Here is a 56,772-nt window from a genome sequence, read left to right on the forward strand (position 1 = left end):
CGCTCCGCGTCGATTCCCTCCTCCGCCTTGCGATCGCACGCACCAGGCCCCGCCGGCCCCGCCCTTTCGGGCGGCCGACGCCACTTTGACGACACTCCCTAGTGGAACTGCTCTTCCTCGGTGGAGCCGGCGAGCGCGGTCGTGGACGAGGCCGGGTTGACGGCGGTGGAGACCAGGTCGAAGTAGCCGGTGCCGACCTCGCGCTGGTGCCTGACCGCGGTGAAGCCCTGGGCCTGGGCGGCGAACTCGCGCTCCTGGAGGTCCACATAGGCGGTCATGCCGTGCTCGGCGTAGCCGCGGGCGAGGTCGAACATCCCGTGGTTGAGGGAGTGGAAGCCGGCGAGGGTGATGAACTGGAAGCGGTAGCCCATGGCGCCCAGCTCGCGCTGGAACTTGGCGATCTGGTCGTCGTCCAGGGCGGCCTTCCAGTTGAAGGACGGCGAGCAGTTGTAGGCCAGCATCTGGTCCGGGTACTGCGCGTGGACGGCCTCGGCGAACTCGCGGGCCTGCTCCAGGTCCGGGGTGCCGGTCTCCACCCAGATGAGGTCGGCGTACGGGGCGTAGGCGAGCCCGCGGGCGATGACCGGGGCCATTCCGTTCTGCACCCGGTAGAAGCCCTCGGCGGTGCGCTCTCCGGTGGCGAACCGTGCGTCGCGCTCGTCGACGTCGCTGGTCAGCAGGTTCGCGGCGAGCGCGTCGGTACGGGCGATGATCAGCGTCGGGGTGTCCGCGATGTCGGCGGCCAGGCGGGCCGCGTTCAGGGTGCGGATGTGCTGGGAGGTGGGGACGAGGACCTTGCCGCCGAGGTGCCCGCACTTCTTCTCGGAGGCCAGCTGGTCCTCGTAGTGGATGCCGGCCGCGCCCGCCGCGATCATCGCCTTCGTGAGTTCGAAGGCGTTCAGCGGTCCGCCGAAGCCGGCCTCGGCGTCGGCGACGATGGGCGCGAGCCAGTCCGTCGTGTCGGTGCCGCCCTCGGCGGTGGCGATCTGGTCGGCGCGCAGCAGAGCGTTGTTGATCCGGCGGACCACCTGGGGAACGGAGTTGACCGGGTAGAGGCTCTGGTCCGGGTAGGTGTGACCGGCCTGGTTGGCGTCGGCGGCGACCTGCCAGCCGGAGAGGTAGATGGCCTGCAGCCCCGCCCGGACCTGCTGGACGGCCTGGCCGCCGGTGAGGGCGCCGAGCGCGTGGATGTAGTCCTGCTCGTGGAGCTGTCGCCACAGGCGCTCGGCGCCGCGCCGGGCCAGGGTGTGCTCCTCGCGGACGCTGCCCGACAGGCGGACCACGTCCTCGGCGGAGTACGTCCGCTCGATGCCGGCCCAGCGCGGGTCGCTCGCCCAGCGCTCGGCGAGGTCCGCTGCCGCCGCCGTCGTGTTCGTCGTGTCTGCCATGACCGTCACCGTCTCCATGAGTCGCTCGGGAATGCCCCCGCACGTCAAAGGTGCGAAGTATTGGCACCAGGTGCCATGCGTGAGATCGCGGCCCACCGTCCCCGTGTGTGGAACGAGCTGAGCAATGTTGCCGTACCACTCGTGGAAACCTGCCGGGATTGCCGATATCAGGGCGTGAATCGGGCCCCGTTGGTTCCGTCCGTGCCGCCTGGTCCGGCGGGCCGCAGGACGACTCTCTCAGTGACACCCAGTGCCATCAATCGGGGACGCATGCCAAGTTCTGCGCATCTTTTCGCGAGGTTTTGCCAAGGATGCGAAGGTCGTACGACGCGGTTCCGCGCATAGGCTGGCCGTTCGGCACCAGGGGAGGTTCGGTGAGCAAGACGTACGCGGGCGCGCGGCTGCGCAGGCTGCGCGAGGAGCGGCGGATGAGCCAGGTCGATCTGGCCAGGGTCCTCGCCATCTCGCCCAGCTACCTGAACCAGATGGAGCACGACTCCCGCCCGCTCACCGTTCCCGTGCTGCTGCGGCTGACGGAAGCCTTCGGGGTCGATCCGGGCTTCTTCTCGGAGCGGGACACCGGCCGCCTCGTCGCGGACCTGCGCGAGGCGCTGGCCGGAGAGGTCGCCGAGGCCAGGGTCTCCGCCTCCGATCTCGCCGAGCTCGCCTCGCGGATGCCGGCGGTCGCCCGGGTACTGCTGGACCTCGGACGGCGTTCGCAGGTCCTGGCCGAGAGCCTGGCCGGTGCGCAGGACGGGCGGGACGCGGCGCCGGGTGCGGCCGGTGGCGCCGTAGGGGCCGTCCCGCGCTCTGCGCACGAGGAGATCCGGGAGTTCTTCTACCGCCGCCAGAACTACCTCCACGACACCGACCTCGCCGCCGAGGAACTGGCGCGCACGATCCGGATCCGCCCCGGAGAGGTGGTCCGGGCCCTGTCCGCGCGGCTCGCCGACGCGCACGGGGTACGGGTGAGCGCCGACTGCGACCGGCTGCACCGCTACGACGAACAGAGCCGGACGCTGCACCTGTCCGCCCGGCTGCGGCCGGGGCAGCAGGCGTTCCGGATGGCGACGCAGCTCGCCCTGCTGGAGCACGCCGCCGAGCTGGACCGGTGTGCCTCGCAGGACTTCCCGGCCGGGTCCACCGCGCACGGCCTGGCCCGGATCGGCATCGCCAACTACTTCGCCGCGGCCCTGATCCTCCCGTACCGGGCCTTCCACGCGGCCGCCGAGGAATTCCGCTACGACATCGAGCGGCTCACCGACCGGTTCGGACTGGGGTACGAGACGGTCTGCCACCGCCTCAGCACCCTCCAGCGGCCCAGGCTGCGCGGGGTCCCGTTCTCCTTCGTGCGCGTGGACCGGGCCGGGAACATGTCCAAGCGGCAGTCCGCGACCGGGTTCCACTTCTCCCGAGCGGGCGGCACCTGCCCGCTGTGGAACATCTACGAGGCCTTCGCGGCACCCGGCCGCATCCACGTCCAGGTCGCCGCCATGCCCGACGGGCAGCGCTACCTGTGGACCGCCCGCGCCGTCACCCGCCACCGCGCCGGCTGGGGGGAACCGGGCAAGACCTTCGCGATCGGGCTGGGCTGCGAGATCCGGCACGCCTCGCGGCTCGTCTACTCCGACGGCCTCGACCTGGACAACACCTCGGCCGACACGCCCATCGGCATGGGCTGCCGGCTGTGCGAGCGCCTGGACTGTCCGCAGCGCGCGGTGCCGCCGCTGGGGCGTCCGCTCGCCGTCGACGAGAACAGCAGCACCTTCGTCCCGTACCAGGTCGCCGACCGCGCGCAGTGACGCCCGCACCCTCCTCACCCGCCGGTCTTCCAGGCCCGGGTCGGACGCAGGCCGTGCGTCCGACCCGGAACCCCCGCGTCAGGAGTCGTCGCCCGTGAGCTCCGCGCGCACCTCGCGCGCGGCCGCGACGAGGTTCTCCAGGGAGGCGCGGGTCTCGGGCCAGCCGCGGGTCTTCAGCCCGCAGTCGGGGTTGACCCACAGCCGTTCGGCGGGGATCGCCGCGAGCCCCTCGCGGAGCAGGGCCGCCGCTTCCCGGTGCTCGGGACGCGCGGGGAGTGGATGTCCCAGACGCCGGGCCCGGCCTCACGGGGGTAGCCGTGGCGCGCCAGTTCGCCGGCGACCTGCATGTGGGAGCGGGCCGCCTCCAGGCTGATGACGTCGGCGTCGAGCTCGTCGATGGCCTCGACGATGTCGCCGAACTCCGCGTAGCACATGTGCGTGTGGATCTGGGTGTCCGGCCGTACACCGCTGGTGGTGAGCCGGAAGGACTCGGTGGCCCAGGCGAGGTACTCCGCGTGGTCCGCCGCGCGCAGCGGCAGGGTCTCGCGCAGGGCGGGTTCGTCGACCTGGATGACCGGGGTACCGCCGGCCTCGAGGTCGTCGACCTCGTCGCGCAGGGCGAGGGCCACCTGGCGGGCGGTGTCCCCGAGGGGCTGGTCGTCCCGTACGAAGGACCAGGCGAGCATGGTGACCGGGCCGGTCAGCATCCCCTTGACCGGCTTGGCCGTCTGCGACCGGGCGTACGTGGTCCAGCGCACGGTCATCGGCTCCGGGCGGGAGACGTCCCCGGCCAGGACCGGGGGCCGGACGTAGCGGGTGCCGTAGGACTGCACCCAGCCGTGCCGGGTGGCGAGGTAGCCGGTGAGCCGCTCGGCGAAGTACTGCACCATGTCGTTGCGTTCGGGCTCGCCGTGCACCAGGACGTCGATCCCGGTCTTCTCCTGGAAGGAGAGCACCTCACGGATCTCGTCCTTGATCCGCTCCTCGTAGCCGGCGGTGTCGATGCGGCCGGCCCGCAGGTCGGCGCGGGCGGTGCGCAGCTCGTTCGTCTGGGGGAAGGAGCCGATGGTCGTCGTCGGCAGCAGGGGCAGCCCGAGGAGGGCGCGCTGGGCCGCGGTCCGCTGCGCGTAGGGCTGCGAGCGCCGTCCGTCGGCGTCGGTGATCGCGGCGGTACGGGCGCGCACGGCGGGGTCGTGGGTGATGGCGGAGCCGGCGCGGGAGGCCAGGTCGGCGCGGTTGGCGGCGAGTTCGGCCGCGATGGCGCCGGTACCCCGGGCGAGCCCGCGGGCCAGGGTGGCGATCTCGGTGGTCTTCTGGCGGGCGAAGGCGAGCCAGCGCCGGACCTGCGGATCGATGTCGCGCTCGGCGGTCGCGTCGAGCGGGACGTGCAGGAGCGAGCAGGACGCGGCGACGTCCACCCGGTCGGCGAGGCCCAGGAGGGTGCCGAGGGTGGTCAGGGACTTCTGGTGGTCGTTGATCCAGATGTTGCGGCCGTCGACCACGCCGGCGACGAGCCGCTTGCCGGGCAGCCCGCCGACCGCGGCGAGGTCGGCGAGGTTCGCGGCGCCGCCGCCCGTGAAGTCGAGGGCGAGGCCTTCGACAGGGGCCGCGGCCAGCACCTGGAGGGCGTCGCCGAGCCGGTCGAAGTACGAGGCGACGAGCACCTTGGGCCGCTCGGTCAGCGCGCCGAGCTCGCGGTAGGCGCGGGCGGCGGCGTTCAGGTCGGCCGGGGTGCGGTCCTGGACCAGGGCGGGCTCGTCCAGCTGTACCCACTCGGCGCCGGCGGCCCGCAGGTCGGCGAGGACCTGGGCGTAGACGGGCAGCAGCCGGTCGAGCAGGGTCAGCGGCTGGAAGTCGGCGGCCACGCCCGGGGCGGGCTTGGCCAGCAGCAGGTAGGTGACGGGGCCGACCAGGACCGGGCGGGCCGTGTGCCCGAGCCCGAGGGCCTGCTCCAGCTCGGCGACCTGCCGGGTGGAATCGGCGGTGAAGACGGTGTCCGGGCCGAGCTCGGGGACCAGGTAGTGGTAGTTCGTGTCGAACCACTTGGTCATCTCGAGCGGGGCGACGTCCTGGGTGCCGCGGGCCATCGCGAAGTAGCCGTCGAGGGTGTCGGCGGCGAGCGCCGCGCGGTGGCGCTCGGGGACGGCGCCGACCATGATGCTGGTGTCCAGGACGTGGTCGTAGTACGAGAAGTCACCGGTCGGAACCTCGGTGATGCCGGCGTCGGCCAGCTGCTGCCAGTTCGAACGACGCAGGTCGGCCGCGGTCTCCCGGAGGGCGTCGGCGGTGACGCGGCCCTTCCAGTAGCCCTCGACGGCCTTCTTCAGTTCGCGGCCCTGTCCCTGGCGGGGGTAGCCGTACACGGTGGCTCGTGCTGCCGCGGCTGCGGGCTTCGCTGTCACGGAACTCTCCTTCGCGAGATGTGTCCTGAACACCCCGGTGAGGGATGCGGACGCGAAGGGACGACAGAACGTGCGGACCACGTCGCGGGGGAACACCGCACGTGCCGCTCGCTGTGTACGCCGACCCGCCCACGAGGTCACCGGGATGTCCGCACGGGAATCGTCCGCATGCGGGCAACGGGCAGGTCTTCGGACTCGCGGGCACGCCTGCCGGTCTCCCGGCGGGCACCTACTGGCCGTCGCTTCCCAGGACCGTTGTCCGGTCCCAGTGCGTATGACGGCGGTCGTTCCCGCTCACCGCTGCGGGGCAGTCCCGGATTCCCACCGGGTTCCCTCTTACGACGCATCCCGTCTGGCGGACGGGGCGAACCAGCTGCACCGGCCACCCTAGGACGCACGGTCGCCCACCGGCGAGCCGCGTCCGTCATTCGGACCGAAGAGTGAGACGCCGTGCCGGTGGGGCACGGGTCGTCAGCCGTCGCCCGGTACGGGTCAGGGCGCGGTCCGGGCCTGTTCCCACACGGCCAGGAAGGCCAGCCTCAAGCAGCCGGCCAGCGCCGGGTGTTCGATGTACAGGGCGGTGGTGGCGCGGGTGCCGGCCACCGGGTCGGGCATGTCGCACAGCACCAGCGAGGCATCGGCGACGACGAGTTTGAGCGGGAGGCTCGGGGCGAAGCGGGACTCCTCGCCCGCCGCGGCGAACCGCTTCACGTTCTCCAGTACTTCCGCGTCACCGAGCGCGTCGTGGGTGTAGACGGCGCGGGCCGCGCCGCCGGCCCGGCGCAGCCGGCGGACTGCCTTGATGCCCTCGTTGTTGGCCGGGGGAGCGACGAACGGCGGTTTGCAGAAGCTGAGGAGCTCACGGGAAGCCTGCTCCTGGATGCTGTCGAACCGCTCGGCTATCGCCCGGGGATCGCGCAGCACCTCGATGTAGTCGAGAGGATCGGTGTGCGTCCGCCCGTCGCTCCAGAGCGGGAGCAGCGCCGTGGCGAGGGCGGCCGACGTCGCGCTCAGCCGCTCCAGGGATTCCCGCTGGAGGGCCATCAGCCGGGCGAGCGCCAGTTCGGGAGCCACCGCGGAGAAGGCCGCGACCCGTCCGGGGCGCAGAACGGCGAGGCGCCGCCGCACGAGGGCGTCGAGTACGTCGTAGACGCGCTGGCGGGGGACGTTCGCGGCGCGGGCCGCCTCGGCGGCGGTGTACGACTCCCGCCGGACCAGGGCCAGATAGACCCGGGCCTCGTACCGGGAGAGTCCCAGGGACACCAGGTCGTCGACCGCGCCGTCGTCCAACTCCATGGCAGGAAACGGTATACGCGAACATCACCGACCGAAAGCAAGCCTTTGCATTCGCCGGGTAGTCCCTTGGCGCGCCACTTCAATACCTTCAGCGTTGGCCACCACTGCACGTGGTGACAGTCCGCACCGTTGAACGCGTGCCACTCGCAACCCCACGTCGCCCCTCCGCTCCGGCCTGCCCTGACATGGGCTTATGTCATGGACCTGCCATGTCTGGAGGAATCCCCCGACGTGGTGAACCAACCCCCCATGGAGGGCAGTTCATTGCGCAACGCCCTGTTCCGGAGCGCCGCCCGCACCGGCCGCCGCGGCACGACCGCCTTACTCTCGGCGGTGGCTCTGATGTCCGGCGGCATGCTCGCCTTCGCCGCACCGTCCGTCGCCTCGGCCGGACCCGGCGCGGCGGCCGCCTCCGCCTCCGCCTCCGCCGCCGTGCACGCCGAGCGGCTGTGCTCGCAGCCCGCCCGGGCCGGCTGGATGGCCTGCCACGCGCTGGCCCGTACCGACGTACAGCAGCACCTCGGCCTGGCTCCCGGCCTTCTGCCGTCGGGCTACGGCCCCACCGACCTGCAGGGCGCGTACGCCCTGTCGGCTTCCGCCGGCGCCGGCGCGACGGTCGCCATCATCGACGCCTACGACGACCCGAAGGCCGAGTCCGACCTGGCGGCCTACCGCTCCCAGTACGGCCTGCCGGCCTGCACCACCGCCAACGGCTGCTTCCGCAAGGCCGACCAGAACGGCGGCACCGCCTACCCGACGGCCGACGCCGGCTGGGCCGGCGAGATCTCCCTCGACGTGGACATGGTCAGCGCCGTCTGCCCGCAGTGCCACATCCTGCTCGTCGAGGCGAACCAGCCCTCCATGGAGGACCTCGGCGCCGCCGTGAACCGTGCCGTGGCCATGGGCGCCAAGTACGTGTCCAACAGCTACGGCGGCGGCGAGGACTCCACCGGCCCCGCCTCCGACGCCTCGTACTTCGACCACCCCGGCGTGGCCATCACCGTCAGCTCCGGTGACAGCGGCTACGGAGTCGAGTACCCGGCGGCCTCCCAGTACGTCACCGCGGTCGGCGGCACCTCCCTCAGCCGCGCGAGCGGTACCCCCCGCGGCTGGTCCGAGAGCGTCTGGGGCACCGGTTCCGGTGGTGACGGCGCCGGTTCGGGCTGCTCCGGGTTCACCGCCAAGCCGTCCTGGCAGACCGACGGCGGCTGCGCCGAACGCACCGTCGCCGACGTCTCCGCCGTCGCCGACCCGGCCACCGGCCTCGCGGTCTACGACAGCTACCAGGCCAACGGCTGGAACGTGTACGGCGGCACCAGCGCCTCCGCCCCGATCATCGCCTCCGTCTACGCCCTCGCAGGCACCCCGGCGGCCGGCTCCTACCCGTCCTCCTACCCGTACGCCCACACCGCGTCGCTCAACGACGTGACCAGCGGCGCCAACGGCTCCTGCTCCGGCGGCTACCTCTGCACCGCCAAGGCCGGCTACGACGGCCCGACCGGACTCGGCACGCCCAAGGGCAGCGCCGCCTTCGGCGCAGGCGCCACCGGCGGCAACACCGTCACCGTCACGAGCCCCGGCAGCCGTACCAGTGTGGTCAACACGGCGGCCTCGCTGCAGATCCAGGCCACCGACTCGGCCGGCGGGCAGACCCTCACCTACAGCGCGACCGGGCTCCCGCCCGGCCTGACCGTCAACGCCGCCACCGGCCTGATCAGCGGTACGCCGACCACCGCGGGCGGCTACGGCGTCACCGTCACCGCCAAGGACACCACCGACGCGACCGGCAGCGCCTCCTTCACCTGGACCGTCACCGCGGTCGACGGCGGCTGCACCGTGACCCAGCTCCTCGGCAACCCGGGCTTCGAGACCGGGACCGCCCCCTGGACCGCCAGCACCGGCGTGGTCGACAACGGCAGTGGCGAGGCGGCGCACTCCGGCTCGTGGAAGGCATGGCTGGACGGCTACGGCTCCACCCACACCGACTCCCTCGCGCAGACGGTGGTGACCGTCCCGGTCCGCTGCCACGCCACCCTCAGCTACCACCTGCACATCGACACCGCGGAGACGACCGCCACCACGGCCTACGACAAGCTGACGGTGACGGCCAACTCCACCACCGTGGCCGGGTACTCCAACCTCGACAAGAACACCGGCTACGTACAGAAGACCATCGACCTGTCCGCCTTCGCGGGACAGACGGTCACCGTCAAGTTCACCGGCACCGAGGACTCCAGCCTGCAGACCTCGTTCGTGATCGACGACACGGCGCTCGGCATCAGCTGACCCCGCCCCACGGCACGGCAGCGCCCGGCGGGTCACCGTACGTCCACGGTGACCCGCCGCGGCGGTCCAGGCGGTGCGGACCGAGTACTCGACGGTGAACACCACGTCGTCGGGGACTTCGGCGTACTGGCCGATGAAGGCCAGGTTGGTACGGCGGCGGCGTCGGTGGTTCCGAGGGCCGAGTGGGCGGTCATCGAGCCGTTGGTGACGAACACCAGATCCTCGAGGGCGACGGGGATCCGCTCGCTGGGGCCGCCGGTGGTTCGGCCCTCGCGGAGGGCGACCGCATCGATCCGGTCACTCTGAGGAGACGTTCGGTAAACCGTGAGTGGCCGTCACCTGGGCAGGAGGTGCAGGAGGCGGCGTCACGCCGCTCGATGCGGCGTGCTCCCGCGTGGCGTGGGCCTGCGGGTACCCGGCGCGAGCTGGGCGAACATGCCCCGCCTCACCGATATTCGAACCGACTGTCCGTAAATCGACCGCTGATGTGCGGCGGCCCTTCATGCCTGGCAGGCTCAGCCTCAGTTGAGCGCTACATGAAAGCCGTAGCGCCCCCAATTGCCTTCGAATCGAAAGCGAGTCTTCTCATGCGTCACCGCTTGGCCACCGTCTCCGCCGCCGCTCTCCTCTGCCTCGCCGGCGCCACGGGTGTGGCGGAGGCGAGCCCCGAGAGCCTGTACGCCCCCTCCGCCATGGTCTTCACCATCACCCAGGGGGACAATGCCGCCACCGGTACGGTCCTGCGGGCCACCGTCCTCAGCTGCGCCTACACCGCCGAGGGCACGCACCCCGCCCCCCGGGCCGCGTGCGACGCCCTCAACGCCACCGGCGGCGAGTTCAACCGCCTGCTGGCCGCCCCGAACCCGGACCGAGCCTGTCCGATGCACTACGACCCCGTCACCGTCACGGCGGACGGCGTGTGGCGCGGGGCCCACGTCGCGTGGAAGCACACCTTCTCCAACGCGTGCGCGATGTCCGCGACCCTGAACGGCAACCCGGTCTACGCGTTCTGACGCCGCGGGGGGCGCGGTCGTTCAAGAACGTGGGGCGGCGGGGGTTCCAGGACGGGTGCCGCCCGGCAGATGCCGGGCGGCACCTCGTGAAGGGACGCATTCCGCGTTCGGTACGCGCAAGGCGGCGTTCGGCGTCGTCGCCGTGGGAACGCTCACGGCTTCCGCGCTCCCCGGTGCACCCGCCGGAGCGGCCACCGGCCCCGCGGCGGACGCCACGGCCCGGTACGCCTCGTTCTTCGACAACTCCACGTCCTCCTGCTGGACCGGGACCTGCACGGCGCTGAACCGGTCGGGCAGCACGATGCCGGTGACCTGCCCGGTCACCCGGTCGACCCTCCGTCCGTTCGTCCGTTCGTCCGTCCGGGCGGTGGTGCGCGACGTGCCGTTCGGCATGCGTTCACGGGACGACCCGGCGGAAGCCGGCCGGCGTTCGGCGTCTCGGGCTGGATCCTCAAGGACGACGGCAACAGCTCGAAGTTCAAGATCCCGTCCGGGACGAGTCTGGCCCCGGGAGCGGCCCGTGCCTTCGACGTGGACGCCGAGTTCGGTCTCGGATCCGGCGACAAGGCCCGCCTGTACCTCCCCGACGGCAGCACCCTGGTCGACAGCTTTGGCTGGAGCAGCCACTCCAGCCCGTCCTGGTCGCGGTGCCCCGACGGCACCGGTGCCTTCGGCAAGGCGGCCCTGACGCTCGGCGCACCGAACGACTGCGGCTCCGGGGGCGGCGGCGGTTCGAACCCGGTGGCCTGGCCGGGCGGCAGCTCCGTGGCGACGGCGGAGGCGTTCTCGGCCAGGACCTCAGCGGCCTCTACCAGGAGGGCCCCGTGCTGTGGGGCGCCCAGAACTCCGGCAGGCTGTGGCGGCTGGTCCGCGACGGCTCCGGCGGCTGGCGCCCGGACACCGCGAACGGCTGGTCCTCCGGCAAGACGCTGCGCTACCCCGGCGGCGCCGGCAGCCCGGACAGCGAGGCCGTCACCCTGACCGCGGCGGGCGCGGCGGGCGGCGCGTACGTCGCGGCCGAACGCAACGGCGACGCGTCCGGCACCGGCCGGCTGTCCGTCCTGCGCTACGACGTCACCACCGGCTCGGGCGGCAGCCTGACCGCCACGAAGGAGTGGAACCTGACGGCCGGACTCCCGGCCGTCGGCTCCAACCAGGGCTTCGAGGCGATCACCTGGATCCCCGACGCCACCTTGACCGCGGCCGGCTTCAAGGACGAGTCGACCGGCGCGGCGTACGACCCGAACCGGTGCGGCGCGCACACCGGCGGGGTCTTCCTCCTCGGGGTCGAGGGCACCGGCACCGTCTACGGCTACGTCCCGCAGGACGGCGGCTCCGCGGCCCGCGTCTCCACGATCGCCGGCGGGGTGTCCGCGGTGATGGAGCTCCAGTGGGAGCCGCAGGCCGCGCGGTTGTGGGTGGTCTGCGACGACACCTGCGACGGCCGCCACCGGACCATGAAGATCGGCGCCTCCGGCACCTTCGCCCCCACCGCCACGTACAACCGCCCGGGCGGCATGCCCAACCTCAACAACGAGGGCTTCGCGCTGGCCGGATCCGATGAATGCGTGGGCGGCGCCAAGCCCGTGTACTGGTCCGACGACGGCAACACCGGTGGCCACGCGCTCCGCAGGGGCACCGTCGCCTGTTGACCCCGTCGCCCCCCGGGGCCCGGCCCACCTTCCCCTCACCCCGCGGGACCTGACGGCAAAAGGGGCGGATCAGGCCTGCGGGGGCGGGAAGTCCGCGGCGGCGTGCGACCCTTCCGGCATGGATGTGATCTTTGCCGAGGACGAGAGTTCCGTACGCCGCTGCTGGCCGGTCTTCTCGCAGCTGCGCCCGCACTTGGACGAGGACGGGTTCGCCGAGCGCTGGCGGACGCAGTCCGCGGAGGGCTACCGCATCGTCTACCTGGAGGAGGACGGCGAGGTGTGCGTCGCCGCGGGCTTCCGCATCATGCACACGATGATCTCGGGCCGCATCCTGTACCTGGACGACCTCGTCGCCGACGAGGCCGTCCGAGGCCGGGGACTCGGCAGCCGCATGCTCACCGCCCTGAAGGCCATCGCAGCCGACGAGGGGTGCGAGGAGTTCCACCTCGACACGGGTCACCAGCGCCACGCCGCGCACCGGACCTACCTGCGCAACGGCTTCCGGATCGATGCCCACCACGTCTCCATGACCCTGCGCTGACGGGGCCCGCTTCCCGACACCGACCTGCCACACCCTGCCCGGGCCCTCTGGCCCGGGCCCAGGTGCGCCCGTACCCTCTGCGCCATGATCAATTCACGTACCCACGTCCGTGTCGCCCGCCCCTCCCTCGACCTGAAGGCCGCCGAGCGGTTCTACGTCGACGGACTCGGCCTCGAAGTGCAGTGGCGCAGTACCGAGCGCGTGCCCGGCGCACACGACCTGCTCATGGTCGGTCCGGCCGGGGGCGGTTGGCACTTCGAGCTCACCCACGATCCCGAGAACCCGGTCGTGCCCGCCCCCACCGTGGACGACCTCTTCGTCGTCTACCTGGGCGAGGCACCCGACGAGGACCTCGTCCGGCGGCTCGTCGAGCACGGCGGCACGCGGGTCGCCTCGCACAACCCGTACTGGGACGAGTACGGAGTCACCGTCGCCGACCCGGACGGCTACCGGCTGGTGCTCTGCTCCCGTACCTGGGGCTGATCCGTACCCGGGGCCGACCCGACCGCGGGGGTTTCCCGGGGACGTGACGTTCTCTTCCCCGGGCTCTCCGGCCATGACCGGTTTTCTATGCACCATGTCTGCCATGACGACGAACGACGATGCCACAGCCTGGCAGGGCGGCAGCCTCGACCTGGATGCCTACCTCCGGCGTACCGGCTATGACGGAGAGCTCGCGCCCACCCTCGACGTTCTCCGGGCGCTGACGCGTAAGCACATCACCTCGATCCCCTTCGAGACCGTCGAGATCGTGCTCGGGAGGCCGATCTCCCTCGAACTGCAGGACATCCAGAACAAGTTGGTCCACGGACGCCGCGGCGGCTACTGCTACGAGCACACCGTGCTGCTCGCCGCGGTGCTGGAGCGCGTCGGCTTCCGCGTGACGGGGCTCGCCTCGCGGGTCCGCATCGGCTCCGAGGGGGTGGTCCGTGCGGCCACGCACGCGATGCTGCGCGTGGAGACGGCCGAGACCCCCGAGACCGGCAAGGTGTGGGTGTGCGACCCCGGTTTCGGCCGCAACCCCATCGAGCCCATCGAGCTGGTGGAGGGCTCCGAGACCTCGTTCGGCGGCTGGGGCTTCCGGCTGGAGGGTTCCACCACCGAGACGGGCGACCGGCTGTACGCGATGCGGACGCGGGGCGCCGACGGCTGGTACGACCTGCACGCCTTCACCCTCGACCAGCGCTATCCGCAGGACTGGATGGTGGCCAACCACTTCCTGTCCACGCATCCGCGTTCGCCGTTCGCGGGCCGGCTGCTCGTCCAGCAGATGCGCGAGCAGGAGCACGTCTTCCTCGACGGCAGCGTCCTCACCCGGACCCTGCCCGACGGCACGGCCACCGCGCAGACGTACACCCCGGAGGAGATCCCCGGTCTCCTGCGCGACCTGTTCGGCATGGAGGTGCCGGAGACCGATCGCGACGAGCTCATCGCCCGCGTGTACGTGGCCCGTCAGGCCGCCGCGATGTACCCGACGACCGTGCAGCCGTCGACGGTGCCCATCCAACAGCTGCGGGCGCACCGCGCCGGACGCAGGAGGGCGGCGCCGGTCAGGTGAGATCGGAGGCAGTGTTTTCGGTTCCTTCGGCCGTTCAAACTCCACAAGTAACTTCCCAAAGTTGCTTGTGGGGTTTCACGGAGAAGTCATGATCACGAAATCCGGCCGGCAGGCGCCGGCGTCCGCCGTGACCGCGCAGCGGCTCGACGACGCGATCAAGCGGCTGCGCGCGCGGCTGCGCGCGGAGTCGGGACAGGACGCGACGGGCCTGACCGTCACGCAGCTCGCCGTCCTGGCGAGCGTCGTACGGGAGGGCCCGGTCACCGCGGCCCGGCTCGCTTCCCTGGAGCACGTCAGCCCGCAGTCCATCGCGCAGAGCCTGGCGGTCCTCAAGGCCGCCGGGCTGGTGCACGGCGAGCCCGATCCGTACGACGGCCGCCGAAAGCTGATGAGCGCGGATCCCGCCGCCGCCGAGCTGATCGACAAGCTGCTGGCAGGCCGCGCGGCCTACCTGGCCCGCGCGATCGACCGGCGCGTCCCCCCGGACCGGCTGGCGGACGTGGAGAGGGCCGTCGAGCTGCTGGAGCGACTGGCCGCGGCCGACGTGCCCGGCCTGGCGGGCAGGGCGGCCCCGAGGAGCGGCAGCGGATGAGGACCGGCGCCCGGCCGGGTCAAGGGACCAGGACCACCTTGCCGGCGACCGTTCCCGACTCCGCCAGGCGCATCGCCTCGGCGGCGCGGGCCAGCGGGATCTCCGCGGCGACCTTCGCCGTGATCTCGCCGCGCTGCAGGGCGGTGAACACCTGGGTCAGGTCGGAGCGCAGCCGGGCCCGGAAGCGGTTCTTGGCGTAGGCGCGACCGGCCCACACGTTGAAGAAGTACGCGCGGCGCCCGTTGGGCAGCGCGTTCCACAGCCACACCCGGCCCAGCAGCTTCAGCACGGGCAACGAGCCGGAGCCCTGGTCGTCCCGGGTGGCGGCGGTCCCGTACGAGACGAGGGTGCCGCCGGGTGCCAGCAGCCGCCAGGAGTCGACGATGCCCTCGCCGCCGACGTGGTCGAAGACCGCGTCCACCCCGCGGGGCGCGAGTGCCCGTACCCGTGCGGAGACGTTGCCGGAGCGGTAGTCGACGGGGGTCACCCCGAGCGCGCGCAGCCCGTCGTGGTGACGGGTGGAGGCGGTGCCGATCACGTCGGCTCCGGCGGCGAGCGCCAGCTGGACCAGGATCGAGCCGACCCCGCCGTTGGCGCCGTGGACCAGGACGGTCTGGCCGGCGCGCACCCGGGCCTTGCGGTGGAGCATCTGCCAGGCGGTGATGCCGTTGACGACCGCGGTCTCGGCGTCCACCGCGCCGACGCCGTCCGGTACCTCCACCACGTCGGCGGCGTCGAGCGCGATGTGGCTCGCCCAGCCTCCGATCTTCGTCAGGGCGGCCACCCGTCGGCCGAGGAGACCGGAGGCGACGCCTTCGCCCACCGCCTGCACCGTCCCGACCAGGTCGTATCCGGGGACGAAGGGGAAGGGGGGCTGGTCGTAGTACCGGCCGCGGCGCATCTGCTGTTCGGCGAAGGAGACTCCCGTCGCCTCCATCGCGACGACCACCTGGCCGGCCGCGGGAGCCGGGACCGGGCCCCGGTGCAGCTCCAGGCCCTCGGGCTCGACCTTGCCCGGCAGGACGATCTCCACGCGCTCGACGGTGTTCACCATGACCTCCAGAAGGGGTTGCTGTTGTTTGCGCATCTCGTGTTTGTTAGAAGCTGTAACTAGAATGAGCGGGCTTGGATGTGATGTCAAGCGAGCGGCTCGTCCGATCGTGATTGGTTTTGCCGATGGTGATAGCCTCTAACTGCTTGAGTGGCGGGCGATGAAAGGTGGCGGGCATGGGAACGACCGGGCGTACGGAGACCCCTCGCGAGCGGTACCGGCAGCAGGTGCGCGAGGAGGTCAAGGAGAAGGCCTGGCAGCAGATCGCCGGCTCCGGTGCCTCCGCGCTGTCCCTGAACGCCATCGCCAAGCAGATGGGCATGAGCGGACCGGCGCTGTACCGGTACTTCGCCAACCGCGACGAGCTGATCACCGAGCTCGTCCGGGACGCGTACCGCAGCCTCGCCGACGCCTTCGCCGGTGCCGGTGCCGGTGCCGGTGCCGGTGGCGGTGACGGTGACGGTGACGGGGGAGCGGGCCGGCCCGGCCTCGCCGCACTGGCGCAGGTGCTGCGCCGCTGGGCCCTGGAGGACCGGCACCGCTACTTCCTCGTCTACGGCACCCCGGTGCCGGGCTACCACGCGCCGCAGGACACCACCGCGATCACCGCCGAGATGATGTCCGTCCTGCTCGACGCCTGTACGGCCGAGGCCCCGGGGGAGGCGGCCGGCTCCTTCGAGGAGCACCTGGCCGGCCACCGGGAATGGGCCGGCAGCCACCCCGACGCCCCGCCGTCGGCCCTGCGCCTGGCCCTGGCCTTCTGGAGCCGCCTGCACGGCGTGCTCTCCCTCGAACTGGCAGGCCATTTCACGGGCATGGGCCTGGACCCCGCCCGGCTCTACGCGGCCGAGGTGGACACCCTGACGCGCTGACACCCCCTGGGGGTGTCTTGCCGATCAGCCCGGGCTCGCGGGGTCCGGCACCGCGCCTCGCCGAGCTGACCACCGGTACGCACGGGCACGGGCCCCCGATGGGCACGCTGGACCGGCCTCCCGCCCGAGCGCTGTTCTCCGGGGCCACACCGGTGGCGCGGGGCGCCGCCGTAAGGAGTACGCGGCCGGGCGCGCACCCCTGCGCATGGCCATCGGGGTCCCGGAGTTCTGGCGCGCGCCGGCCGCGGACTGCCTCGCCCTGACCCATGCCGCGCGCGCCGCGCACACCGCCGAAAGCCTGCTGCGTATCGGCTCCGGATCCGCCTGCCGGGCGCGGGGCACGGCGGCGGCCCGGGAGCGGGGCCGGGTGGCATCGCCCGGCTCCCCGCCGTACGCACGAAGGACCGCCCACCGCTGCCGGGATGTCCGGCCCCCACGGCCGCCCGGTGGCCCGGCCGCGGACTCTGCCGATCGGATGACAACTCCACGTGTCCGGTACAGAATTGGGCAGGCTGACGTCGGGGGGCGGTCATGGGACAGACAGCGCGGGCATCACAGGTCTCGCGGGCATTGTGGGTGGGGATACCCGTTCTTCTGGCGGGGCTGTTCTTCTGGTGGGCCTCGTACGCCACCACGATCATCGTCTGGGAGGGCCGCAAACTCCTGTCCTGGCTGGCCGCGCCGCTGTTGCTCATCGCCTTCCTCCTGCTGGTCGGGCTGGTGCCGAGGCTCCTCCGGCGCAAGCGGGACGGCCGCTCGGGCGGCGGGAGCGCCGGGGTGGTCCTCGGCTGGCTGGGCGCCGTCCTCGGGCTGGGTCTCGGGATCTGGTGGCTGGTGTACGGGTCGTACCTCCAGGACCGGGCGTACATGCAGAACGTGCAGATCGTGAGCGAGCCGGTGCCCGAACTGGCGGCCCGGGCGCCCTACGTGGTCGGGAAGGCGCAGGCCGCCCCGCACCTCGGAGATGTCACGGGCGAGATCTCCGACATCACGTACCTGCCCGACTCGGACCGGTTCGCGACCCTCGTCGAGCGGCGCGGCTGGCTCTCCGGGTACGAGGTCGGCCTCGAACAGGACGTCCCGCTCGGCGGCAACAGCCGTAGCCAGCAGCGCTGTTCGTTCGACATCGACAAGGCCGACGCGCGGATCGGCGGCTGGTTCGGCCACAACCTCGGCCGGAAGATCTCGGCGCAGCAGCGCTGGGTGCGCTTCGACTCCGACGACGCGTACGTGACCTGCGAGGGTGACACCCCGACCGTGGTCGTGCCCCTCAAGCGGCAGACCGGGATCCTGGTGGTGACCGAACGGCCCGCCGGGCTCGCGCTCTACAACGGGCGGACCGGGGAGCTCACCATCACCACCGACTCGGCGAAGGTGCCCGGCCCGTCCTATCCGCTCAGCCTCGCGACGCGGCAGCGGGAGGGAACCGCCGCCGTGGGCAGCTTCAGCGACTGGTGGTTCGAGCGCAGCGGCTGGGACGCCTCAGAGGACGGGGCCAACGCGGGCAACGAGTCGGAGTTCACCCTCAAGTACCGTGACACGAGCGGGCGCAGCGCGTACGTCACCCCCCTCACTCCCCAGGGGGAGGCCAGCTCGGTGGTGGCCGTGTCGACCGTGCCGACCCGCCACCAGGGCGGCGGACTCGCCCCGATGACGGTCCACCGGCTCAGTCCGACCTGGTCCTCGCCGAAGGCGCTCGTCGCGCTGATCAAGGCCGAGTACCGGGACGTCTGCTGCTACAACGACGACCAGGTGTTCGAGGTGGTGCCGACCGGCGGGAGCACTTGGACCGCCACGGTCGGCAGCGAGCAGAACATCCGCTACCGGGTGGAGGGCCGGGGCCAGGTGGGCGGACGCGAGGCGACCTGTCTGAAGGCCGCCGACGGAGCCCTCATCAAGTGCGCGTACGCGGCGCCCGGATCGCCGGAGGAGCAGGAACTCCAGCGCCGGGAACAGGAGAAACAGCAACAGCAGCAGGCGGGCCCCGGCCCGGGCGGCTCCAAGGACCCCGGCGACCTCACCGCCTACACCCCGGAACAACTCGCCGAACTCCAGCGGCGGGTGTCCGACGAGGTCGTCCGCCGGCTGAAGGGCGGCGGCTAGGGAGTGTCGTCGAAGTGGCGTCGGCCGCCCGAGAGGGCGGGGCCGCCGGCCGGACGGGACTTCGACGACACGACCTAGGGCCGGGGCGCCGGGGCGCCGGGGCGAGGGTCTCGCCCCGGCCGGCCGCGGGTCAGGCGGCCGCCGGGGCCGCGAGGGCGGGAGCATCACCTCCGGCATCGGTGTCGGCGTCCGCGAGCAGCTCCATGAGCGAGGTACGCGCGCGGGCCACACGGGAGCGGACCGTGCCGATCGGGCAGCCGAGCGCACTCGCCGCCTCGGCGTACGGAAGCCCCAGGACCTGGGTGAGGACGAAGACCTCGCGGCGCTCGGCGGGGATCGTTCCCAGCAGCTCCGCGAGGGCGATCCCGTCCTCGAAGCCGGGCAGACCGCGCGGCTGGGCCCGTTCGGCGGCGCTCTGCCAGTCGTCCCGGTCCGAGATCCTGGGCCGGGCCGCCTTGTGGCGGAGGCTGTCGATGACGGTGCGCCGGGCGATCGACAGCAGCCACGTACGGGCGGAGGAGCGGCCCTCGAAGCGGTGCAGGCTGCCCAGGGCGCGCAAGAAGGTGTCCTGGGTCAGGTCGTCCGCCGACTGCGGATCGGCGCTGAGGTAGGACACGTAGCGGCGGACGTCACGGTGCAGGGCGCGTACGAAGCGGTCCACCGCGTCGGGGTCGCCGTCCCGCGCGGCGAGCGCCAGCAGGGTCGTCGACTCGTCCGGGCCGCCGTCGTGGCGTGCGGGTGCCGCCTCGGCGGCGGTCGGACGGGGAAGCAGGGCAGGGGTCATCGCCTGATGTCCTTCTGGGAATCCGGAATCCGGGTCCGGCGCCGCGCGCGCACTGCGGGGCGGGGCGGGCCGGTGAGCGGTACGGCCTGCCGGACGGCAAGACCGATGACCGAGGCGCGCGGCGTTGCGGTGTCGCGCGCGTCGGTGAGCCTGCTGTCAGATGACAGCGGTCCCGGGAGGTGGACCCCGTGAGGTGATGGCGTGGACGAGCAGGAGCCCGCGCAGCGTCCCGGCCCGGCGGCCGGGGCGTACGCGCGGGCGCGGCCGGTCGGCCGGCGCGGGGAGCCGGAAGGTCCACCGCAGCGGTACGAGCAGCAGCCCGGCCAGGGCGCGCAGGACGCGGAACGCTCCCTGTTCCCCGTACGCGAGCCAGAGACCGCAGAGCAGGGCGGCGAGGAGGTGCGCGGCCAGCATGCCGGTCGGCGACGTGGAGACGGGGGCGTGGCCGGCGGGCATCTGCATCGGGACGGCCATGCCGCCGTCGGCCATCGCGTGCGCGGCGTGGTGGGCGTGCCCGCCCGTACCCGGCGGAGGTGGCGGGACCGCCTGGGGGCGGGCCGCTGCCTGGGCCAGTGAGAACGCGGTGTGCAGGACGGCCTGGACGGCGACGGTCGCGCAGGTGACGGCCAGGAGGCCGCGTTCGCGACCGGCGAGGAACCAGGCGACCACCCCGGTGGCCGCCGCGGCCGCTGCCAGCGCCCACCAGGGGACGGTCGCACCCGACATGAGGAGGTGGCCGAGGGACGCGAGCAGCACGCAGATGGCCGCGAACAACGCGGCCCTGAAGGCTCGGCAACATCGACCGGGAGTCATGGCGGGCTCATCGTCGCACCCCTCTCAAGAGGGCCACAGAGGGGCGTCGAGAATTGGCACGACCGGACAAAACCATATGTGTCGCACGCCACAACAGGCCGCGGGAACCCGGTGGTTCACCGCCGCGACTCCTGCCCTGGACCGAAATGACGGCCACGGGAACGGAGTCGATGGTGGGGGAGCGGACGGCATCGCCGAAGACGGCGGAGGCAGGCGCGGAGGGCCGGCTGACGACGTTGCTCACCGGCGCCATGGCCTTCTCGATGCTCCAGCTGTTCCTGCTCGGCGCGTTCGGACCACGCCTCGTGGACGAGCTGGGGGTCTCGCCGACGACCCTCGGCCTGACGACCGCCGTCGGCTTCGCGGCGGCGGCCGTGCTCTCGCCGGTCGGCGGGCGCATGGTGGACCGGACGGGCCCGCGCCGCTCCCTCGTCGTCCTGCTGCTGGTGTCCGCGGCCGCGCTGGCACTGATCGGCGCCGCGCCCGGCCCCCGGTTCCTCCTCGCCGCCGTGGCGCTGGGCGGACTGCCGCAGGCGCTCGCCAATCCCGCGACCAACAAGGCGATCCTGGCCGCCGTCCCGCCCGTCCGGCGCGGGGCGGTGACCGGGATGAAGCAGTCGGGAGTCCAACTCGGGGCATTCGCAGCCGGGTTGCCGCTGGCGGCGCTGGCCGGCGGTGTCGGCTGGCGCGCGGCCGTGTGGACGGCCGCCGCCGCGGCCGCGCTGTGCGCGCTCTGGGCCCATCGCGCCCTGCCGGCCGACCCGTCGGTGAAGGCGGCGATGGTGCGCGCCTCGCTCGTCCCGCGGGGCGCCATCGCCTGGCTGGCCGTCTTCTCCCTCTTCCTGGGGTGCGCCATCGCCTCGGTCAACACGTACGTGGCCCTCTTCGGCGCCCAGAGGCTCGGCATGGGGCCGACGGCGGCCGCGGCCCTGGTGGCGGTCCTCGGCGTCGCGGGCATCGCCGGCCGGGTGGGCTGGTCGAAGGCGGCCCGGCCCGGGCGTGCCGAGTGGCTGCCCGGCGCTCTGTCGGCAGGAGCGGTGGCGGCCGCCTGCCTGCTGGCCGCGGCGCTGTACGTGCCGCCGCTGGTCTGGGTCGCCGCCGTCGCGGTCGGGGTGTTCGCCGTGTCCGGCAACGCCGTCTCGATGGTGCTCGTGATGCAGCGGGCCGCCCCGGGCCGGGCGGGCCAGGACTCCGCGCTCGTCGCCGCCGGGTTCTTCGCCGGATTCGCGGTCGGGCCGCCGCTGTTCGGGCGGCTGGCGGAAGCGGGCCGTTACGGGCCGGGCTGGCTGCTGGTCGCCGCCGAGTTCGCCGTGGCCGCCGCCGTCGCCACGACCTGGGCCGTACGGGAACGGCGGCGCGGCGCGCGTTCGGAGGTCCCGGCGTGATGCTGCGGACATCCCGTGACTGGGCCGGGCGGGCGCTGGCCGACGTACTCGACCGGGCCGCCGCCACCCGTACCGAGACCGGCGACCGGTTCCCGCTGTACGCCGACCCCGACACCGGCCGCTGGACGACCACCGGCCGCGGTGCGTGGACCGGCGGGTTCTGGGCCGGACTGCTGTGGCTGCGCGCCCGGCACACCGGGGACGCGGCCGACCGGGCGGCCGCCGCCGCGTGCACGGCGCGGCTGGCCGGCTGGGTCGAGGCCGACACCGCGACACGCGGGCTGATCCTCTGGTACGGGACGGCGCTCGCGTCCGGTGATCCCGGGGCCCGCGAGCTGCGGACCCGGGCGGCCGGGGCCGCTCTCGCCGCGCTGGACCCCGAACTCGGCCTGGTGCCCTGGGGATCGGCCTTCGGCGGCCCCCGGCTGCTGGCCCGCGTGGACGGCGTACCGGGCATGGTGGCGCTGCTCGCCGCCGGGGGGCCGGAAGGCGAACGGGCCGCCGCCTCCCACCTCCACCGGCACCTCGACCTGTGCCTCGGAGCGGGCGGACGCACCGCACCGGCCTGGGAGTTCGACCCCCGGGCGGGCTGGCGGGCGTACGAGGAGCCGCCGGCCGGCTGGAGCCGGGGCAGCGCCTGGCTGCTCCTGGCGGTGGCCGACGCCCTGCACCGTCCCGAAGTCGCCCGCGGCGCCCCGGACCGGCTCGAAGCCGCGGCGGAGCGGCTGGCCGACGTGTGGACCCGGCCCTGCACCCCGCTCGTCCCATCGGCGGACGAGGCGCGGCCGGCCGGGCCGCTGGACACGTCGGCCGCCGCCATCGCGGCCGTCGCGCTGCTGAAACTCGCCGCCGTGCCGGGCTGCCGGGCCGCTTCGCAGTACGCGTACCGGGCAGCGGCCATCCTGGAGCGGCTGGTGGGCGAGCACCTGACCCGGGGCATGCTGCTGGACGGCTGCTACGACGCCGGGAAGGGCATCGCGGTCCGGCACGAGCTCGTGTGGGGCGACTTCTTCCTGGCACTCGGCCTGGCGGCGCTGACCGGGCTCGCCGACATCAGGGAGATCTGACACCCGCTACGTTTCGTCGTGCTCGTAGGTCTCGGACTTCTCGTACGTACGGAGGACCCGGCGGGCCACCGAGGTGACGTGGAGTTCGTCGGGGCCGTCGAGGATGCGGGCGGCGCGGCCGGTGCGGAAGAGCGCCGGGAGCGGGGTGTCGGGGCCGAGCCCGGCCGCGCCGTGCACCTGGATGGCCGCGTCGGCGACCTGCTGGAGCATCCGGGCCGCGGCGACCTTGGCCAGTCCCACCTCCACGTGCGCGTCCAGCCCGGCCGCGATCCTGGCCGCGGCCTCGTGGACCAGCGGGCGGGTGGTGCGCAGCGCGAGCAGCGCCTCGAAGACGTGGCTCTGCACGAGCTGGTGGCCGGCCAGCGGACCGCGGGATCCCGTACGGGAGTTGGCGCGCAGGCACATCAGATCGAAGGCGCGCTGGGCCTGGCCGAGCCAGCGCAGGCAGCGCAGGGTGCGGCCCAGCTGCAGCCGCTCCGCGGCGATGGACAGGGCCTGTCCGCGCGGGCCGAGGAGCTGGTCGGCGTCCACCGGGACCCGGTCGAAGTCGATCTCCCACTGGCCGCAGGCCCCGAACACGGGCAGTTCGCGTACGACGCGGAAACCGGGGGAGCCGGTGGGGACCACCAGGAGGGAGAGGCCCTCGCGGTCTCCCGGCTCCCCGTCGGTCCGGGCGAGGACGGTCACCAGATCGGCCCCGGCCGCTCCCGAGACGAACCACTTGCGGCCGCTGACGCGCCAGCCGCCGTCGGGCCGTTCCTCGGCGCGGGTCGCGGTACGCAGCGGTTCGGTGCCCGGGGTGTCCGGTTCGGTCATGGCATAGCAGGCGCGCAGTTCCCCTGCGGCCAGCCGCGCGGGGTACTCCTCGCGGATCCGGTGGCTGCCGTGCTTCCACAGCATGGCCGCGTCGAGCAGGGACGCGGAGCCGAGGGCCGCCGGCCCGTGGTCGCTCGCCCCCTCGGCCTCGGCGAGCGCGGCGTACTGCGCGAAAGGGAGCCCCTGGCCGCCGAGTTCGGCGGGGAGCGGCAGCGCCCAGAGGCCCTCCTGCTTCGCCCGGGCCCGCAACTCCCGCAGGGCCGCGGCGGCCCCCGGGCCGCCCGCGTCGAGTACGGGCTCGCAGGGCATGACCCGGCTCCGGACGAAGTCCGCGACCCGGTCCCTCAATGCGTCTTCGTGGCTCTGCACCACTTTCCTCCAACGTGCCGGGAACCCGTGGGAACGGCAGTCCGACTGCCTTTCCGAGGAGCTGGTCGGGTGCGCACCCGTCCTGGTTCCCCCGCGTCGCGCACATCCGAGAAGAGGAGAGGCATGGCTTCACCAGCCGTCACCCGCACGGTCCGGCCGCTCGAAGGACTGCACCTCGCCACCTCGGGACCGCACGGGCCGACCGGCCCGGCCCTGGAGCACCTCAGGCTCTTCGGCGCGTTCACCCGAGCCGAAGCCGAAGCCGAAGCCGGGACCGGGACCGGGGCGAGACCGGAGCAGGCCGGGCCCCGCGACGGCCGTGCGCCGGCCCAGATCTTCCTGTCCGGCGCCGACTTCGACCGGCAGGAGGCGACCGTCCGCTGGTCGGCGCACCCCGCGAGCGGCATGACCGACGAGGCCACCGTCCAGGCGGCCACCGGCATCATGGCCGTGCACGGGCGGCGCGACGGCGCACCCCGCGGCCTGGCCGTGGACTTCGCGGCCACCGCCACGGGCGTACTCGCCGTACAGGGGATGCTCGCCGGACTGCTGGCCCAGGCCCGCGGCGGCCAGGCGGTCGGGGTGACCACGGGCGCGGACCGGGCCGGACTGCTGGCGGTGTCCCAGTATCTGGCCGCGGCCGGGGCAGATGAGGGCGAAGCCGCCGAACTCGCCCCGGGAGGTCCCCCGTTCACCTCAGCCGACGGCATCCTCTTCGAGCTGGAGACCCTCGACCCGGGTGCCTGGGCCGCGTTCTGGCAGGCCCTGGAAGCCCCCTTCGGCGCCGTGCGTGCCGGGTGGCGGCCGTTCCAGTTCCGGTACGCCACCGCCTGCGCCCCCTTCCCGGCGGCCCTGCACACCACGGCCCGTACGCACACCTGGCGGCGGATCGAGGAGGCGGCCGCGGCATGCGGCGCCGAGGTCTGCCGCCTGCGCACCCTCGCCGAACGCGCCGCCGAGCACGATGGCGCCGCACCCTGGTCCCTCAGCCCGTACGGATTCGGCCACCACGCGGGCCCTCACCGCAACCCCGGGGCTCCCACGCCCTCCCGGCCGCTGGCCGGGCTGACCGTGCTCGAAGCGGGCCGCCGGATCCAGGCCCCCCTCGCCGCCCACCTGCTGGGCCTCCTCGGCGCCGATGTCGTGCGGATCGAGCCCCCGGGCGGCGACCCGCTGCGCGGGATGCCGCCCGCCTGCTCCGGAATCTCCGCCCGCTGGCTCGCGCTGAACCGCGGCAAGCGGGCCGTCGAGGTGGACATCAAGTCGGTCGCCGACCGCCGCCGCCTGCGCCAGATGGCCGCCGGGGCCGACGTCTTCCTGCACAACTGGGCCCCCGGCAAGGCAGCCGCGCTGGGCCTCGACTCGGCCCATCTGGCCGCCGTGAACCCCGCGCTCGTCTACGCGTACACGGGTGGCTGGGCGGGCCGGATCCCCGGCGCCCCGATGGGTACGGACTTCATGGTGCAGGCCCGCACCGGCGTCGGCGAAGCCGCCCGGCCGCAGGACGAGCCGCCCGCCCCCTCCCTGATGACCCTGCTCGACGTACTGGGCGGACTCCTGGGCGCCGAGGCCGTACTGGCGGGGCTGCTCCTGCGGGAGCGGAGCGCAGGAGCGGGCGTCCGCGTCGACTCCTCGCTGCTCGGCGCCGCCGACGCCCTCACCGCCCCCGCCCTGCGCCGGGCGCTGCGCGGGCAGGATCCGCGCCGGCCGGCCGGCTTCCGGCGCCCCCTGCGCACCGCGGACGGATGGATCGCCCCCACCGACACCTGCGCGCCCGCGACCGCCGCGTACGACCTGCGCGACCTGCCCACCGCGGAAGCCCTGGCGCAGCTGCGCGCCCACGGCCTGTCCGCGACCGGCGTCACCGCCGATCCGGCCGACCTGCACCACGACCCGCGCTTCCCCGGCTCGATCAGCCGCGACGCGCACGGTGCCCCCGCCGTTCCCGACCCCTGGAGCTTCCTGTGACCGTCGCACTGCACGACCTGCTGCCCGCCGGACTCCGCCGCGGGTGGGCGGTGGACGGCACCTGTCCCGACCTCGACCTGTACAGCCTGTTCCGGGCCCGGCAGATCGCCGATCTGCACGCCACCGCCGTCATCGACGCCAAGGGCAAGCTCTGCTACACCGCGCTGGACCGCAAGGTGCGATGTCTGGCCGCCGGGCTTTCCGGCCTCGGCATACGGCCCGGCGAGGTGGTCGGCGTCCAGCTCCCCAACGGCCGCGGATCCGTCATCGCCGACCTGGCCCTGGCCGCCCTCGGCGCGGTGGCGCTGCCCTTCCCCGTCGGCCGGGGGAGTCTGGAGGCCGAAGCCCTGCTGCGCACGGCGGAGGCCGTCGCGGTCATCGCGGCCGCGGAACACCGCGGCACCCACCCTGCCGCCGAACTGCGCGCCCTGGTACCGGCCCTGCCGGGGCTGCGTCACGTCATCGCCGCGGGGCGGGTCGGCAGCGCGCCTGAAGGAACGATTCCGCTCACCGGGCTGCTGCGCTCCGACCCGGCCGCGTTCGTGCCCGCCCGGCCCGACCCCGACAGCGCCGCCCGCATCCTCGTCTCCTCGGGCTCGGAGGCGGAGCCGAAGATGGTCGCGTACTCGCACAACGCGCTCGCCGGGGGCCGGGGCAACTTCCTCGCCTCGCTCATGCCCGACGGGACCCCGCCGCGCAGCCTGTTCCTCGTACCGCTCGGGTCGGCGTTCGGGTCCAACGGCACCGCCGTCACGCTCGCCCGGCACGGCGGAACGCTGATCCTGCTCGACCACTTCACCCCGGAAGCAGCCCTCGCCGCCGTGCGCGAGCACCGGCCGACGCACGTCCTGGGCGTCCCCACGATGGTCCGCATGATGCTGGACCGGCTGGAGGCTCTCGGCCCCGACGCGGGCGAACTGCCCGCGCCCACCGCCCTGGTCCTCGGCGGCTCGGCCCTGGACGAGACCACGGCCGAGGACGCCGCCCGCGCCTTCGGCTGCCCGGTCGTCAACCTCTACGGCTCGGCCGACGGGGTCAACTGCCACACCGGCCTCGGGGAGGAAGCCCCCGAGGCCGACGCCACGGGGGTGGTGGCGGGCCGCCCCGATCCGCGCGTCGCGGACATCCGCATCGCCGACCCCGACACGCACGAGCGGCTCCCGGACGGGGAGATCGGCGAGATCATCGCCCGCGGCCCCATGACCCCGATGTGCTACGTCGCCTCCCCGGAGCTGGACGCCCGCTACCGCACCCCCGAGGGCTGGGTCCGTACCGGAGACCTCGGCCTGATCGACGAGGACGGGGTCCTGCACCTCGTCGGCCGCCTCAAGGACATCGTCATCCGCGGCGGGGCCAACATCAGCCCCGCCGAGGTCGAGCGGGAGCTCGCCTCGCACCCCCGCGTACGGGACGTGGTGTGCGTGGGCATCCCGGACCGGCTGATGGGCGAGCGCCTGGCGGCCTGCGTCGTACCGCGCGGCCCCGAGGCCCCGACGCTCGCCTCGCTGGGCGAGCATCTCACCCGCCGCGGGCTCGAACAGCGCAAGCACCCCGAGCGCCTGCTGGTGCTCCCGGAACTCCCGCTCACGCCGGCCGGAAAGCCCGACCGCGCCGCCCTGCGCGAGCGTCTCACGCGGTCCGCACCCTCCGCCCCCAGGCCGGCCCCCGCCGCTCCGCTCGCCCCCACGGGCTGACGGAACCGAAGAACACGACAGAACACGACAGAACACGACGCAACACGCAAGGACAGGACGATCGGATGAACCGCAGGAACCTCCTCCGCGCCTCCACCGCGATCGGCGCCGCGGCCACCGTGGCGGGCGCCGCCGCGGCGCCGGCCGCCGCCGCGACCCCGCGCCCCGCGGCGAGACCGGCCGGACCGCTGCGCGTGCACATCGTCATGTACGAGGGCGTGGAGGAGCTCGACTTCGCCGCCCCCTACGAGGTCTTCTCCGCCGCCCGCTTCTTCACGGACCGCCCCGTCGACGTCCGCTACGTCAGCACCTCCGGCCCCGGTCCCGTGCACGCCGCGTACGGGACGCAGGTCCAGGTCGAGCACGCCTGGGAGCCGCGTTCGGCGGACATCGTCCTCGTACCGGGCGGCGGATACGCGCGCCGCGACAGCCCCGGCGTGTGGGCCGAGATCCGGCGCGGCACGCTCCCGCGCGGCCTCGCCGCGGCCGTACGCCCCGGCCTCACCCTCGGCGCCGTCTGCACGGGCACCATGCTGCTGTCCGCCGCCGGACTGACCGGGAACCGCCCCTGCACCACCCACCACAAGGCGCGCCCCGACCTCGAACAGCAGGGTGGCCTGCTCAAGACCGCACGCGTGGTGGACGACGGCGACCTGGTCACCGCCGGGGGCATCACCTCCGGCCTGGACCTCGCCCTGTGGCTCGTCCGCCGGGAGCTCGGCGCCGACGCGGCCACGGGGGTGGAGGCGATGCTGGAGTACGAGGCCCGCGGCACGGTGTGGACGCAGCGGCCGTAGTCATACGAGGAGGGGCGGGAGAGCGGCCCGGTCGCTCTCCCGCCCCTCCTCGTGCGCCGCGGGTCAGGAACTGCCCATGGCCTTCTTCAGCTCGACCGCCGCATTGCGGTACACCGGCAGCAAGTCGAGGTCCGCTCCGGGGTAGTTGACGATCTCGATCTGCCGGGCACCCGAGTCGGGCAGCACCGTCCCGGTCGACATGTGGGCATTGTCCAGGACCAAGGCGGGCTTCTTGCCGGAGAGTTCGGCGAGCTGCGCCGGGGTGACCGCCTCCGGTCCGTACGTGCCGACCGGCGCGGCCCCGGCCAGCTTCGCGGACCAGGTGGTGAACACCTGGCTGACGACGGCCGGGCTCTTCCCGCCCGGCCAGGAGCCCTGGACGTCCTTCGCGAGCTTGGCGTACTCGGTGTCGAACGACGCCGTCCACCGCGCGGCGGCTTCCTCGGTGCCGAACAGCTTGCCCAGCTTGGCCACTTCCGCCCTGACCTTGTCGGCGTCGTTGTCGAGGTTCACCTCGACCAGTTCGGCCTTCGAGCCGGCCGCCTCCTTGATCTTCGCCGCGTACGGCTCGAAGGGCGCGTAGAGCACGAAGTCGGCCTTGCCCACGGCGGCGAGGTCGGAGGGCTTGGGGTCGTAGTCGGGGGCGTGGTGCACCGACTGCGGAACGATCACCTTGACCTCCTCGGCGCCGGCGGCCTTGGCGAAGGCGCCCTCCCAGGTGGTGGTGACCACGACGACCGGTTTCCCGACGCGGGGGCCGGTCGTGCCGTTCTTCGAAGCGGTGTCGGCGTTGCCGCCGCCGTCTCCGCAGCCGCTGACGAGGGCCGTCAGTGCCGCGCTCAGTGCGAGGAGGGAAGCGAGTCGGACGCGGGTGCGCGCCATGTGCTGATGCTCCGTTCGGGGATGAGATGGACCGCGAGGACGAGCGCCCCCGCGGTGAGGACGAGGACGGGCCCCGGGGGCCAGTCCAGCCGCAGGGCGACGAGGAACCCGGTCAGGTTCACGGCCACCCCGATGCCGACCGCCCACAGGGTGATCGACCGCAGCGAGGTGCCCAGGCGGCGAGCCGCGAGCGCCGGAAGCAGGGTGAGGGCGTCGACGAGCAGCGCCCCGGTGAGCTTGATCGCCCCGGCGACCGCGACCGCGACCAGGACCAGCAGTACGGCGGTCAGCGCCCGCACCGGGACCCCCGAACACTGGGCCAGCTCCCGGTCGTACAGCAGCAGGGCCACATCGCGCCGCCGCCACCAGAACAGCCCCGGGACGAGGGCCGCCAGCGCGCCGAGCACCACGAGATCGGCGGTGCCCACGGACAGGATCGAGCCCCACAACAGGGCGAACGCACCGGAGGCGTTGACCCCCGACACGGCCAGGACGAGCAGCGCGGCCGCGATGGCCAGGCTCATCAGCAGGCCCATCGCCCCGGACAGCCCGTCCGGGGTGCGGGCGAGCGGGGCCACTCCCGCCCCGGCCAGGGCGCACGCGACGAGCGCGCACAGCATCGGATCGAGCCCGGTCAGCAGCCCGACCGCGATGCCCAGCAGCGCGACGTGCATCATCGCGAAGCGCACCGGCATGATGTCGAGTCCGACGATGACCACGCCGATCACCGGCAGGCCGACCGCCGCCAGCAGCAGGGCGAAGCCCGCCCGCTGTACGGGGAGCAGCCCGAGCAGTTCGCCGAGGTCGGCACTGGCGAGGACGCCCGCGAGGATCACGCGACCTCCCGCAGCCGGCCCGCGGCCATTTCCAGTACGCGGTCGCAGCGCTGCGCGAGCGCCCGGTCGTGGGTCACCACGACGAGGGTCACCGGCAGCGCCGCCAGTACGTCCGCCGCCTCCTCCTGACCGCTGAAGTCCAGCGCGGCGGTCGGCTCGTCGGCCAGCAGTACCCCGGCCCCCGCGGCCACCGCTCCGATCGCCCGGGCCAGGTACATCCGCTGCAACTGCCCGCCGGACAGCGTGTGCAGCGGCCGGCCGAGCAGCGCGCCCACACCCAGCTTCCGTGCCGCTTCGGCGGCCTCGGCCGGTGCGCCGCCGCTGGCCAGCAGTTCGTCCCCGAGGAGCGGGAAGCGGCCGGCCGCCGGCTTCTGCGGGATCCAGGCGCAGCAGCGCCGCCGCCAGGCCCATTCGGCGGCCGAGCCGGTGCCGCGGCCGCCGACCGTGATGCTGCCGGACATCTGGCGGTGCAGCCCGAGGACCGCGCGCAGCAGCGTGGTCTTGCCCGAGCCGTTGGTCCCGGTCAGCGCGACGCGCTCGCCCGCCGCGATCTCCAGGTCCACGTCGGCGACCGCCTCGATGCGGCCGTGGCGGCAGGCGACCCCCCGCATGCGTACGTCCAGCCCGCCCATCCGTCGCCCTCCCTTCGTCCGGTGCCGGGTGGCTCCCCGCACACGGAGGTGGTCGGACGAAGGCGCGTCCCGGTTCCGGCGGAGACGGACCGAGTTCGGTTCACGGTGAGGGGGCCGGGGCCTCGGCCGGGGCGGGCGCCGGGTCGTCGCCGCCCTGGTCGAGCCGGAACGGCGGGTACTCGTCCGTCATCAGCGCGGCGTACGCGGCGACGCGCAGCACCCACCGGTGCAGCCCCACGATCAGCTCGAACAGGCCGCGCGGGTACGTGGAGGTGAAGGCCAGTGCCACCGCCGCGAAGAGGGCCAGCAGCATGATCAGACCGCCGCCCCCGCACCAGCCGTGTCGCATGGCGCCGGTGAAGAAGGCGATGATCAGGTAGTGCGGGATGGCCAGCAGCCACCACTTCACCAGGACCAGGGGCCGCGACAGGCGCTCCGGATAGGCGATCTCGAGGCGTGCCGGGTAGCCGGGCTCGGGGCCCAGGCTGAACGGGGGGTACCGGTCGGTGCCGAGGGCGCCGTACGCGTAGTACGAGACCCGCCACGACCAGCGGAGCACGCCGACGTTGAAGTCGAACAGGCCGCGCGGGTAGCGCTCGGTGAACAGGATCGCGAAGAAGGCGATCACGCTGACCACGATGAAGGCGATCCACAGGAAGAACAGCACGATGTAGTGCGGGATCACCAGGATCCACTTGACCAGCCAGAGCCAGCGCGACAGCGGAGTGTCGAGGTCGGCGCCCACCCTGACCGAGCGGCACCGAGAAGTGTTCGCGGACATGATTGCGTCACCGTCCCGTGTCCGGCGTCGTGAGCCCCCCGGGACCTTGTCGTCCTCACCATCATCCGCGCGGTACGGGACATGCTCCAGTCGGCATCCGATGTGTCCGGATGTGACAGAGAGCCGTCATTGCAGACATCTGCCGGTCCGGCCAGGATGGACGCATGTCCACGCCCCATCGCGTAGTGATCGCGGTCTTCCCCGATGTCGACCTGCTCGACGTCACCGGCCCCGCCGAGGTCTTCGCCCTCGCGAGCCGGGAGGCCGGGCGACGGCTGTACGACGTACGCCTGGCGGGCCCGGACGGGGGTCAGGTCACCACCTCGGCCGGCGTCCGGCTGGTCACCGACCTCTCCTTCGGCGAGGTCGGTGCCGCCGTGGACACCCTGGTGGTGCCCGGCGCCGTGGAGCCGACGGAGCACGGCCCGGTCGCGCGGGTCGACGAGGCCGTGGTGCGGTGGGTCGCCGCCACCGCCCCGCACGCCGGGCGCGTGGCCTCGGTGTGCGTCGGCGCCCACCTGCTGGCGGCGGCCGGCCTGCTGGACGGGCGACGGGCCACCACCCACTGGTCCACGGCCCGCCAGCTGGCGGCCGAGCACCCCCGGGTTGAGGTCGACCCGGACCCGATCTTCGTCCGGTCGGGCCGGGTGTGGACCGGGGCCGGGATCAGCGCCTGCATGGACCTGACGCTGGCCCTGGTGGCCGAGGACCACGGCGAGGAACTGGCCCTCGCGGTCGCCCGGCAGCTGGTCATGTACCTCAAGCGGCAGGGCGGCCAGAGCCAGTTCAGCGTGCCGCTCAGCCGACCGGCCGCCGCCCGCCGGGACATCGACGCCCTGCGGGTCCACATCGCCGAAAACCTCGGCGCGGACCTGTCGGCGGCCGCGCTCGCGCAGCGGATGAGCCTGAGCGAGCGCCATTTCGCCCGTACGTTCCGCAAGGAGCTGGGCACCAGCCCCGCCGCCTACGTGGAGGCCGTACGGGTGGAAGCCGCCCGCCGGCTGCTGGAGACCACCGACCAGCCGCTCGAGCAGGTCGCCGCGGCGGCGGGCCTGGGCTCGGTGGAGACCCTGCACCGGGCCTTCCGCAAGCAGATCGCCACGACCCCGGCCGCGTACCGCCGCCGCTTCCGCACCGCCCACTGACCGTCCGGACCCACTGGCCGTCCAGCCCCGCCGACCGTCCAGCCCCGCCGACCGTCTCGACCCGCCGACCGCCCGGCGCGACCGCGCGCCGGAGCGCGGCTTCGCCGTGCCCGTTTCCCACAGAAGGACGATCCGCCATGTCTGCATCCACCGCATCCACCGCATCCGCCGCATCCACCGCATCCAACCCCTCCACCACCCTGCGCGACGTGATCGGCCTGCCGGGCACGCTGCCCCGCCTGGCCGACTCCGTCCTGATCATGGTCGACTTCCAGAACACCTACCGCTCCGGCGTGATGGCCCTGGAGGGCGCCGAAGAGGCCCTGGCGGCGGGTGCCCGGCTGCTGGCCGCGGCCCGGGAGGCCGGCGCGCCGGTCGTCCACATCGTCAACGACGGCGGCGAGGGGACCCCGTACGACATCCGGGCCGAGATCGGTGCCATCAGCGCCGAGGTCGCGCCGCGCGAGGGGGAGCCGGTCGTGGTCAAGCAGGTCCCGAACGCCTTCCACGCCACCGAGCTGGAGAAGACCCTCCGGCAGCTGGGCGCCGGCCCGGACCTGGTGATCGCCGGCTTCATGACCCACATGTGCGTCACGTTCACCGCCCAGGGCGCCTTCAACCTGGGCTACCGCCCGACGGTGGTCGCCGAGGCCACCGCGACGCGCACGCTCACGGCGCCCGACGGCACCCTGATCCCGGCCGCCACCCTCCAGGCGGCGAGCCTCACGACGATCGCCGACCTCTTCGCCCCGGTGGCCCCCACGGTCGACTCCCTCCCGGCCTGACCCCGAACGCAGGAGGGCCCCGGACCGAATGGTCCGGGGCCCTCCCGACGCGTGGCGCTGCTCAGCCGGATTTCCCGACGTTGCCCGTCAGCCTGGATTCCATGTAGACGCTCGTCAGCTCGCCCTGGGGAACGAGCAGCACTTTGAACCCGGCTTCCTTGGGGGTGACGAAGTCGACGTGGACGTCGTACCTGCCGGCCGGGTCGAGCTTGAGCTTGAACTGCTTCATGTGGTCCGCGTCAAAGGGCGGCCTCGTCGGCGACAGTGTCCTGTTGCCCACCACGGTCTCGCCCGCGTCCGGCCAGTGGATCGGATTGGTCCGATCCACGTGATGATCCGTGAGGTATTTCTCCACACAATCCTTGGGAGCCGTGAAACTCATCGCCAAGTCGATGCCCGGCGCGGACGACTGCCCCGAGAAAGTCATGTCCCGGGTCTCGCACGGAGGGAGTTCCAGTCGGAATGCCTTCAGCACGTGTTCGCGGCTCTCCTCGGCACACCCCGTGACGAAGGGGGCCGACAAGGTGGAAGCGACCACCAGAGCCCAGGCCGACCTGGAACGCCGACTCGCCATGACTAACCCACAATCGTGTCGTAGTGGTCGCCCTTGCTGCCGTGGATCTCGAAGTCACGAGCAAGGCCGAACCTGTGGAGCTCGGCGAAGTGACCGAGACTGATGCCGTAAAGGTCCTCGTCGTAGTCGAAGTTGTAGTCCTTGAAGACGTCGATGCGGGTGTCACCCTCGACGCGGGCCTTCCCTCCCTCGAGCTTCGTCATGGTGAGGGTGCCGGTCTGGCGGTAACGGAAGCCACGGAGCGCGAAGTTGAGATCGCGGTTGCCTTCGTCGAACTCACCCGAGTTCCACTTGGTGTCGAGGTTGATCCGGCAGGTCGTCCCCGGACCACCCGCGCAGCTCCGCAGAGCCGCTCCGAAATAGGTCTTCAGCGAGTCGCTGCGATCCTCGGACCACTTCTTCTCATTGATGATCTTGTCCATCTGGCCTGACGAAAGGTTGTACGGCTTGTCCGGCGAGGTCGTCCAGTAGCCGTACATCTCGCAGGCGAAGGGCCCGCCCCGCACGCACGTGGCGAGCTCTCCCGCGGCCAGGAAACCGAATTGCTTGTTCAACAGGACGTACTCCCACCAGTCGGCGGAATTGTACTTCGGGTGCTTCGCCTGGTCCGAACCGTGCTGACCGTTCTCTTCGGTGGTGGCCGGCCCGGCAGAAATACCGCCGCTGTTCGCGGCCGCCGCCTTGTACTCCTCCAGGGTCTTCTTCATCGCGATGTCCCGGGCGTCGACCGCGGCCTGGAGGGCGCCTGCGGCGTCCTTGCCCGCGGCGATGGCCGAGTCCATGGCGGATGCGGCCGACTGCTGGGCGGCAGCGGCGTACGAGGCTGCCCGGGAAGCCGAGTAGCGGGCCGAAACCGCCGAGGCGTCGGCCTGGCGGGCCGCGCTCTGGGCCTGCTGGGCCGCGCTGCGGGCCGTCTTGGCCGACTCCGCGGCCTGCTTGGCGTAGCCGTCGGCCTCGTTGGCGGACTTCTTCGCGGCCAGCGCGTAGCCCGCGGCCTCGTTCTTGTACCTCGTCGCTTCCAGCGCGGCCTTCTGCGCCTCCTCGGACGCGTCCTTGGCCCTGAGCGCCGCCGCCACCGCCTGCTGGGCGTTCTCGTTGGCCGTCGCCGCCACCTGAGCGGCCCCGGCGATGATGCCCTTGATGTTCGCGGCGTGCGCCGCCGCGTCCTGGTCGAGCTTGGCGGCCCGGTAGCGGCCGACGGTCACGAACTCGTGCAGCATGCCCGCCGAGCCTTCGAGGGCGACGAAGGCCGCCGCCTTGACCTGCGGTCCGGCAGTGGCGTCGGCCTTGAGCTGCAGCGCCGTGGCACGGTCGTCCTCCTCGCGCGCCGCGTACCAGCCGGTCTCCAGGAACTTGCCCAGTGCGTCGGCCGTACGCGCGTCGATGGCAGCCGTGGCCGCCTTCTTGACCTGCGCACCACCGGTGCTGGAGATCTGCAGGACCTTGACGCGGTTCTCCTCCATCCGAGCGTCGTACTGACCGGTCTTCAGGAACTTCGTGACGTCCGGGTACGAGCCCTTCAGCGACGTGGCCGCGGCCTGCCGCTGGGAGGCGGAACCCTGGTCGGCCATGGTGCTGACACGGGCCCAGTCGTCCTGCTCCTCGGCCTGCTTGCGCGAGGTCTTCAGCCATGCCTGGACCGCGGCGTCACTGCCCGTCAGGGCGGATTCGGCGGCCGCCTGCGTCCACGGGCCACCGGTGGTCACCAGCCGCATCGCGGCCGTACGGCCCTTGGTCGCCGCGGCCGCCGGGGCCACGCCCGGGGCGACGGCGTCCGTCAGCAGCTTGGTGGTCGCCGCGTCGCGCCGGGTGGACTCGATCCGATTGTCGGCGGCGTTGGCCGCCTGCTGCTGCTCCTGCTGCTTCGCCTCGGCCGCGGCACGGGCGAACTCCGCCTTCTGCGCTTCCAGCTGGGCGTCCTCGGCGGCGCGAGCGGTGTCGTAGACCTTGTCGGCCGCCGCCACGGCATCCGATGCCGTCTTCGCCGCCGCCACTGCCTCGCGGGCGTGCGCCGCCGACTTGTTGGCGTAGTCGACGGACTTGCCGGCCTGGGCCACGGCCTCGTCGGCCGCCTTGGCCGCCGCACGGGCGTGGGCAGCCGCCTCGTTCGCCGCCTTGTGCGCACCGCGAGCCGCGACGGCCGCCGTGTTCGCCAGGCGCTCCGCCGCGTTGGCCGCGTTGTTCGCGGTCGCCGCGGCGTTGCGGGCACGGGCCGCCGCCTCGGAGGCGCGCTGTGCTTCCGCAGCGGCGAGCCCCTTCTGGGCGCTGGCGTCCGCCGCCGCCGTCGCGGCGTCCGCGGCGTGCTGACCGGCGCTCGCCGCCGTACGCGCGGCACCGATCGCGCCTTCGAGGGCCTCGACGGCCTTCAGTACGGCGCTGGCCGCGTTCTGCGCGCCGTTCGCGGCGTCGCGTGCCTGCTCGGAGGCTTCACGCGCGGCCTTCGTCTGCGAGGCGTCCCGCGACGCGGCGGAGGCCGAGTCGTAGGCCCGGGCAGCGGCATTGCCCGCCGCCGCGGCGGCCGAGGCCGCCGAAGAGGCCGCGCTGGCCGCCGTACGCGCCGCGGATATCGCGGTGTTGGACGCGCGGATCGCGGTACGCGCCGCGTCCGCCGCGCCGCTGGCGGCCTTGGCCGCCGCGCGGGCCTTGGAAGCGGCCTCCGCCGAGGCCTCCTTGGCCGCCGCCGTCTCCCTCTTGGCTTCCTCCGCGGCCTTCTTCGCCAGGTCGGCGGCCTTCTCGGCCTGGGCGGCCGTCTCCTTGGCCGCCTCGGTCTCGGCCTTGGCCGTCTCACCGGCCTTCGTGGCCAGATCGGCGAGCTGCTGGACCGTCAGGGTCTCCTGGTCACGGGCGCGCGCGATGTGCTGCCCCTTCAGCAGGAACTCGTGCATGTCGGCGGCGGAGCCGCCCAGGGCCTCCTGCGCGGCCTTCTTGAGCTGTGGGCCCGCGGACGCGGAGATCTGGAGGATCTCCATCCGCTCGTCCTCCTCCGTGGCCGCGGGGCGGCCCTTGACGAGGAAGTCCATCAGGGCATCGCCCGTGCCCTTGTCGATCGCCTTGGTGCCGGCGTCGCGCACGGCGTCGCCCGCGCCGTTCATCGTCTGGAGAACGGCCATCCGCTGGTCTTCCACCAGCGCGTTCCGCCAGCCGGAGTCGAGGTAGGCGGCGAGCTGTGCGGGGGTGCCGCTCAGTGCGTCGTTGAGCCCCTTGCGGACCGAAGGCCCGCTCTCGTTCATCAGCCGCAGGGCCCTGGCCTGGTTGTCCATCTGGATCAGGTCGGGAGCCTGCTTCGACAGGAACTCGTGGACCGCGTCGTTCGACCCCGTCAGTACCTTCTCGGCCCCGGTCTTGGCCTCGTCCCCGCCGGAGCGCCACAGCGCGAACACCTGCGCGCGCTCATCGGGCGCCGCGGCGGCGGCCGGAGCCGCGTTCGCCGACGTGCCGAGCAGGCCCACGCCCATCGCGAGGGACAGGGCTCCCACGACCGAGGTGCGGGCCACTGCGCCGCCCCTCCGGCGAGGTGCCGGCCTCCCCCAAAAACGTCTGTCGCTTACCAGCACTTGGTCTCCCCGCAAATTCGATAATCGCGGCGGGTCGCACCGGACTTCTGGCCGGTCACCGCGATAGATGCACCGGCCATGTTCTCATCCGCGGATCGATGGAAGTGACGGGTGATGGATAGTCGCGGCGCGAACTAAAAGTGGAATATATTCATCCGGAAACTGTGAACACCCTTGTGGGCGAGGCAAGTTGACGTGCCGTCGGCATCTCTTCAACTTTCTTGAAATATGGGTCGGTTCGGGCTTGTTAACCAGCTCACACGCCCTCGGTTAGGTAATGGCAGGGTCAACTGATAGAAAGACGGTCGCCGTTCCGGAGCCGCAGCAGTGCGACAGGTGTGGCCGGCAGGGCAACTAGGGGGGAATGACGGGGATCCTGGTTCGCAGCCGGGCGGCCGACCGGCAGGCATTCGCCTGCCTCCCCGTCTCCCGGACATCTGAAAGAAGAAGCTCATGAAGCTCTCTCCTGCCGTGCTGCTCGCCGGTGCCCTTGTCGGAGTCGTCGCGACGACCGGCGTCGCCGTTGCCGTGGACGGGCGGGCCGGCGCCGCCACCCAGTCGGCGGCGGCCGACGGCATGCCCTCCGCCGTCGAGGACTTCAAGTACCCGCAGTCGGAGGCCGACGCGGCGCTCAAGGCGCGCGGGATCAAGCTCAAGAGCGGTGACGGGAACATCGTCTACACCGCGTGCGCCACCGAGCCCGACCCGAGCCGCATCGAGGTCTACAGCCACGCGGAGCCGAACGTCCCGTTCTGCTTCAAGGTCACCGGTGCGAACGGCGGCTCGCTGGTCGTGGAGCTCCCGCGCGTCTACGCGGTCCGCTCCTACGACTACAAGGTCCACGTCGACATGACCGTCGAAGAGGCCCAGGTCTCCTTCGACGTTCCCAAGAACGAGTGGGCCGGCGTCGGCAAGACCCTGGACCCGAAGAAGCGCGACCACGCCCTCGTGGCACTCAGCGCCTCCAAGTAGTCCGCCAGCGCACCGCTAAGGAACTCCATGCTCGACATGCGTCATCGGCGCTCCGTCCGCACGACCAGAACCGCCCTCGTCGCCACGGCCGCCGTGGCCGCGACGTTCCTGCCGGCGGGCGGCGCCGGGGCCGTGGCGGGCACTCCCGTCGCGGGAGGCCAGTACGCGTACACCGCCCGGCTCGCCATCGGCGAGGGGGACGACCGCCGCGGCTGCTCCGCCGTGCTGGTCGGCGCCCAGTGGCTGCTGGCCGCGGAAAGCTGCTTCGCCGCGGAGGCGGGCGGCCACGTGGGTGCCGGCAAGCCGTCCCTCAAGGCCACCGCCACTCTTGGTGCCAACACCCTCGAGGTCACCGAACTGGCGCCGCGCACCGACCGCGACCTCGTGCTCGCGAAGCTCGCGCGCCCGGTCACGGACGTCGCGCCCGCCAAGCTCGCCGCGGCCGCGCCGGCCCAGGGGACGGTCGTGACCGCGGCCGGCTTCGGCCGCACCAAGACCGAGTGGGTGCCGGGCAAGGTCCACACCGGCGCCTTCGACGCCGCCGCCGTCGGCGCCACGACCCTGGGCCTCAAGGGCAGGGGAGCCGGCGGCGACACCGTGTGCGAGGGCGACGCGGGCGGCCCGGCCGTCAACGGCAGCGGCGAGCTTGTCGCCGTCAACAGCCGCTCCTGGCAAGCGGGTTGCCTCGGCACCTCCGCCGCGGAAACCCGCCGCGACGCCGTCGCCGTCCGTACGGACGACCTCGGCGCGTGGATCCGGCAGACCACCAAGGTCACCCCGAACACGGCCGGTGGCCAGCAGATCACCGTCACCGCCGTCGGGACGTCGACGTATCTGGACGCCATGGCTTCGGACGGCGGCCTCAACCAGACGATCGGCGACTACGCCGCCGGAGTCTGGACCCCGCAGTGGAGCCGCGTGGACGGCGCCGGCATGACCTCGCTGACCAGCGCCACGGTCGACAACGTGGTCCGCGTCTTCGGGATCGGCCCCGGAGGCAAGGTGTTCGGGAAGGACTTCCACCCGGCCACCGGCCGGTGGGGCGCCTGGAACGAGGTGCCCGGCGGCGCCGAGGGGGCGACGGCCCTGACCGCGAGCGTGACCGGCCGGACCGTGCACCTGCAGATCATCGGCTCGGACCAGGCCATGCACACGATCGACGGCAACTACGCCACGGGGCAGTGGACGCCGACGTGGACGAAGATGGGCGGGGCCGGTCTGACCGGGCTCACCAGCACCACCGCCAACAATGTGGTGTACGTCTACGCCACCGGGCAGGGCGGCCGCGTCCTCGGCATCGACGCCGACTACAACGCCGGGCGCTGGAGCAACTGGTCCGAGGTGCCCGGCGGGGCCGCAGGCGTCAAGGGCCTGTCCGCGACCGCCACCGGCAGGACGGTCCACCTCCAGATCATCGGCTCCGACGACGCCCTCTACACAACGGACGGCGATTACAACCAGGGCCGGTGGACCGGCACCTGGACCCGGATCAACACCAAGCCGATCACGTCCGTCACCAGTGCCGTCGTGAACAACGTCGTGCACATCCACGCGATCGGCGCCGACGGCCGAGTGTGGGGCATCGACGCCGACTACAACACCGGCCGCTGGGGCCAGACGTGGCTCGAGGTGCCCGGAACCGTGGGTTCCTGACACTCCGCCGGCATCGCGTCCACCCGGCCGGCCATCGGCCGAGCACGCTCCCGGGTCCGTGCACACGGGCCCGGGACACCGATCTGAGGAAGAACCATGTCTGCAATCCGTCCACTTCGCGCACCGGCCGCCGGTGTCCTGGTGAGCGCCACCGCCGTCGTCGCGGGCCTCGTCCCGGGCGGCGCCGCGCAGGCCGCGGTCGGTACGCCGGCCGCCGACGGCCGGTACGCGTACACCGCCCGGCTCGCCATCGGCGAGGAGGCCGGCAGCCGGGCCTGCACCGCCACGCTGGTCGACCAGTGGTGGATCGCGACGGCCGCGAGCTGCTTCGCGAGCGATCCGCAGCAGCCGGGCGGGCTCGCCGCGGGCAAGCCCGCCGTCAAGGCGACCGTGACGCTGTCCGGCGGTCAGCGCACCGAGGTCACCGAGATCGCCCCGCGTGCGGACCGTGACCTGGTCCTGGCACGTCTGGCCGTCCCGGCGGTCGGGGCGACCACCGCCAAGCTCGCCACCACGGCCCCGGTCGCGGGCCGCGATGTCACCGCGGCCGGCTTCGGGCGTACCAAGACGGCCTGGGTGCCCGGCAAGCTGCACACCGCCGCCTTCGCCACCACCGCCGTGGACGCCACCACCATGGCCGTCACCGGCAAGGGCGCCGACTCCCTCTGCAAGGGCGACACCGGTGCCCCGGTCCTGAACACCGCAGGTGCGCTGACGGCCGTCGCCGCCCGGTCCTGGCAGGGCGGATGCCTCGGCACCGACCCGGCCGAGACCCGTACGGGCGCGGTCGCGGCCCGCGTCGACGACCTCGGCGAGTGGATCGGCCGTACCACCGCTCCCCGCCGCGCGGCGGCCAACGAGGCGGGCGGCAACGACCGCATCCGCTGGGCCGACTTCGACGGCGACGGCAAGGCCGACTACATCGGCGTCGCTGACAGCGGCGCGGTCTCGGTGTGGCTGAACAAGGGCGGCGACCCGGCCGGAGCGAACGGCTGGCAGCCCCTGGGCGTGGTGGCCACCGGCCTGACCAACGACCCCAACCGGGTCCGCTTCGCGGACTTCGACGGTGACGGCAAGGCCGACTACTTCCACATCAAGCCCGACGGCGCGGTCGAGGTGTACCTGAACAACGGCGGCGACCCGGGCAACGGCTGGAAGGGCCTCGGCCAGGTTGCCGCCGGGCTCGGCAACGACCCGAGCAAGGTCCGCTTCGCCGACTGGGACGGGGACGGACGCTCCGACTACCTCGCCTTCGACGACGGCGGCGGCGTCACCCCCTACCTCAACCGGGGCGGAGACCTGCCCGGCGGCCAGGGCTGGCCCTCACCGGGCAAGGTCACCACCGGGTCCAGCAGCGACCGCAACCGGGTCCGCTTCGCCGACAGCGACGGCGACGGCAAGGCCGACTACTTCCTGGTGAAGCCCAACGGGAACGTGGACCTGTACCTCAACCGCGGCGGCGACGTCGTACCGAACGACGGCTGGAAGGTCGTCGGCCGCATCGCGACCGGTCTGACCACCGACCACACCAAGGTCCAGTTCGTCGACTTCAACGCCGACACGCACGCCGACTACCTGCTCGCCGGCCCCGGCGGCAGCGCCTCCGTCTTCGCCTGGAACGGCGGCGACCCGGGCAACGGCTGGACCGACCTCGGGAAGGTCGCCAGCGGCACCTGAGCCGGCCGGCGGGACATTCCCCGCGTACGGAGGCCGGGCGTCCCGTCACGGGCGCCAGGCCTCCGGTGCGGCGTCAGTGGATGACGCTGAAGCTGCGCCAGGGGAGGCTGACCGGGGCCGTGACGTTCGACAGCGTGGTGGCGACGTAGATGCCATCGTTGCCCAAGGGCGTGCTGCAGTCCGCCGTCCGGTACAGCACGACGTCGACGAGGGTGTTGTTCTCCACGTGGGTGGCGCCCTTCGGGAGGGAGATCCTGTGGCATCCGTTCACCGAGGTGTTCGAGTAGCTCAGCTCCACCGGCGAGTCGTGGCCGCGGAACGTCAGCATGCCGACGGTGCTCCGGCCCAGGCCGGAGCAGGCGGTGGCGGTCAGCAGCAGTGCTGCGGCCGCGGTGATGACGCCGATACGCCGGCTGTGGGACATGGCGCGGTCCTCGTCTGTGCGGTGGTGACTGCCTTGCCCACAGCCTGCCCCGGCCGGGCACGGGCGGCATCCGGTGCTCGGCCGGGCGGATGAACCCGGGCCGGCCGGGAAGGGACTCGGCCATGACCACCGACCTTCGCCTCGGCGTCCTCGGATACGGGCTGCGCGGCAGCATCGCGCGTACGGCGCACCGGCCCGGCGGCGGCGCGACCGTCACCGCCGTCGCGGATCCCGACCCGCGGGCCCGGGCGGACGCCGCCGCGGCCTTTCCCGGCGCGTACGCCACCCCCGACCCCGCAGCCGTGATCGGGGACCCGGACGTGGACGCCGTCCTCGTCCTGACCCCCGACCACACCCACGCGGACCTGGCCTGCCGGACGCTCCTCGCCCGCAAGCCCGTCTTCGTCGAGAAGCCGCTCGCCATCACCGTCGACCGGTGCGACGACGTCCTGCGCACCGCCCACGCGAGCGGCACCCGCCTGTACGTCGGGCACAACATGCGGCACATGCCCGTCGTGCGGATGATGCGCGAGCTGATCGCGGCCGGTGCGATCGGCCGGGTCCGGACGGTCTGGGTGCGGCACTTCGTCGGCTACGGCGGCGACTGGTACTTCAAGGACTGGCACGCCGAGCGCCGCCACACCACCGGCCTGCTGCTCCAGAAGGCCGCGCACGACATCGACGTACTGCACTGGCTGGCCGGCTCCTACACCGACGACGTCCAGGCGATGGGCGACCTCATGGTGTACGGGGACAACCCGCACCGGCGCGCCCCCGGCGTGCCCAAGGGCGACGACTGGTACACGGAGGACGGCCACTGGCCGCCGCACACCCAGCGCGGCCTGAACCCCGTCATCGACGTCGAGGACGTCTCGCTGCTCAACCTCCGCCTCGCGGGCGGTGTGCTGGCCGCCTATCAGCAGTGCCATTTCACGCCGGACTACTGGCGCAACTACACCGTCATCGGCGACGCCGGCCGCCTGGAGAACTTCGGCGACGGTCCGGGCGCCGAGGTCCGGGTCTGGAACGCGCGGCGCTCCGGATACCGGGCCGCGCCGGACGCCTCGTACGCCGTCCCCGACGGGGAGGGCGCGGGCGGGCACGGCGGCGCCGACCCGCTGCTGATCGACGAGTTCCTGCGCTTCGTACGGCACGGGGGTGCGACGGACACCTCGCCGGTCGCCGCCCGGATGGCGGTCGCGGTGGGCTGCATGGCGACGGAGTCCCTGCGCGACGGCGGAACGCCCCGGAGGGTACCGCCGCTCGATCCGGCCCTGGGGGCCTACTTCGACCAGGGCCAGGGCACCGCCGGCACCGGCCCCTGAAGCGTCACCGAACCGCCGGAGGACCGCCGGCGGACCGCCGCGCCGGTCCCGGCATTTGCCCAAGAGTTCCCCAAGCGCGGGCCCGCCTCCGGCTCCCCGGTCCCGCGGGGCCTAGCTTGGGCCCGCATGAGCGTCCTTGCCGAGCAGCACCGGGCCGACGGGACTCCCGGGCGGCGCCGCCTGGTACGGGGCGCCCTCACCGTGGCCCTGGGCGCCGCGCTGGCGGCCGCCGGCGGCCCCACCGGCGGCGGCTCCCGCACCGGCCTGCACGGTCCGCGGCCCGGCACGCCCGAGGCGGCGCTGCGTGCGCTGTCGGCCGGCAACGTCCGCTGGCGGACGTACCACGAGCGGCATCCCGACGCCACGCGGACCGTACGGCAGGCGCTGGTCGGGGGACAGCACCCGTTCGCCGTCATCCTGGGCTGCGTCGACTCCCGCGTCCCGCCCGAGCTGGTCTTCGACCAGGGGCTCGGCGACCTGATGACCGTACGGTCGGCCGGCGAGGTGCTGGACGACGCCGTGCTCGGAAGCATCGCCTTCGGGGTCGTGGAGCTGGCCATCCCGCTGGTGGTGGTCCTCGGGCACCAGTCCTGCGGGGCCGTGACCGCGGCCGTCCGCGCCGCCGAGGGGCTGGAGCAGCTGCCCGGGCACCTGCGCTACCTGGCGGAGCAGATCCGGCCGGCCGTCGACCGCTCGCTGAGCAGGGAGGCGCGCGTCGACGCGGCGGTCACCCAGAACGTCCGGCTCGTCCGCTCCCGGCTCGCGGCGGAGCCCGATCTCGCCGCCCGGGTCGCGGCCGGGAGGCTGGCCGTCGTCGGAGCACGGTACGAACTCACCAGCCAGCGGGTGCACCGGATCCGCTGAACGGATCTCCAGGTCCACATCTGCGGGGCTCTTGTTTGTTTTGCCAGGCATCTGCCAACAGATTTACGGGAGTGACCTTGCAGATGCACTATGGGGGAGGCCACCGCCCGGGGGGCAACGCTCCGACTCCTGCTCACAAGGCGAGGTATGGATCCATGGATGTACGCAGCTGGGACGGCAGCGCCGGCGAGGTCGACCGCGGCGCCATCGGCTCGGGCCACGCGGACTTCCGCCGCCCCGATCCCCGCATCGCCCGGTTCATCGCCGATGCGCTCGAAGGGGCCCGCACCGTGGTCAACATCGGCGCCGGGGCCGGATCGTACGAGTCCGCGGCCACCGCGGTGACCCCGGTCGAGCCGTCCCTGTCGATGCGGGCCCGGCGCTCGGCGGCGCTGCCGCGGGCCGTGGACGCGGTCGCGGAGGACCTGCCGTTCGCGGACGGGGAGTTCGACGGGTCGATGACCTTGTTCAGCGTCCACCAGTGGAGCGACGTCGAGGCGGGCCTGCGCGAGATGCGCCGGGTGACCCGCGGCCCGGCGGTCGTGCTGACCTGCGACCCCGACCGCGTGCGCGACTTCTGGCTGTACGAGTACGCGCCCGAGGTCCTCGACACCGAGGCCCGCCGCTACCCGCCGCTCGAGAAGATGGCGGCGGCCCTCGGCGGCACGGGGACGGTGCGGACCGTACCCGTCCCGCTGGACTGCACCGACGGGTTCAACGAGGCCTACTACGGCCGTCCCGAGATGCTGCTCGACCCCGCGGCCCGGCAGGCCTGCTCCGCCTGGAGCTTCGTCGACGACGGCGTGCGGGAGCGGTTCACCACCCGGCTGCGGGACGACCTCGACTCCGGCGCGTGGGACGAGCGCTTCGGGCACCTGCGCAGCCGGCCGTTCTACGAGGGGTCGCTCGTCATCGTGCGCGCGATACCCGAGCACCGGACAGAGGAGCACCACGATGGAGGTACCTGACCGCATGGACGAACGACTGCGCGTCCTGGGTCTGGTCGAGGCCCAGCGCAAGGCCGAGGCCCTGTTCTCGGAGATCGAGGCGCGGGGGCTGGTGGCGCCCGGCGCCGCGGAGCGGGAGGTCAGCGACCGGATCCGGGACCTCGCCAACGAGATGTTCGGGACCACGAAGCACTGGCACAAGCGGATCGTCCGCTCCGGCCCGAACACCCTGGTCCCCTACAAGGAGAACCCGCCGGACCGGGTCATCGGCGAGGACGACATCGCGTTCGCCGACTTCGGCCCGATCTTCGAGGAGTACGAGGCGGACTTCGGCCGCACCTTCGTCTTCGGGTCCGATCCGGTCAAGCACCGGCTCAGGGACGACCTGGCCACGGTGTTCACGGCGGGCCGCGCGGCCTTCCGGGCCGACCCGCACATCACCGGGAAGCAGCTGTACACGCAGGTGGAGCGGCTCGCCGCGGAGGCGGGCTGGACACTGGGCGGATGGCACGCCGGACACCTGGTCGGGGAGTTCCCGCACGAGACGATCGACGGCGCCCGGGCGGAGTCGTACATCACGCCGGACAACGACACCCCGCTGCGCCGCACCGACCGGGCCGGGTGGAGCTGCCACTGGATCCTGGAGATCCATCTGGTCGACGAACCGCACGGCTTCGGCGGTTTCCACGAGCAGCTCCTGGACCTCGCCTGAGGCAGCGCCGGGCCGGAGGGCCGGCCCCGGTCACGCCGGGTCGGTCTCCTCCGGATCCGGCAGCGACTGCTCCGACCAGATGACCTTGCCCTCCGGTGTGTAGCGCGCTCCCCAGCGGCGGCTGAGCTGGGCCACCAGGAAGAGGCCGCGGCCTCCCTCGTCCTCGGTCTTGGCGTAGTGCAGCCGCGGGGAGCTGCTGCTGCCGTCGAAGACCTCGCAGGTCAGCACCCGGTCGTGCAGGAGCCGTACGCGGACCGGCGCGGCGCCGTGCCGGATCGCGTTCGTGATCAGCTCGCTCAGCACCAGCTCCGTCCCGAAGGTGAGCTCCGACAGGCCCCACTCCTCCAGCTTCTCCATGGCGACGGCCCGCATGGCCCCGACCGCGCTCGGCTCGAACGGGACCTCCCACTCGGCGATCCGGTCGGCCGGCAGCGCCGACGTCCGGGCGACCAGCAGGGCCACGTCGTCGCGCGGGCGCACCGGCAGCAGCTCCGCGAGGACCGCCCGGCAGGTCTCCTCGGGGCTGCGGTCCGCGTGCGCCAGGGCCGAGCGGAGCAGGACGAGCCCCTCGTCGATGTCGCGGGCCCGGTCCTCGATCAGCCCGTCGGTGTACAGCACCAGCTGGGTGCCCTCGCTCAGGTCCAGCTCCGCCGATTCGAACGGGAACCCGCCGAGGCCCAGCGGTGCGCCCGCCGGCAGCTCCGGGATCTCCACGGTGCCGTCCGGGCGCACCACCGCCGGCGGCATGTGGCCGGCCCGTGCCACCGTGCAGCGCTGGGTCACCGCGTCGTACACGGCGTACAGGCAGGTGGCGCCGATCAGACCGCCCTCGGTGCCGTCGCCGCCCGCCGCGCTCTGGTCGATGTACTGGACCAGGTCGTCGAGGCGGGCGAGGAGCTCGTCGGGCGGCAGGTCCAGGGACGAGAAGTTCAGCACGGCCGTACGCAGCCGGCCCATGGACGCGGCGGCGTGCAGACCGTGCCCGACGACGTCGCCGACGACGAGGGCGACGCGGGCGCCCGGGAGCGGGATCACGTCGAACCAGTCGCCGCCCACCCCGGACTGAGCGGGCAGGTAGTAGTGCGCGACCTCCACGGCGCTCAGCTCGGGCAGGTCGCGCGGCAGCAGGCTGCGCTGGAGGGTCACGGCCAGGGCGTGCTCGCGCGTGTACCGGCGCGCGTTGTCGATGCTGACCCCGGCGCGGGCGACGAGCTCCTCCGCCACCGTCAGGTCCTCCTCGTCGAAGGCCTCCTTCTCCGAGCGCCAGAAGTTGACCACGCCGAGGGCTGAGCCGCGGGCCTTGAGCGGGACCGTGATCAGGGAGTGGACGCCGTAGTCGACGATGGCCTTGGCCCGCGGCGGGTCCTGGGCGTGCCAGCCCGGGGCGTCGGCCAGGTTGGTCACGAGCTCCGCGTGGCCGCTGCTGAGTCCGCGCGCCTGCGGGGTGGAGGGAAGGAAGTCGATCAGCCGGCCGCGCGGGTAGAGCGGGACGTCGTCCCGGATCCCGCTGACCCCGGTGCGCCGCAGGTCGGACTTGACGGCGGTGGGCTCGTCGCCGAGCAGCACCGGCTCCGCCAGGTCGACGGTGACGAAGTCCGCGAAGCGCGGTACGGCCACGTCCGCGAGCTCCTGGGCCGTCTGCTGCACGTCCAGGGTGGTGCCGACGCCGACCCCCGCGTCGTACAGCAGCCTGAGCCGTTTGCGGGCGGCCTCGGCGCGGGTGCTGAGCACCTGCATCTCGGTCGAGTCCCGGATGGTGACCGCCGTGCCCTCGGGCCTGCCGCGGGGGCGGGTCGCACGCTGGTTGATGACCAGCAGCCGGTCCCCGGCCTCGTGCACCTCGTCGGTGGTCTCCCGGCCGGACAGCAGGAGGTCGGCCATCTGCGGGTCGAGCCCCGACAGCTCCCGGATGTGCTGCCCCTCGGCGTCGGGCGGGAGCCTGAGCAGACGTTTCGCCTCGTCGTTGGCGAGGAGGAGCCGGCCGCCGCCGTCGGTGATCAGCACCCCCTCGCGCACGGAGTGCAGCACCGCGTCGTGGTGTTCGTACATGCGGGTCATCTCGAGGGGGCCGAGCCCGCGGGTCTGGCGGCGCAGGCGCCGGCTGATCAGCGCCGCGCCGGCGGTGGCGAGGGCGATCCCGACCGCGCTGGTACCGAGGATGAGGGGCAGCTGCCGCTGGAACACGCCGGTGACGTTCTTCACCGTGAGGCCGGCCGACACCAGCGCCACGACCTTGCCGCCGTCCTTGTAGGGGTCGGCGAAGACGGGCACCACGGCCTGGATCTCCTGACCCAGAGGTCCCTTCACGCTCTCGGTGTACACCTCGCCGGCCAGTGAGGGCGCGATGGTGCCCACGAACTGTTTGCCGATGCGGTCGGGGAGCGGATGGGTGTAGCGGACCCCCTGGTCGTTCATCACGACGATGAAGTCCACCCCGGCGTCCTTGCGCGTCACCTCGGTGAGCGGCTGGAGGATCGCGGAGGGGTGCGGAGCCAGGAGGGCCTGGCGCAGCCCGAGCGAATGGGCGAAGGTCTGCGCGACCGCCACCGAACGGGTCCGGGCCTCCCGGTCCACGTCGTGCCGGGACTGGAGTACGAGGGCCAGCACCGCACCGGCGGCGAGCAGCACCACGATCGCCACCTGAAGGACGAATACCTGTCGGGCGACGCTGCGCGGGCGCTTGTGGCTCAGTGACCGCACCGACGTCCCCGGCACGGGTTGCAAGGATGGGTCACGAACCATTTGTAGCACTGTCGGTGGTCCGCGGCCGGGAGAGCCGCCACGACCGGGCCCGGGCGCGCCATCAGCCGGTCCGGCCCTCGAGCCGGGTGGCGAGGACGGCATCGACGTCGAATTCGGCGAGGCGCAGGGGCGGGCCGGGTGGCGGCCTGCGCAGCGCGGCGCGGATCTTCTCGTTGATCTCGGTGAGGACGGCCCGGGCCTCGCGATCCGACCGGGCGGTGCGGACCGCCTCCAAGGCGTCCTCGGCCTCCTTGCGCAGGGCGAGCGCGGGCGGCAGGGCGGCGAACCCCTCTCGGTGCATCTTGCCCTTGATCCACCACAGCTCGTCGTACGGGGCGTCGATCGAGGCCAGGGGCTTGCCGTAGCCCGGGAGCCGCTCGAACTCGCCGCGCTCGGCGGCCTCCCTGATCTGACGGTCCACCCATGACTCGAAGCTGACGCCCGGTGGCTTGCGGTCGGTCACGACTGCTCCCCTCGTCCGTGCGCCCAGCGTATCGCCGCGGTGGCGGCCTCCGGCGGCGGGCGTCACGGATGCCCGCGCAGATTTATCTTGACGTCAAGATTGATTTCCGGCAGGCTACCGCGAGATATCTCGACATCGAGATACTTTGGCGGGGGATGCGGAGGGCCCGGAATGATCTGGCGGCGCGGGGCGGGGAAGCGGAAGGACCGCGGGGAGCGGGGGCTCCGGGAGGGCGGGATCGGGCTGCTGGCGCAGCTGCGCCGTCCGCCCGGCGGCCGGGACGCCCGGATCATGCTCTTCGCCCAGCTGCTCGACCGCGCCGGGACGGGGGTGTGGGGCGCGTCCTGCGTCCTGTTCTTCACCTTCGTGGTCGGGCTGGACGGGCGGCAGGTGGGCCTGCTGCTCGGCGCTGCCGGGGTCGCGGGCATCGCCGGTTCGCCGCTGGCGGGGCACCTGGCCGCCCGCTTCCCCGCCCGTGCGCTGCTGATCGGCTGCCACCTGCTGCGCCTGGGCACGATCTGCGCGCTGCTCGTGTTCACCCGCTTCGAGGTCCTGCTGCTCGTGGTCGCCGTCACCTCGCTCGGCGACCGGGCGGCCAAGATGCTGGAGATGCTCTTCGCCACCCGGGCGGCGGGCGAGCGGCGCGGCACGTACCAGGCGCTGTCGCGCAGCGTGGCGAACGCCGGGTACGCGGTCGGCGCGGGCCTCGCCGCCATCGGACTCGCCGTGGGCACGCGCGAGGCGTACCAGGTCCTGATCCTGGGCAACGCGCTGTCGTTCGTCCTGGCCGCGGCGCTGGTGTGGCGGACCCGGGAGCAGCGGCACGGCCACGGGGAGGCGGTCGCCGAGGCCGCTGACGTGCCCGGGGCGGGACGGCCGGGTGCGAACCCCTGGCGGGACCGCGGCTACCTCCGGTTCGTCCTCCTGGACATCCCGCTGTGCCTGGACGACTCGATCCTGGGGGTCGGGCTGCCGCTGTGGCTGATCGAGCACACCGACGCCCCGCACGCCGTGGTCCCGGCCTTCCTCATCATCAACACCGTGCTCGTCGTGGCCCTGCAGATGACCGTGTCGGCGAGGGTCCGGCGGCCGCGCGAGGCCGCCGGAGCGGCCGGGCTGTACGGGCTGACCCTGCTCGGCTGCTGCGTGCTGCTGGCCCTCACCCCCGAACACGGGGCCTGGGCCGCCTCGATCGCCCTGCTGGCCGCCGCCGTGCTGGTCACCGCCGCGGAGCTGCTGCGCTCGGTGAGCTCCTGGGAGCTGGCCGTCTCCCTCGCGCCCCGGGACGCGAGGGCCTCGTACCTGGGGGTGGCGGGCATGTCCCAGTCCATCCAGAAGTCGGCCGGGCCGATGCTGCTGACGGGTGTGGTGATGGTGGCCGGGCCGGCGGGCTGGCTGGCGCTCGGAGCGGCCGTCGCGGGCGTCTCCGTGGTCCAACGGCGAACCGGACTGCGGCGGTTGGAGGCCATGGAGGCCGCAGAGGCCGTGAAGGACGCGGAGACCGCGGAGACCGCGGAGGTGTCGGGCACGGCGCCGGCCGCATCCCGTACCGCGAAGGGGAGCGATCCCGCACCGGTGTCCTGACGCCCCGGTTTCCCCGCAGCCCCTTCCCCGCCCAGATTCCCCGCTCGACGGGGCAAGTTCCCCTATCTCTCGGGAACGGCGGAAATCTAGCCTCGCTACTGCCTGCCCGCGACTGGGATCACAGCGTTCGAGGGGGAAGTGTGGCTGTTAGGGAGGTCGGTGTTCTGGCGATAGGTGCCGGTCCGGCGAATTTGGCGCTCGCGGTGGCCATCGAGGAGTCGGGTTCGGCCGAATTGGCGGACGGAACGCTGCTGTTGGAGCAGAGTCCGGACGTCAAATGGCAGCGCGATCTGCTGATGCCGTGGGCGCGGAGCCAGGTGTCCTTCCTCAAGGACCTGGTGACGTTGCGGAATCCGTCGAGCAGGTTCACGTTCCTCAACTTCCTCCATGAACACGGCCGGTTGGACGAGTTCGTGAACCTGGGCACCTTCCACCCGTTCCGGTGGGAGTTCTCGGACTACCTCCAGTGGGTCGCGAAGTCGTTGGAGCGGGTGGAGATCCGCTACGGCGCGCGGGCGGCGCAGGTGGATCCGGTGTGCGGGGCGGACGGCTCGGTGTCCGGGTGGAGCGTGCTGCTGACGGACGGGGACGAGATCCGCTGCCGGGACCTCGTCGTCGGGGGTGGCCGCGACCCGCGCGTACCGGAAGTGTTCTCCGCCCTTCCGGCCGACCGGCTGATCCACAGTGCGCAGTACCGGACCCGGATCGCGGGGATTGCGCGGGACGAGCCGGTCCGCGCCGTGGTGGTCGGCGGGGCGCAGAGCGCCGCGGAGATGTTCTACGCGCTGCACGAAAACCTCCCGCAGAGCCGGGTGACCATGCTGGTCCGCTCGATCGGACTGCAGACCTACCAGACCAGCAAATTCGTCAACGAATTGTTCTTCCCTTCCTTCGTGGACGAGTTCTACGACAGTCCGCCGGAAGTAAGGGCGCAGCTGCTGGACGAAATGCGGTTCACGAATTACGCGGGTCTGGCGCCGCCGTTCCTCGACGAGCTGTACACGATGCTCTACCGGCAGAAGGCCCTGGGCCCGCAGCGGTCCGAGGTCCGCGCGATGACCGAGGTCGTCGGAGCCCGCGTCGAGGACGGGGAAGTGGTCCTGGACCTGCGGGACCGCCTCAGCGGCAAGACCGAACCGCTGCGCTGCGACCTCGTACTGCTCGGCACCGGCTACGACCCCCGAAAACCAGCCCTCGTACGGGAGTTGGCGGCGCGCGTCGGGATCGAGGCGGTCGAGGTCAGCCGCGCCCACCGGGTGGAACTCGGCGAGTCGGCCTGGGGAGCCGTCTACCTCCAGGGCGTCAACGAGGAGACCCACGGCATCGCCGACTCCCTCATCAGCGTCCTCGCCCACCGCTCCCAGGACATCCTCACCGACCTGCTCGCCCGCCGCGCCGGCGGCAGCACCGGATCCAGGAGCGCCTGATGGAGCGGACACTGGTCATCGCCCCCGGCCCGACGGCCAACGGGGACCTGCACCTCGGCCACCTGGCCGGCCCGTTCCTCGCCGCCGACGTGTGCGCGCGGTACGCCCGCGCCGCGGGCCACGACGTGCTGTTCGGCACGGGCGTGCACTTCACCCAGAACTACATCGTGACCACCGCCCGCCGACTGGGCGTGGCGCCGGAAGACCTGCGCGTCCGCTCGGCCGGGCAGGTGGAGGAGACCCTGACGGCCATGGGCATCGTGCCCGACGGGTTCGTCAGGTTCGGTGACCGGTACGTCAAGACGGTCCGGACCTTCTTCGAGCGCCTGCACAGCCGCGGCAAACTCCGGCTGCAGGGCGTCATGTTCCCGTACGCGCCGCGCACCGGCGAGTTCCTCACGGACGCGTACGTCCGCGGGGGCTGCCCGGTGTGCCTCGCCGACGGGTGCGCCGGACTCTGCGAGAACTGCGGCCACTGGATCGCCTCCGGCGACCTGATCGACCCGCGCTCCACCCTGCACCCCGAGGACCTGGTCGAACTGCGCGAGCAGCAGGTGCTGGTGCTGCCGCTCGAAGACCACCGCGAGGCGCTCACGGCGTACTTCGCCCGGCAGAGCGCGACGATGCGCCCCCGCCTGGCGCAGATGATCGAGGAGATCCTCGCCCGGCCGCTCCCGGACTATCCCGTGACGCTCCCCATCGCCTGGGGGATCCCCGCGCCTTTCCCCGAGGTCGCCGGCCAGGTGATCTACGCGGATGCCGAGACCATCGCGTGGAGCATGCACGGCACCGCGCTGGCCGCCGAGCAGCGAGGCGAAGTGCTGGCTGCCGAGGACGAGTTGTGGCTCTCCGAGACCGGCAACAAGGTCGTGTACTTCTTCGGGTCCGACGCCGGATTCGCCTTCGCCGTCGTAGGGGCGGCCATGCTGGAGGCACTGGGCGGCTACGTCCTGCCCGATCACTTCGTCACCAACGAGTTCTACGAGCTCGACCACGACAAATTCTCCACCAGCCGCGGCCACGTCGTATCGGGCCGGGAACTGGCCGCCGAGGTGCCCCGGGACGTCATCCGGTTCCATCTCGCCGCTACCAGCCCGGACTTCCAGCGCACCAACTTCACCCGCGAGGCACTGGCCCGGGTGACCGGTGAACGGCTCGTACAGCCGTGGAACCGGGTCGCCGACAAGATCGACCGCTGGGCCGGCCAAGGCCCCCTGCCGGTGTCCCAGCGGTCCCGGGACGCGGCCGCGCGCCTCCTGGAGCGCTTCGCCGCCGCATACGACATCCGCCGCTTCAACCTGACCGCGGCCGCCTTCACCCTGTCCGAGCAGCTGGCCCGGCTGGACCGCTGGGAGGCGGGACCGGTCGACGCCGGAGACTTCTGCCACGAGGTCGACGTGTTCCTGCGCTGCGCCGCGCCGCTCCTGATCGACCTGGCCGGGCAGGCCCTCCCGGACCGCGCGATCCCCGCCGCGCCGCACGCCACGGAGTTCACCCCCGTACGGCTGCCGCGCCTGGCGGAGCCGCGGCGGTGAGCGCGGCGGTCGTGGTCGTGGGCGCGGGCGTCACCGGGCTGCTGACCGCGGTGGAGTGCGCGCTGGCCGGGCACCGCGTGAGCGTGCTGGACAGGGGACCGATCCCCAATCCGCGGTCCGGCTCGTACGACCAGCACCGGGTCATCCGCACGCTCGGCCCGGACGACGCGGACGCGACCCGGCGGATGACCGCGGCCCACCGCCGCTGGCGGGAACTGGAGACCCTGTTCGGGACCCGCTTGTTCCGCCCGGTCGGCGTGGTCTCCTCCTGGCCCCGCGAGCGCCTCCCGGTGCTGGCCGCGGCGGCCGCCGCGGCGGGGAGCCGCGTACGGACCGTGGAACCGCGAGAGCTGCCGTACCTGGAGTTCCCGCCGGACTCGGCAGGCGTACTGGACACGGCCGGCGGAGTGCTGCTCGCGGCCCGGGCCCTGGAGGCCGCGGCCCGGTGGCTCGGCGCGCATCCGGCGGTCACGCTGCGGCCGTACTGCGAGGTGACCGGGATCGACACGGACCGCGCCGGGGTGCGGCTGTCCGGCGGGGAGCGGCCGGCCGCCGATCTCGTCCTCGTCGCGGCCGGCCCGTGGACCCGCGACCTGGTCGGGAAGCAGCCGGTCGTCCTGCACCGCCAGACCATGGTCTACCTGCACCCGCCGCCGGATGCCGCGCGGTGGTGGGAGCGGGCACCCGCGGCCGGGGGCCTCGGCCCGGACGGCCGGGGGTGGGCGGTGCCTCCCGGGGACGGCACGCTCCTGAAGATCAGCTCCGACGCGGTCTGCCGCGCGGTGGACACCACCGTGGGCGGCGACGCCGAGGACCAGGCGCCGTGGACGGAGCGGCTGGCCGCGGCGGCCCCGCTGACCGGCCTGGACCGCTACACCGTGGCCGCCGTGAAGACCTGCCACTACGCGGCCGAGGCGGAGACGGGCGGTCCGCGGCTGGTCCGTGTGGGCCCCGCCGTCTGGGCGCGGGCCGCGTGCGGCGGCTCCGGATTCGCTTCGGCTCCGCTCGTCGCGGGCCACATCGCCGGCGTCCTGAACGACCGCAGCAACGTGGGCGACTTGAGGGATTCCAGGGAAGGGGCGGCATGACGGACGATGCTCAGGTCCGGGTGTTCGACGCGCTGAAGGCGACACCGACACCGGTCCGCTATCTCCTCGGCGGCGTACTCGTCAACCAACTCGGGGCGTTCGTCCAGACGTTCCTCGTGCTGTACCTGACCTTCCGCGGTGCGTCGGTCAGCGCGGCGGGACTGGCGCTCGTCGCGTACAGCATCGGTTCGATCTTCGGCACGATGCTGGGCGCCGAGATCACCCACCGGTTCGGCCCCCGGACCACGATCATGACGGCCATGGCGGCCTCGGCCCCGCTGGTGGGGTCGATCTCCTGGCTGAGCGGGCCGGGGATGCTGTGGCCGCTGCTGGTGGTGGTCGGGCTCGCGGGCCTGTTCACCCAGGCGTACCGGCCGGCGGCCGCCGTACTGCTCAGCGACCTGATGCCGGAGCGGTACCAGGTCATGGCGTTCTCGATGATGCGCATCGCGCTGAACATCGGCGCCGCCCTGGCCCCGCTGATCGCCGCGGTCGTCATCCTGGTCGACTGGGACCTGCTCTTCTGGATCGACGGCGGGACCGCGCTGGTCTACGCGCTGCTGGCCTTCGCCCTGCTCCCGAAGCAGGCCCCGCATGCACGGGAGGAGGCGGAGGCGGCCCGGGAAGGCGCCGAGCCGCAAGCATCGGGAGCCGAGACCGGGACCGGGACCGGGACCGGTGCCGCCGCGCCCGCGCCGGCCGCCGACAGCGGCTCCGCGTACGCCGCGATGCTCCGCGACCGGAAGTACCTGCTCTACCTGGGCGCCATCCTGCTCGGCTCGCTCACCTACGCCCAGGGCCACATCGCCCTGCCGCTGCAACTCGCCGCGGACCACTACCCGACCAGCTTCTACAGCACCGTTCTCACGGTGTCCTCCGTCGTGCTGATCACCTGCGAGCTCAAGATCACCGCGTACCTCAGCAGGCTGCCCAAGCACGTACGGGTGATCACCGGCCACCTGGTGGAGGCCGTCGGCCTCGCCGTCTACGGACTGTCCTCCCGGTCCGGCGCGTTCACCATCGCCGGAGCGGTCCTGGTCGTCTTCGGGATCATGATCGCCGCCCCGAGCATGTTCGCCCACCCGGCGACCTTCCCCGCGGCGGTCAAGGCCCGCTACATCGGCACCATGCAGGCCGTCGGCGGGGCGGCCTCCGCCCTCGCGCCGCTGTTCGGCGTCTTCCTCTGGACCCGGCTCGGCGGCGGGTTCTGGCTCCTGTGCGGGATCGTGACCGCCGCGGCCGGATTCCTCGCCCTGGCCGGCGTACGGCAGCCGTCCGAGCCGGACCCGGCCAAGGACGCGGGCCCGCGCACCGAGGGCGAGCCCGAAGTCGTCGGAGGCACCTCATGAGCGACCGGCGGCAGCCGCGGACGGCCACCGGGCCCGTCCTGATCGTGGGGTTCGTGGGCGTCACGCTCGCCGCGATCGGGGAGTTCCAGCCGGACGACTCGGTCATCTACATCGAGGAGCCCGACGTCGTCCGCAAGCGGCACGTGCGCGAGCAGCTCGACGGAGTGGCCTTCGTCCGCGGCCTGATCGAGTGGGAGTACCACCTGGCCGGCAAGGCCGACGAGTTCCACAACGCCCACCCCGACCTCGCCCCCGTCGCGATCGTTCCGGCGATCGAGTACGCGACCCCGTTCGCCGCCCGCCTCGCGGAGCGCTACGGCCTGCCCGGCTCCGGCCTCGGGGCAGCGCAGATCCTGCGCGACAAGGCGCTGTTGCGCCAGGTCAGCGCGGCGGCGGGCATCGCCAACCCGGCGAGTGTCCGGGTGAACGGCCCCGACGGCGTACGGGAGTTCCTGCGCGGCCAGGACGGGCCCGTGGTGCTGAAACCCGCCAACCGGCAGGCCACCGTGGGAACCCGGGTGATCCACGACCCGGCCGAAGTCGAACGGGCCTGGGCCGACTGCCTCGTCCAG

Annotated in this window: 45 protein-coding genes, 3 pseudogenes and 1 riboswitch (1 of these 49 only partly in view); of the genes and pseudogenes, 30 read left to right on the forward strand and 18 right to left on the reverse strand. The window is 73.0% G+C overall.

Annotation, left to right across the window (positions count from 1 at the left end):
* Positions 1 to 98: 98 nt before the first annotated feature.
* On the reverse strand, positions 99 to 1,388 hold the full coding sequence (aceA, locus tag ACFXGI_RS14945; RefSeq protein ID WP_384705990.1) for an isocitrate lyase: 1,290 nt from the start codon (positions 1,386 to 1,388) through the stop codon (positions 99 to 101).
* A gap of 374 nt (positions 1,389 to 1,762) precedes the next feature.
* On the opposite strand from aceA, the gene ACFXGI_RS14950 reads away from it, so the two are divergent.
* Positions 1,763 to 3,190 (forward strand): short-chain fatty acyl-CoA regulator family protein, encoded by a 1,428-nt coding sequence (locus tag ACFXGI_RS14950; RefSeq protein ID WP_384705992.1) that lies wholly within the window; start codon positions 1,763 to 1,765, stop codon positions 3,188 to 3,190.
* A 78-nt stretch (positions 3,191 to 3,268) separates the two neighbouring features.
* On the opposite strand, the pseudogene metE reads toward ACFXGI_RS14950, so the two are convergent.
* Positions 3,269 to 5,592: pseudogene (gene metE, locus ACFXGI_RS14955) on the reverse strand (5-methyltetrahydropteroyltriglutamate--homocysteine S-methyltransferase).
* Between the two features lie 162 nt (positions 5,593 to 5,754).
* Positions 5,755 to 5,981: riboswitch (cobalamin riboswitch) on the reverse strand.
* Between the two features lie 103 nt (positions 5,982 to 6,084).
* Positions 6,085 to 6,888: a TrmB family transcriptional regulator gene (locus tag ACFXGI_RS14960; protein ID WP_384705994.1), complete on the reverse strand. Its 804-nt coding sequence runs from the start codon at positions 6,886 to 6,888 to the stop codon at positions 6,085 to 6,087.
* Between the two features lie 354 nt (positions 6,889 to 7,242).
* Here ACFXGI_RS14960 and ACFXGI_RS14965 point away from each other — a divergent pair, with 354 nt between their 5' ends.
* A complete protein-coding gene (locus tag ACFXGI_RS14965; protein ID WP_384706276.1) occupies positions 7,243 to 9,174 on the forward strand; it encodes a putative Ig domain-containing protein in 1,932 nt (643 codons plus the stop codon).
* A gap of 54 nt (positions 9,175 to 9,228) precedes the next feature.
* On the opposite strand, the pseudogene ACFXGI_RS14970 reads toward ACFXGI_RS14965, so the two are convergent.
* Positions 9,229 to 9,324 (reverse strand): annotated as a pseudogene (locus ACFXGI_RS14970) (oleate hydratase); the annotation flags it as partial.
* 437 nt (positions 9,325 to 9,761) lie between these two features.
* On the opposite strand from ACFXGI_RS14970, the gene ACFXGI_RS14975 reads away from it, so the two are divergent.
* A complete protein-coding gene (locus ACFXGI_RS14975; protein ID WP_384705996.1) occupies positions 9,762 to 10,187 on the forward strand; it encodes a subtilase-type protease inhibitor in 426 nt (141 codons plus the stop codon).
* Positions 10,188 to 10,208: 21 nt separating this feature from the next.
* On the opposite strand, the gene ACFXGI_RS14980 is transcribed toward ACFXGI_RS14975, so the two are convergent.
* Positions 10,209 to 10,580 (reverse strand): hypothetical protein, encoded by a 372-nt coding sequence (locus ACFXGI_RS14980; RefSeq protein WP_384705998.1) that lies wholly within the window; start codon positions 10,578 to 10,580, stop codon positions 10,209 to 10,211.
* A gap of 33 nt (positions 10,581 to 10,613) precedes the next feature.
* On the opposite strand from ACFXGI_RS14980, the pseudogene ACFXGI_RS14985 reads away from it, so the two are divergent.
* The 5 genes and pseudogenes from ACFXGI_RS14985 to ACFXGI_RS15005 all read left to right on the forward strand — a co-directional run.
* Positions 10,614 to 11,839, forward strand: a pseudogene (locus ACFXGI_RS14985) (hypothetical protein); the annotation flags it as partial.
* A gap of 118 nt (positions 11,840 to 11,957) precedes the next feature.
* Positions 11,958 to 12,380, forward strand: coding sequence for a GNAT family N-acetyltransferase (locus ACFXGI_RS14990; RefSeq protein ID WP_384706000.1), 423 nt, complete (start codon positions 11,958 to 11,960; stop codon positions 12,378 to 12,380).
* An 84-nt stretch (positions 12,381 to 12,464) separates the two neighbouring features.
* Entirely contained in the window at positions 12,465 to 12,863 is a 399-nt protein-coding gene (locus tag ACFXGI_RS14995) for a VOC family protein (RefSeq protein ID WP_384706002.1), read from the forward strand.
* 103 nt (positions 12,864 to 12,966) lie between these two features.
* Positions 12,967 to 13,938, forward strand: a complete 972-nt coding sequence (locus ACFXGI_RS15000; protein ID WP_384706004.1) for an arylamine N-acetyltransferase — start codon at positions 12,967 to 12,969, stop codon at positions 13,936 to 13,938.
* A gap of 88 nt (positions 13,939 to 14,026) precedes the next feature.
* Positions 14,027 to 14,530 carry a MarR family winged helix-turn-helix transcriptional regulator gene (locus tag ACFXGI_RS15005; RefSeq protein ID WP_384706006.1) on the forward strand — a complete coding sequence of 168 codons (504 nt, stop codon included), beginning with the start codon at positions 14,027 to 14,029 and terminating at the stop codon, positions 14,528 to 14,530.
* Between the two features lie 19 nt (positions 14,531 to 14,549).
* Here ACFXGI_RS15005 and ACFXGI_RS15010 read toward each other — a convergent pair whose 3' ends face one another.
* Positions 14,550 to 15,617, reverse strand: a complete 1,068-nt coding sequence (locus tag ACFXGI_RS15010; RefSeq protein WP_384706008.1) for a medium chain dehydrogenase/reductase family protein — start codon at positions 15,615 to 15,617, stop codon at positions 14,550 to 14,552.
* A gap of 140 nt (positions 15,618 to 15,757) precedes the next feature.
* Here ACFXGI_RS15010 and ACFXGI_RS15015 point away from each other — a divergent pair, with 140 nt between their 5' ends.
* The gene (locus ACFXGI_RS15015) at positions 15,758 to 16,453 is read left to right on the forward strand and encodes a TetR/AcrR family transcriptional regulator (RefSeq protein ID WP_384706010.1); all 696 of its coding nucleotides are present in this window, start codon (positions 15,758 to 15,760) and stop codon (positions 16,451 to 16,453) included.
* A 531-nt stretch (positions 16,454 to 16,984) separates the two neighbouring features.
* Positions 16,985 to 18,556 (forward strand): hypothetical protein, encoded by a 1,572-nt coding sequence (locus tag ACFXGI_RS15020; RefSeq protein ID WP_384706012.1) that lies wholly within the window; start codon positions 16,985 to 16,987, stop codon positions 18,554 to 18,556.
* A gap of 130 nt (positions 18,557 to 18,686) precedes the next feature.
* Here the strand turns inward: ACFXGI_RS15020 and ACFXGI_RS15025 are convergent, their stop codons facing one another.
* Together ACFXGI_RS15025 and ACFXGI_RS15030 are read right to left on the reverse strand one after the other, a co-directional pair.
* Entirely contained in the window at positions 18,687 to 19,340 is a 654-nt protein-coding gene (locus ACFXGI_RS15025; RefSeq protein WP_384706014.1) for a sigma-70 family RNA polymerase sigma factor, read from the reverse strand.
* A gap of 156 nt (positions 19,341 to 19,496) precedes the next feature.
* The gene (locus tag ACFXGI_RS15030; protein ID WP_384706016.1) at positions 19,497 to 20,153 is read right to left on the reverse strand and encodes a hypothetical protein; all 657 of its coding nucleotides are present in this window, start codon (positions 20,151 to 20,153) and stop codon (positions 19,497 to 19,499) included.
* A 170-nt stretch (positions 20,154 to 20,323) separates the two neighbouring features.
* Between ACFXGI_RS15030 and ACFXGI_RS15035 the strand changes: the two genes are divergently transcribed.
* A complete protein-coding gene (locus ACFXGI_RS15035) occupies positions 20,324 to 21,538 on the forward strand; it encodes an MFS transporter (protein WP_384706278.1) in 1,215 nt (404 codons plus the stop codon).
* Positions 21,538 to 22,605, forward strand: coding sequence for a sugar ABC transporter permease (locus ACFXGI_RS15040; RefSeq protein ID WP_384706018.1), 1,068 nt, complete (start codon positions 21,538 to 21,540; stop codon positions 22,603 to 22,605). The genes ACFXGI_RS15035 and ACFXGI_RS15040 overlap by 1 nt, the downstream gene beginning before the upstream one ends.
* 6 nt (positions 22,606 to 22,611) lie before the next feature.
* Here ACFXGI_RS15040 and ACFXGI_RS15045 read toward each other — a convergent pair whose 3' ends face one another.
* Positions 22,612 to 23,793 carry an acyl-CoA dehydrogenase family protein gene (locus ACFXGI_RS15045; RefSeq protein WP_384706020.1) on the reverse strand — a complete coding sequence of 394 codons (1,182 nt, stop codon included), beginning with the start codon at positions 23,791 to 23,793 and terminating at the stop codon, positions 22,612 to 22,614.
* A 120-nt stretch (positions 23,794 to 23,913) separates the two neighbouring features.
* Between ACFXGI_RS15045 and ACFXGI_RS15050 the strand changes: the two genes are divergently transcribed.
* The 3 genes from ACFXGI_RS15050 to ACFXGI_RS15060 all read left to right on the forward strand — a co-directional run bounded on the left by ACFXGI_RS15050 (position 23,914) and on the right by ACFXGI_RS15060 (position 28,249).
* On the forward strand, positions 23,914 to 25,758 hold the full coding sequence (locus ACFXGI_RS15050) for a CoA transferase (RefSeq protein ID WP_384706022.1): 1,845 nt from the start codon (positions 23,914 to 23,916) through the stop codon (positions 25,756 to 25,758).
* Positions 25,755 to 27,452 (forward strand): class I adenylate-forming enzyme family protein, encoded by a 1,698-nt coding sequence (locus ACFXGI_RS15055; protein ID WP_384706024.1) that lies wholly within the window; start codon positions 25,755 to 25,757, stop codon positions 27,450 to 27,452. Before ACFXGI_RS15050 ends, ACFXGI_RS15055 begins: the two co-directional genes overlap by 4 nt.
* 65 nt (positions 27,453 to 27,517) lie before the next feature.
* Complete coding sequence (locus ACFXGI_RS15060; protein WP_384706026.1) at positions 27,518 to 28,249, forward strand: DJ-1/PfpI family protein; 732 nt, start codon at positions 27,518 to 27,520, stop codon at positions 28,247 to 28,249.
* Positions 28,250 to 28,312: 63 nt separating this feature from the next.
* Here the strand turns inward: ACFXGI_RS15060 and ACFXGI_RS15065 are convergent, their stop codons facing one another.
* The 4 genes from ACFXGI_RS15065 to ACFXGI_RS15080 all read right to left on the reverse strand — a co-directional run bounded on the left by ACFXGI_RS15065 (position 28,313) and on the right by ACFXGI_RS15080 (position 31,380).
* Entirely contained in the window at positions 28,313 to 29,131 is an 819-nt protein-coding gene (locus ACFXGI_RS15065) for an ABC transporter substrate-binding protein (RefSeq protein ID WP_384706028.1), read from the reverse strand.
* Positions 29,089 to 29,967, reverse strand: a complete 879-nt coding sequence (locus ACFXGI_RS15070) for a metal ABC transporter permease (RefSeq protein ID WP_384706030.1) — start codon at positions 29,965 to 29,967, stop codon at positions 29,089 to 29,091. Before ACFXGI_RS15070 ends, ACFXGI_RS15065 begins: the two co-directional genes overlap by 43 nt.
* Positions 29,964 to 30,599: an ATP-binding cassette domain-containing protein gene (locus tag ACFXGI_RS15075; RefSeq protein WP_384706032.1), complete on the reverse strand. Its 636-nt coding sequence runs from the start codon at positions 30,597 to 30,599 to the stop codon at positions 29,964 to 29,966. Before ACFXGI_RS15075 ends, ACFXGI_RS15070 begins: the two co-directional genes overlap by 4 nt.
* A 100-nt stretch (positions 30,600 to 30,699) precedes the next feature.
* Positions 30,700 to 31,380 (reverse strand): DUF4389 domain-containing protein, encoded by a 681-nt coding sequence (locus ACFXGI_RS15080; protein WP_384706034.1) that lies wholly within the window; start codon positions 31,378 to 31,380, stop codon positions 30,700 to 30,702.
* Between the two features lie 164 nt (positions 31,381 to 31,544).
* Between ACFXGI_RS15080 and ACFXGI_RS15085 the strand changes: the two genes are divergently transcribed.
* Together ACFXGI_RS15085 and ACFXGI_RS15090 are read left to right on the forward strand one after the other, a co-directional pair.
* A complete protein-coding gene (locus ACFXGI_RS15085; RefSeq protein WP_384706036.1) occupies positions 31,545 to 32,525 on the forward strand; it encodes a GlxA family transcriptional regulator in 981 nt (326 codons plus the stop codon).
* Positions 32,526 to 32,662: 137 nt separating this feature from the next.
* Entirely contained in the window at positions 32,663 to 33,310 is a 648-nt protein-coding gene (locus ACFXGI_RS15090; RefSeq protein ID WP_384706038.1) for an isochorismatase family protein, read from the forward strand.
* 61 nt (positions 33,311 to 33,371) lie between these two features.
* On the opposite strand, the gene ACFXGI_RS15095 is transcribed toward ACFXGI_RS15090, so the two are convergent.
* Positions 33,372 to 33,785: a hypothetical protein gene (locus ACFXGI_RS15095; RefSeq protein WP_384706040.1), complete on the reverse strand. Its 414-nt coding sequence runs from the start codon at positions 33,783 to 33,785 to the stop codon at positions 33,372 to 33,374.
* 101 nt (positions 33,786 to 33,886) lie between these two features.
* Positions 33,887 to 37,378: an ALF repeat-containing protein gene (locus ACFXGI_RS15100; RefSeq protein ID WP_384706042.1), complete on the reverse strand. Its 3,492-nt coding sequence runs from the start codon at positions 37,376 to 37,378 to the stop codon at positions 33,887 to 33,889.
* Between the two features lie 513 nt (positions 37,379 to 37,891).
* On the opposite strand from ACFXGI_RS15100, the gene ACFXGI_RS15105 reads away from it, so the two are divergent.
* The 3 genes from ACFXGI_RS15105 to ACFXGI_RS15115 all read left to right on the forward strand — a co-directional run bounded on the left by ACFXGI_RS15105 (position 37,892) and on the right by ACFXGI_RS15115 (position 41,740).
* A complete protein-coding gene (locus tag ACFXGI_RS15105) occupies positions 37,892 to 38,410 on the forward strand; it encodes a hypothetical protein (RefSeq protein ID WP_384706044.1) in 519 nt (172 codons plus the stop codon).
* A 27-nt stretch (positions 38,411 to 38,437) separates the two neighbouring features.
* A complete protein-coding gene (locus tag ACFXGI_RS15110) occupies positions 38,438 to 40,063 on the forward strand; it encodes a trypsin-like serine protease (RefSeq protein WP_384706046.1) in 1,626 nt (541 codons plus the stop codon).
* 96 nt (positions 40,064 to 40,159) lie between these two features.
* The gene (locus ACFXGI_RS15115) at positions 40,160 to 41,740 is read left to right on the forward strand and encodes an FG-GAP-like repeat-containing protein (protein WP_384706048.1); all 1,581 of its coding nucleotides are present in this window, start codon (positions 40,160 to 40,162) and stop codon (positions 41,738 to 41,740) included.
* A gap of 73 nt (positions 41,741 to 41,813) precedes the next feature.
* Here ACFXGI_RS15115 and ACFXGI_RS15120 read toward each other — a convergent pair whose 3' ends face one another.
* Positions 41,814 to 42,164, reverse strand: a complete 351-nt coding sequence (locus tag ACFXGI_RS15120) for a hypothetical protein (protein ID WP_384706050.1) — start codon at positions 42,162 to 42,164, stop codon at positions 41,814 to 41,816.
* Between the two features lie 122 nt (positions 42,165 to 42,286).
* Here ACFXGI_RS15120 and ACFXGI_RS15125 point away from each other — a divergent pair, with 122 nt between their 5' ends.
* The 4 genes from ACFXGI_RS15125 to ACFXGI_RS15140 all read left to right on the forward strand — a co-directional run bounded on the left by ACFXGI_RS15125 (position 42,287) and on the right by ACFXGI_RS15140 (position 46,012).
* Complete coding sequence (locus ACFXGI_RS15125) at positions 42,287 to 43,489, forward strand: Gfo/Idh/MocA family protein (RefSeq protein ID WP_384706052.1); 1,203 nt, start codon at positions 42,287 to 42,289, stop codon at positions 43,487 to 43,489.
* A 126-nt stretch (positions 43,490 to 43,615) separates the two neighbouring features.
* Positions 43,616 to 44,353 (forward strand): carbonic anhydrase, encoded by a 738-nt coding sequence (locus ACFXGI_RS15130; protein WP_384706054.1) that lies wholly within the window; start codon positions 43,616 to 43,618, stop codon positions 44,351 to 44,353.
* A 155-nt stretch (positions 44,354 to 44,508) separates the two neighbouring features.
* Positions 44,509 to 45,321, forward strand: a complete 813-nt coding sequence (locus ACFXGI_RS15135) for a class I SAM-dependent methyltransferase (protein ID WP_384706056.1) — start codon at positions 44,509 to 44,511, stop codon at positions 45,319 to 45,321.
* Positions 45,308 to 46,012, forward strand: coding sequence for a M24 family metallopeptidase (locus tag ACFXGI_RS15140; RefSeq protein ID WP_384706058.1), 705 nt, complete (start codon positions 45,308 to 45,310; stop codon positions 46,010 to 46,012). Before ACFXGI_RS15135 ends, ACFXGI_RS15140 begins: the two co-directional genes overlap by 14 nt.
* Positions 46,013 to 46,042: 30 nt before the next feature.
* On the opposite strand, the gene ACFXGI_RS15145 is transcribed toward ACFXGI_RS15140, so the two are convergent.
* Complete coding sequence (locus ACFXGI_RS15145) at positions 46,043 to 48,754, reverse strand: SpoIIE family protein phosphatase (RefSeq protein WP_384706060.1); 2,712 nt, start codon at positions 48,752 to 48,754, stop codon at positions 46,043 to 46,045.
* A 61-nt stretch (positions 48,755 to 48,815) separates the two neighbouring features.
* Positions 48,816 to 49,217 carry a DUF1992 domain-containing protein gene (locus ACFXGI_RS15150; RefSeq protein ID WP_384706062.1) on the reverse strand — a complete coding sequence of 134 codons (402 nt, stop codon included), beginning with the start codon at positions 49,215 to 49,217 and terminating at the stop codon, positions 48,816 to 48,818.
* A gap of 171 nt (positions 49,218 to 49,388) precedes the next feature.
* Here ACFXGI_RS15150 and ACFXGI_RS15155 point away from each other — a divergent pair, with 171 nt between their 5' ends.
* The 6 genes from ACFXGI_RS15155 to ACFXGI_RS15180 all read left to right on the forward strand — a co-directional run.
* Positions 49,389 to 50,801: an MFS transporter gene (locus tag ACFXGI_RS15155; RefSeq protein WP_384706064.1), complete on the forward strand. Its 1,413-nt coding sequence runs from the start codon at positions 49,389 to 49,391 to the stop codon at positions 50,799 to 50,801.
* A 140-nt stretch (positions 50,802 to 50,941) separates the two neighbouring features.
* A complete protein-coding gene (locus ACFXGI_RS15160) occupies positions 50,942 to 52,228 on the forward strand; it encodes a lysine N(6)-hydroxylase/L-ornithine N(5)-oxygenase family protein (RefSeq protein WP_384706066.1) in 1,287 nt (428 codons plus the stop codon).
* Complete coding sequence (locus ACFXGI_RS15165; protein WP_384706068.1) at positions 52,228 to 53,763, forward strand: class I tRNA ligase family protein; 1,536 nt, start codon at positions 52,228 to 52,230, stop codon at positions 53,761 to 53,763. Before ACFXGI_RS15160 ends, ACFXGI_RS15165 begins: the two co-directional genes overlap by 1 nt.
* Positions 53,760 to 54,851, forward strand: coding sequence for an FAD-dependent oxidoreductase (locus ACFXGI_RS15170; RefSeq protein WP_384706070.1), 1,092 nt, complete (start codon positions 53,760 to 53,762; stop codon positions 54,849 to 54,851). Before ACFXGI_RS15165 ends, ACFXGI_RS15170 begins: the two co-directional genes overlap by 4 nt.
* On the forward strand, positions 54,848 to 56,200 hold the full coding sequence (locus ACFXGI_RS15175; RefSeq protein ID WP_384706072.1) for an MFS transporter: 1,353 nt from the start codon (positions 54,848 to 54,850) through the stop codon (positions 56,198 to 56,200). The genes ACFXGI_RS15170 and ACFXGI_RS15175 overlap by 4 nt, the downstream gene beginning before the upstream one ends.
* Positions 56,197 to 56,772, forward strand: partial view of an ATP-grasp domain-containing protein gene (locus tag ACFXGI_RS15180; protein WP_384706074.1) — the beginning only. Its footprint extends 705 nt past the window's final position; only the first 576 of its 1,281 coding nucleotides appear in the window; it begins with the start codon at positions 56,197 to 56,199; its stop codon lies beyond the right edge, outside the window. The genes ACFXGI_RS15175 and ACFXGI_RS15180 overlap by 4 nt, the downstream gene beginning before the upstream one ends.

Source organism: Streptomyces sp. NPDC059355 (assembly GCF_042752335.1).
Lineage (GTDB): Bacteria > Actinomycetota > Actinomycetes > Streptomycetales > Streptomycetaceae > Streptomyces.

Bases quoted from the DNA above. Each gene is read 5' to 3' on its own strand.
- ACFXGI_RS15085 (WP_384706036.1), top strand. From the start codon at position 31,545: ATGTCCACGCCCCATCGCGTAGTGATCGCGGTCTTCCCCGATGTCGAC.
- ACFXGI_RS15005 (WP_384706006.1), top strand. From the start codon at position 14,027: ATGATCACGAAATCCGGCCGGCAGGCGCCGGCGTCCGCCGTGACCGCG.
- ACFXGI_RS14980 (WP_384705998.1), bottom strand. From the start codon at position 10,580: ATGCCGAACGGCACGTCGCGCACCACCGCCCGGACGGACGAACGGACG.
- ACFXGI_RS15145 (WP_384706060.1), bottom strand. From the start codon at position 48,754: ATGGTTCGTGACCCATCCTTGCAACCCGTGCCGGGGACGTCGGTGCGG.
- ACFXGI_RS15125 (WP_384706052.1), top strand. From the start codon at position 42,287: ATGACCACCGACCTTCGCCTCGGCGTCCTCGGATACGGGCTGCGCGGC.
- ACFXGI_RS15105 (WP_384706044.1), top strand. From the start codon at position 37,892: ATGAAGCTCTCTCCTGCCGTGCTGCTCGCCGGTGCCCTTGTCGGAGTC.
- ACFXGI_RS15010 (WP_384706008.1), bottom strand. From the start codon at position 15,617: ATGCGCAAACAACAGCAACCCCTTCTGGAGGTCATGGTGAACACCGTC.
- ACFXGI_RS15175 (WP_384706072.1), top strand. From the start codon at position 54,848: ATGACGGACGATGCTCAGGTCCGGGTGTTCGACGCGCTGAAGGCGACA.
- ACFXGI_RS15165 (WP_384706068.1), top strand. From the start codon at position 52,228: ATGGAGCGGACACTGGTCATCGCCCCCGGCCCGACGGCCAACGGGGAC.
- ACFXGI_RS15025 (WP_384706014.1), bottom strand. From the start codon at position 19,340: ATGACCCCTGCCCTGCTTCCCCGTCCGACCGCCGCCGAGGCGGCACCC.
- ACFXGI_RS15020 (WP_384706012.1), top strand. From the start codon at position 16,985: ATGGGACAGACAGCGCGGGCATCACAGGTCTCGCGGGCATTGTGGGTG.
- ACFXGI_RS15110 (WP_384706046.1), top strand. From the start codon at position 38,438: ATGCTCGACATGCGTCATCGGCGCTCCGTCCGCACGACCAGAACCGCC.
- ACFXGI_RS15065 (WP_384706028.1), bottom strand. From the start codon at position 29,131: ATGGCGCGCACCCGCGTCCGACTCGCTTCCCTCCTCGCACTGAGCGCG.
- ACFXGI_RS14960 (WP_384705994.1), bottom strand. From the start codon at position 6,888: ATGGAGTTGGACGACGGCGCGGTCGACGACCTGGTGTCCCTGGGACTC.
- ACFXGI_RS15075 (WP_384706032.1), bottom strand. From the start codon at position 30,599: ATGGGCGGGCTGGACGTACGCATGCGGGGGGTCGCCTGCCGCCACGGC.
- ACFXGI_RS15050 (WP_384706022.1), top strand. From the start codon at position 23,914: ATGGCTTCACCAGCCGTCACCCGCACGGTCCGGCCGCTCGAAGGACTG.
- ACFXGI_RS15120 (WP_384706050.1), bottom strand. From the start codon at position 42,164: ATGTCCCACAGCCGGCGTATCGGCGTCATCACCGCGGCCGCAGCACTG.
- ACFXGI_RS15155 (WP_384706064.1), top strand. From the start codon at position 49,389: ATGATCTGGCGGCGCGGGGCGGGGAAGCGGAAGGACCGCGGGGAGCGG.
- ACFXGI_RS15115 (WP_384706048.1), top strand. From the start codon at position 40,160: ATGTCTGCAATCCGTCCACTTCGCGCACCGGCCGCCGGTGTCCTGGTG.
- ACFXGI_RS15135 (WP_384706056.1), top strand. From the start codon at position 44,509: ATGGATGTACGCAGCTGGGACGGCAGCGCCGGCGAGGTCGACCGCGGC.
- ACFXGI_RS15035 (WP_384706278.1), top strand. From the start codon at position 20,324: ATGGTGGGGGAGCGGACGGCATCGCCGAAGACGGCGGAGGCAGGCGCG.
- ACFXGI_RS15015 (WP_384706010.1), top strand. From the start codon at position 15,758: ATGGGAACGACCGGGCGTACGGAGACCCCTCGCGAGCGGTACCGGCAG.
- ACFXGI_RS15060 (WP_384706026.1), top strand. From the start codon at position 27,518: ATGAACCGCAGGAACCTCCTCCGCGCCTCCACCGCGATCGGCGCCGCG.
- aceA (WP_384705990.1), bottom strand. From the start codon at position 1,388: ATGGCAGACACGACGAACACGACGGCGGCGGCAGCGGACCTCGCCGAG.
- ACFXGI_RS15040 (WP_384706018.1), top strand. From the start codon at position 21,538: ATGCTGCGGACATCCCGTGACTGGGCCGGGCGGGCGCTGGCCGACGTA.
- ACFXGI_RS15000 (WP_384706004.1), top strand. From the start codon at position 12,967: ATGACGACGAACGACGATGCCACAGCCTGGCAGGGCGGCAGCCTCGAC.
- ACFXGI_RS14995 (WP_384706002.1), top strand. From the start codon at position 12,465: ATGATCAATTCACGTACCCACGTCCGTGTCGCCCGCCCCTCCCTCGAC.
- ACFXGI_RS15130 (WP_384706054.1), top strand. From the start codon at position 43,616: ATGAGCGTCCTTGCCGAGCAGCACCGGGCCGACGGGACTCCCGGGCGG.
- ACFXGI_RS14990 (WP_384706000.1), top strand. From the start codon at position 11,958: ATGGATGTGATCTTTGCCGAGGACGAGAGTTCCGTACGCCGCTGCTGG.
- ACFXGI_RS14965 (WP_384706276.1), top strand. From the start codon at position 7,243: ATGCTCGCCTTCGCCGCACCGTCCGTCGCCTCGGCCGGACCCGGCGCG.
- ACFXGI_RS14975 (WP_384705996.1), top strand. From the start codon at position 9,762: ATGCGTCACCGCTTGGCCACCGTCTCCGCCGCCGCTCTCCTCTGCCTC.
- ACFXGI_RS15030 (WP_384706016.1), bottom strand. From the start codon at position 20,153: ATGACTCCCGGTCGATGTTGCCGAGCCTTCAGGGCCGCGTTGTTCGCG.
- ACFXGI_RS15140 (WP_384706058.1), top strand. From the start codon at position 45,308: ATGGAGGTACCTGACCGCATGGACGAACGACTGCGCGTCCTGGGTCTG.
- ACFXGI_RS15090 (WP_384706038.1), top strand. From the start codon at position 32,663: ATGTCTGCATCCACCGCATCCACCGCATCCGCCGCATCCACCGCATCC.
- ACFXGI_RS15080 (WP_384706034.1), bottom strand. From the start codon at position 31,380: ATGTCCGCGAACACTTCTCGGTGCCGCTCGGTCAGGGTGGGCGCCGAC.